This is a genomic window from Saccharopolyspora endophytica (assembly GCF_018070075.1).
Taxonomy (GTDB): domain Bacteria; phylum Actinomycetota; class Actinomycetes; order Mycobacteriales; family Pseudonocardiaceae; genus Saccharopolyspora; species Saccharopolyspora endophytica.
This window is the reverse complement of sequence record NZ_JAGPXE010000012.1, coordinates 1-56,504: the sequence shown is the minus strand read 5'-3', so window position 1 is coordinate 56,504 and position 56,504 is coordinate 1. Positions and strand designations below refer to the sequence as shown.

The 56,504-nt window shown below is 70.2% G+C and carries 57 protein-coding genes and 1 riboswitch (1 of these 58 running past the window's edge); of the genes, 38 read left to right on the top strand and 19 right to left on the bottom strand.

The annotated features are described in order from the left end of the window. A protein-coding gene (locus tag KBO27_RS24820) for a DUF1876 domain-containing protein (protein ID WP_132686719.1) crosses the window boundary here: on the bottom strand, positions 1–187 show its 5' portion. 83 nt of this gene lie to the left of the window's left edge; 187 of the gene's 270 nt are visible here — the first part of the coding sequence; the start codon lies at positions 185–187; its stop codon lies off the left edge, out of view. Positions 188–370: 183 nt separating this feature from the next. Beyond that, positions 371–495: riboswitch (cobalamin riboswitch) on the top strand. 79 nt (positions 496–574) lie between these two features. Between KBO27_RS24820 and KBO27_RS24815 the strand changes: the two genes are divergently transcribed. From KBO27_RS24815 to cobA, 4 genes are read left to right on the top strand one after another with little or no spacing between them, the layout of a single operon-like run. Continuing rightward, a complete protein-coding gene (locus KBO27_RS24815; RefSeq protein WP_210972294.1) occupies positions 575–1,627 on the top strand; it encodes a HoxN/HupN/NixA family nickel/cobalt transporter in 1,053 nt (350 codons plus the stop codon). Positions 1,628–1,642: 15 nt separating this feature from the next. Then, on the top strand, positions 1,643–2,254 hold the full coding sequence (locus tag KBO27_RS24810; protein WP_210972293.1) for a precorrin-8X methylmutase: 612 nt from the start codon (positions 1,643–1,645) through the stop codon (positions 2,252–2,254). Beyond that, entirely contained in the window at positions 2,251–3,156 is a 906-nt protein-coding gene (locus tag KBO27_RS24805; RefSeq protein WP_132677994.1) for a sirohydrochlorin chelatase, read from the top strand. The genes KBO27_RS24810 and KBO27_RS24805 overlap by 4 nt, the downstream gene beginning before the upstream one ends. Beyond that, a complete protein-coding gene (gene cobA / locus KBO27_RS24800) occupies positions 3,137–4,348 on the top strand; it encodes a uroporphyrinogen-III C-methyltransferase (protein ID WP_210972292.1) in 1,212 nt (403 codons plus the stop codon). Before KBO27_RS24805 ends, cobA begins: the two co-directional genes overlap by 20 nt. Positions 4,349–4,648: 300 nt before the next feature. Here cobA and KBO27_RS24795 read toward each other — a convergent pair whose 3' ends face one another. Beyond that, positions 4,649–6,151, bottom strand: coding sequence for a DEAD/DEAH box helicase (locus tag KBO27_RS24795; protein ID WP_372448877.1), 1,503 nt, complete (start codon positions 6,149–6,151; stop codon positions 4,649–4,651). A gap of 221 nt (positions 6,152–6,372) precedes the next feature. Then, positions 6,373–7,116 (bottom strand): peroxide stress protein YaaA, encoded by a 744-nt coding sequence (yaaA, locus tag KBO27_RS24790; protein WP_210972291.1) that lies wholly within the window; start codon positions 7,114–7,116, stop codon positions 6,373–6,375. An 803-nt stretch (positions 7,117–7,919) separates the two neighbouring features. Between yaaA and KBO27_RS24785 the strand changes: the two genes are divergently transcribed. Beyond that, entirely contained in the window at positions 7,920–9,665 is a 1,746-nt protein-coding gene (locus tag KBO27_RS24785; protein ID WP_210972290.1) for a proline--tRNA ligase, read from the top strand. Positions 9,666–9,746: 81 nt separating this feature from the next. Next, positions 9,747–10,580 carry a phosphatidylinositol-specific phospholipase C/glycerophosphodiester phosphodiesterase family protein gene (locus KBO27_RS24780; RefSeq protein WP_210972289.1) on the top strand — a complete coding sequence of 278 codons (834 nt, stop codon included), beginning with the start codon at positions 9,747–9,749 and terminating at the stop codon, positions 10,578–10,580. Between the two features lie 77 nt (positions 10,581–10,657). Here KBO27_RS24780 and KBO27_RS24775 read toward each other — a convergent pair whose 3' ends face one another. Further along, positions 10,658–11,068, bottom strand: a complete 411-nt coding sequence (locus KBO27_RS24775) for a YjbQ family protein (RefSeq protein ID WP_132674733.1) — start codon at positions 11,066–11,068, stop codon at positions 10,658–10,660. Positions 11,069–11,125: 57 nt separating this feature from the next. Here KBO27_RS24775 and KBO27_RS24770 point away from each other — a divergent pair, with 57 nt between their 5' ends. Then, a complete protein-coding gene (locus KBO27_RS24770) occupies positions 11,126–12,151 on the top strand; it encodes an aminotransferase class V-fold PLP-dependent enzyme (protein WP_210972288.1) in 1,026 nt (341 codons plus the stop codon). A 61-nt stretch (positions 12,152–12,212) separates the two neighbouring features. Further along, positions 12,213–13,055: a hypothetical protein gene (locus KBO27_RS24765; RefSeq protein ID WP_307870595.1), complete on the top strand. Its 843-nt coding sequence runs from the start codon at positions 12,213–12,215 to the stop codon at positions 13,053–13,055. A gap of 29 nt (positions 13,056–13,084) precedes the next feature. Here KBO27_RS24765 and KBO27_RS24760 read toward each other — a convergent pair whose 3' ends face one another. Next, positions 13,085–13,534: a ferritin-like domain-containing protein gene (locus KBO27_RS24760; protein WP_210972287.1), complete on the bottom strand. Its 450-nt coding sequence runs from the start codon at positions 13,532–13,534 to the stop codon at positions 13,085–13,087. Next, entirely contained in the window at positions 13,531–14,019 is a 489-nt protein-coding gene (locus KBO27_RS24755) for a hypothetical protein (protein ID WP_210972286.1), read from the bottom strand. The genes KBO27_RS24760 and KBO27_RS24755 overlap by 4 nt, the downstream gene beginning before the upstream one ends. Positions 14,020–14,285: 266 nt before the next feature. On the opposite strand from KBO27_RS24755, the gene rimP reads away from it, so the two are divergent. From rimP to KBO27_RS24720, 7 genes are all read left to right on the top strand, one after another. After that, positions 14,286–14,843, top strand: coding sequence for a ribosome maturation factor RimP (gene rimP, locus KBO27_RS24750; RefSeq protein ID WP_132620751.1), 558 nt, complete (start codon positions 14,286–14,288; stop codon positions 14,841–14,843). Next, positions 14,840–15,910 (top strand): transcription termination factor NusA, encoded by a 1,071-nt coding sequence (nusA, locus tag KBO27_RS24745; RefSeq protein ID WP_132674741.1) that lies wholly within the window; start codon positions 14,840–14,842, stop codon positions 15,908–15,910. The genes rimP and nusA overlap by 4 nt, the downstream gene beginning before the upstream one ends. A gap of 86 nt (positions 15,911–15,996) precedes the next feature. Beyond that, positions 15,997–16,338: a YlxR family protein gene (locus KBO27_RS24740; RefSeq protein WP_307870594.1), complete on the top strand. Its 342-nt coding sequence runs from the start codon at positions 15,997–15,999 to the stop codon at positions 16,336–16,338. Between the two features lie 92 nt (positions 16,339–16,430). Further along, positions 16,431–19,436 carry a translation initiation factor IF-2 gene (gene infB, locus KBO27_RS34415; protein ID WP_210972285.1) on the top strand — a complete coding sequence of 1,002 codons (3,006 nt, stop codon included), beginning with the start codon at positions 16,431–16,433 and terminating at the stop codon, positions 19,434–19,436. Between the two features lie 64 nt (positions 19,437–19,500). Continuing rightward, complete coding sequence (locus KBO27_RS24730; RefSeq protein WP_210972284.1) at positions 19,501–19,794, top strand: DUF503 domain-containing protein; 294 nt, start codon at positions 19,501–19,503, stop codon at positions 19,792–19,794. A gap of 245 nt (positions 19,795–20,039) precedes the next feature. Continuing rightward, positions 20,040–20,546 (top strand): 30S ribosome-binding factor RbfA, encoded by a 507-nt coding sequence (gene rbfA, locus KBO27_RS24725; RefSeq protein ID WP_132674747.1) that lies wholly within the window; start codon positions 20,040–20,042, stop codon positions 20,544–20,546. A 129-nt stretch (positions 20,547–20,675) separates the two neighbouring features. Next, complete coding sequence (locus tag KBO27_RS24720) at positions 20,676–21,668, top strand: DHH family phosphoesterase (protein ID WP_246537981.1); 993 nt, start codon at positions 20,676–20,678, stop codon at positions 21,666–21,668. 99 nt (positions 21,669–21,767) lie between these two features. Here KBO27_RS24720 and KBO27_RS24715 read toward each other — a convergent pair whose 3' ends face one another. Continuing rightward, positions 21,768–22,307, bottom strand: coding sequence for a CGNR zinc finger domain-containing protein (locus tag KBO27_RS24715; protein WP_210972282.1), 540 nt, complete (start codon positions 22,305–22,307; stop codon positions 21,768–21,770). A gap of 67 nt (positions 22,308–22,374) precedes the next feature. Here KBO27_RS24715 and KBO27_RS24710 point away from each other — a divergent pair, with 67 nt between their 5' ends. The 10 genes from KBO27_RS24710 to KBO27_RS24665 all read left to right on the top strand — a co-directional run bounded on the left by KBO27_RS24710 (position 22,375) and on the right by KBO27_RS24665 (position 32,772). Beyond that, positions 22,375–23,700 carry an MATE family efflux transporter gene (locus KBO27_RS24710; protein WP_210972281.1) on the top strand — a complete coding sequence of 442 codons (1,326 nt, stop codon included), beginning with the start codon at positions 22,375–22,377 and terminating at the stop codon, positions 23,698–23,700. Between the two features lie 45 nt (positions 23,701–23,745). Next, positions 23,746–24,654, top strand: a complete 909-nt coding sequence (gene truB / locus KBO27_RS24705) for a tRNA pseudouridine(55) synthase TruB (RefSeq protein WP_210972280.1) — start codon at positions 23,746–23,748, stop codon at positions 24,652–24,654. A 189-nt stretch (positions 24,655–24,843) separates the two neighbouring features. Further along, the gene (locus KBO27_RS24700; protein WP_132674755.1) at positions 24,844–25,830 is read left to right on the top strand and encodes a bifunctional riboflavin kinase/FAD synthetase; all 987 of its coding nucleotides are present in this window, start codon (positions 24,844–24,846) and stop codon (positions 25,828–25,830) included. Between the two features lie 122 nt (positions 25,831–25,952). Next, positions 25,953–26,435: a helix-turn-helix domain-containing protein gene (locus KBO27_RS24695; RefSeq protein ID WP_210972279.1), complete on the top strand. Its 483-nt coding sequence runs from the start codon at positions 25,953–25,955 to the stop codon at positions 26,433–26,435. A gap of 16 nt (positions 26,436–26,451) precedes the next feature. Beyond that, positions 26,452–27,012 (top strand): RNA 2',3'-cyclic phosphodiesterase, encoded by a 561-nt coding sequence (gene thpR / locus KBO27_RS24690; RefSeq protein ID WP_210972278.1) that lies wholly within the window; start codon positions 26,452–26,454, stop codon positions 27,010–27,012. Positions 27,013–27,143: 131 nt separating this feature from the next. Continuing rightward, positions 27,144–27,431 carry a 30S ribosomal protein S15 gene (rpsO, locus tag KBO27_RS24685; RefSeq protein WP_246537959.1) on the top strand — a complete coding sequence of 96 codons (288 nt, stop codon included), beginning with the start codon at positions 27,144–27,146 and terminating at the stop codon, positions 27,429–27,431. 254 nt (positions 27,432–27,685) lie between these two features. Next, on the top strand, positions 27,686–29,929 hold the full coding sequence (locus KBO27_RS24680; protein ID WP_210972277.1) for a polyribonucleotide nucleotidyltransferase: 2,244 nt from the start codon (positions 27,686–27,688) through the stop codon (positions 29,927–29,929). Between the two features lie 101 nt (positions 29,930–30,030). Then, entirely contained in the window at positions 30,031–31,371 is a 1,341-nt protein-coding gene (locus tag KBO27_RS24675; protein ID WP_210972276.1) for a M16 family metallopeptidase, read from the top strand. Positions 31,372–31,562: 191 nt separating this feature from the next. Next, a complete protein-coding gene (dapB, locus tag KBO27_RS24670; protein WP_307870593.1) occupies positions 31,563–32,306 on the top strand; it encodes a 4-hydroxy-tetrahydrodipicolinate reductase in 744 nt (247 codons plus the stop codon). 16 nt (positions 32,307–32,322) lie between these two features. Further along, positions 32,323–32,772: a hypothetical protein gene (locus tag KBO27_RS24665; RefSeq protein ID WP_210972447.1), complete on the top strand. Its 450-nt coding sequence runs from the start codon at positions 32,323–32,325 to the stop codon at positions 32,770–32,772. A gap of 16 nt (positions 32,773–32,788) precedes the next feature. On the opposite strand, the gene KBO27_RS24660 is transcribed toward KBO27_RS24665, so the two are convergent. Then, a complete protein-coding gene (locus tag KBO27_RS24660; protein WP_210972274.1) occupies positions 32,789–33,970 on the bottom strand; it encodes an FAD-dependent monooxygenase in 1,182 nt (393 codons plus the stop codon). An 88-nt stretch (positions 33,971–34,058) separates the two neighbouring features. Here KBO27_RS24660 and KBO27_RS24655 point away from each other — a divergent pair, with 88 nt between their 5' ends. The 6 genes from KBO27_RS24655 to KBO27_RS24630 all read left to right on the top strand — a co-directional run bounded on the left by KBO27_RS24655 (position 34,059) and on the right by KBO27_RS24630 (position 40,394). Continuing rightward, complete coding sequence (locus tag KBO27_RS24655; RefSeq protein ID WP_210972273.1) at positions 34,059–34,631, top strand: TetR/AcrR family transcriptional regulator; 573 nt, start codon at positions 34,059–34,061, stop codon at positions 34,629–34,631. Between the two features lie 361 nt (positions 34,632–34,992). Next, on the top strand, positions 34,993–36,813 hold the full coding sequence (locus KBO27_RS24650) for a hypothetical protein (RefSeq protein WP_246537958.1): 1,821 nt from the start codon (positions 34,993–34,995) through the stop codon (positions 36,811–36,813). Between the two features lie 148 nt (positions 36,814–36,961). Then, entirely contained in the window at positions 36,962–38,575 is a 1,614-nt protein-coding gene (locus tag KBO27_RS24645) for a hypothetical protein (RefSeq protein WP_307870592.1), read from the top strand. Between the two features lie 8 nt (positions 38,576–38,583). After that, entirely contained in the window at positions 38,584–39,822 is a 1,239-nt protein-coding gene (locus tag KBO27_RS24640; protein ID WP_210972271.1) for a YeeE/YedE family protein, read from the top strand. A gap of 44 nt (positions 39,823–39,866) precedes the next feature. Continuing rightward, a complete protein-coding gene (locus KBO27_RS24635; RefSeq protein WP_210972270.1) occupies positions 39,867–40,058 on the top strand; it encodes a hypothetical protein in 192 nt (63 codons plus the stop codon). A gap of 69 nt (positions 40,059–40,127) precedes the next feature. Further along, complete coding sequence (locus tag KBO27_RS24630; RefSeq protein WP_210972269.1) at positions 40,128–40,394, top strand: hypothetical protein; 267 nt, start codon at positions 40,128–40,130, stop codon at positions 40,392–40,394. 372 nt (positions 40,395–40,766) lie between these two features. Here the strand turns inward: KBO27_RS24630 and KBO27_RS24625 are convergent, their stop codons facing one another. Further along, positions 40,767–41,261 carry a VTT domain-containing protein gene (locus tag KBO27_RS24625; protein ID WP_307870591.1) on the bottom strand — a complete coding sequence of 165 codons (495 nt, stop codon included), beginning with the start codon at positions 41,259–41,261 and terminating at the stop codon, positions 40,767–40,769. 24 nt (positions 41,262–41,285) lie between these two features. Next, complete coding sequence (locus KBO27_RS24620) at positions 41,286–41,849, bottom strand: GNAT family N-acetyltransferase (protein WP_210972268.1); 564 nt, start codon at positions 41,847–41,849, stop codon at positions 41,286–41,288. Between the two features lie 78 nt (positions 41,850–41,927). On the opposite strand from KBO27_RS24620, the gene KBO27_RS24615 reads away from it, so the two are divergent. Continuing rightward, entirely contained in the window at positions 41,928–43,151 is a 1,224-nt protein-coding gene (locus tag KBO27_RS24615; RefSeq protein ID WP_210972267.1) for a winged helix-turn-helix domain-containing protein, read from the top strand. 268 nt (positions 43,152–43,419) lie between these two features. On the opposite strand, the gene KBO27_RS24610 is transcribed toward KBO27_RS24615, so the two are convergent. Together KBO27_RS24610 and KBO27_RS24605 are read right to left on the bottom strand one after the other, a co-directional pair. Then, positions 43,420–44,388, bottom strand: coding sequence for a DUF4097 family beta strand repeat-containing protein (locus KBO27_RS24610; protein WP_210972266.1), 969 nt, complete (start codon positions 44,386–44,388; stop codon positions 43,420–43,422). Between the two features lie 30 nt (positions 44,389–44,418). Beyond that, positions 44,419–45,024 (bottom strand): toxin-antitoxin system HicB family antitoxin, encoded by a 606-nt coding sequence (locus tag KBO27_RS24605; RefSeq protein ID WP_210972265.1) that lies wholly within the window; start codon positions 45,022–45,024, stop codon positions 44,419–44,421. A gap of 142 nt (positions 45,025–45,166) precedes the next feature. Between KBO27_RS24605 and thyX the strand changes: the two genes are divergently transcribed. The 5 genes from thyX (at position 45,167) to KBO27_RS24580 (ending at position 50,037) form a co-directional block, all read left to right on the top strand. Then, on the top strand, positions 45,167–45,919 hold the full coding sequence (gene thyX / locus KBO27_RS24600; protein ID WP_132674783.1) for an FAD-dependent thymidylate synthase: 753 nt from the start codon (positions 45,167–45,169) through the stop codon (positions 45,917–45,919). Positions 45,920–46,039: 120 nt separating this feature from the next. Then, entirely contained in the window at positions 46,040–46,666 is a 627-nt protein-coding gene (locus tag KBO27_RS24595) for a TIGR03085 family metal-binding protein (RefSeq protein ID WP_210972264.1), read from the top strand. A gap of 136 nt (positions 46,667–46,802) precedes the next feature. After that, positions 46,803–47,735: a 4-hydroxy-tetrahydrodipicolinate synthase gene (gene dapA, locus KBO27_RS24590; RefSeq protein WP_210972263.1), complete on the top strand. Its 933-nt coding sequence runs from the start codon at positions 46,803–46,805 to the stop codon at positions 47,733–47,735. Positions 47,736–47,778: 43 nt separating this feature from the next. Continuing rightward, positions 47,779–49,467 (top strand): ribonuclease J, encoded by a 1,689-nt coding sequence (locus tag KBO27_RS24585; protein WP_210972444.1) that lies wholly within the window; start codon positions 47,779–47,781, stop codon positions 49,465–49,467. Between the two features lie 381 nt (positions 49,468–49,848). Further along, on the top strand, positions 49,849–50,037 hold the full coding sequence (locus tag KBO27_RS24580) for a hypothetical protein (RefSeq protein ID WP_246537957.1): 189 nt from the start codon (positions 49,849–49,851) through the stop codon (positions 50,035–50,037). A 61-nt stretch (positions 50,038–50,098) separates the two neighbouring features. Here the strand turns inward: KBO27_RS24580 and KBO27_RS24575 are convergent, their stop codons facing one another. The 6 genes from KBO27_RS24575 to KBO27_RS24550 all read right to left on the bottom strand — a co-directional run bounded on the left by KBO27_RS24575 (position 50,099) and on the right by KBO27_RS24550 (position 54,419). Beyond that, positions 50,099–50,923 carry an ESX secretion-associated protein EspG gene (locus tag KBO27_RS24575; protein WP_210972261.1) on the bottom strand — a complete coding sequence of 275 codons (825 nt, stop codon included), beginning with the start codon at positions 50,921–50,923 and terminating at the stop codon, positions 50,099–50,101. Between the two features lie 3 nt (positions 50,924–50,926). Then, on the bottom strand, positions 50,927–52,126 hold the full coding sequence (locus KBO27_RS24570; RefSeq protein WP_210972260.1) for a hypothetical protein: 1,200 nt from the start codon (positions 52,124–52,126) through the stop codon (positions 50,927–50,929). 30 nt (positions 52,127–52,156) lie between these two features. After that, entirely contained in the window at positions 52,157–52,735 is a 579-nt protein-coding gene (locus tag KBO27_RS24565) for a DUF3558 family protein (RefSeq protein WP_210972259.1), read from the bottom strand. Between the two features lie 7 nt (positions 52,736–52,742). Next, positions 52,743–53,069: a hypothetical protein gene (locus KBO27_RS24560; protein WP_210972258.1), complete on the bottom strand. Its 327-nt coding sequence runs from the start codon at positions 53,067–53,069 to the stop codon at positions 52,743–52,745. A gap of 273 nt (positions 53,070–53,342) precedes the next feature. Beyond that, positions 53,343–53,543 carry a DUF397 domain-containing protein gene (locus KBO27_RS24555; RefSeq protein ID WP_210972257.1) on the bottom strand — a complete coding sequence of 67 codons (201 nt, stop codon included), beginning with the start codon at positions 53,541–53,543 and terminating at the stop codon, positions 53,343–53,345. A 15-nt stretch (positions 53,544–53,558) separates the two neighbouring features. Then, positions 53,559–54,419: a helix-turn-helix domain-containing protein gene (locus KBO27_RS24550; protein WP_210972256.1), complete on the bottom strand. Its 861-nt coding sequence runs from the start codon at positions 54,417–54,419 to the stop codon at positions 53,559–53,561. A 146-nt stretch (positions 54,420–54,565) separates the two neighbouring features. Here KBO27_RS24550 and KBO27_RS24545 point away from each other — a divergent pair, with 146 nt between their 5' ends. Then, the gene (locus KBO27_RS24545; protein WP_246537956.1) at positions 54,566–54,796 is read left to right on the top strand and encodes a hypothetical protein; all 231 of its coding nucleotides are present in this window, start codon (positions 54,566–54,568) and stop codon (positions 54,794–54,796) included. Positions 54,797–54,900: 104 nt separating this feature from the next. On the opposite strand, the gene KBO27_RS24540 is transcribed toward KBO27_RS24545, so the two are convergent. Beyond that, complete coding sequence (locus KBO27_RS24540; protein WP_210972442.1) at positions 54,901–56,436, bottom strand: acyl-CoA synthetase; 1,536 nt, start codon at positions 56,434–56,436, stop codon at positions 54,901–54,903. Between the last annotated feature and the right edge of the window lie 68 nt (positions 56,437–56,504).

The window sequence follows — 56,504 nt, the reverse complement described above, 5'->3', positions numbered from 1 at the left end:
AGAGGGCTCGGGCGATGGCGATCTCGTCGCCGATCTGCGGTACCTCGGGGTCGTCGGGGTGCCTGCGGGCCGTGCCGTGACCGTGCAGCGCCTGCCCGGCGGGAGTGGTGAACCCGACGTCCGCGGTCGTCTTCGCCCCTGCCTCCACGACCTGCAGGTTCAGCGTGATCGAGTGCGTCTCGTTCATGATGGCCTCCTTGACGCAGCATCGAGCCGGAGCACTGTGCTCACCCGACCGGGTACCCCCGATTGCGCCGGTTGAACGCGGCAACGGCCGACGGGAGGAGCCCGTAGATCACGCAACGTGATCGATTTCACCAGGTTTGACCTCGGACCGTAGATCAGGCAAGGATGACCGTCGCCGACAGTGCAGGAACCCGGTGTGAATCCGGGACGGTCCCGCCACTGTGACCGGGGAGTGGTCCCCACCCATCGCCACGGCTGTCACCAGCTGGAAGGCGGGGGAACCACGTCGATCCGGGAGTCAGGACACTGCGCGCCGGCCCCGTGCCGCGAACCCGCGGCGCGCGGCCACCGAACCCCGGGCGGGAGAACCCAGGAGGTCGGAGATCCCATGAGTCGGGATGCCGAAGTGAGCCGGCACACCACCGGTTGGGGCGCGCGCGAGCGCCGGAAGTCAGCGGTCCTGCTGGCCGCCATCGGAGCACTGCACCTCGCGGGCTGGGGTGCCTACCTGCTGCACGAGCAGGCGTTCAGCGCCGCCGGAGGCCTCGCCGCCGCCGGCACCACCGCCTACCTGCTCGGCCTGCGGCACGGCTTCGACGCCGACCACGTCGCCGTCATCGACGACGCCACCCGGCTGCTGATGCAGCGAGGCAGGCGTCCGGTGTCCACCGGCATGTGGTTCGCCCTCGGCCACGCCAGCGTCGTGATGCTGCTGGCCTGCGCGGTCGCGTTCATCGCCGGACCCGCCGCCCAGCAGTGGGCCGAGCAGACCGGCGTGCGCATGGCCACCGCCGTCGACCTGATCGTGGTCGCCGTGCTGACCACCCTCGCCGTGCTCAACGCGCTCGTGCTGCGCGACGCGTGGCGGCTGCTGCGCCGCGCCCGCAGCGGCGCCATCGACGAAGCCGAGGTCGAGGTCGTCCTCGGACGCCGCGGCCTGCTCGCGCGGGTGCTGCGCGGCCGGATGCAGGGCGTGGCCCGGTCCTGGCACCTGTTCGGCATCGGCTTGCTGTTCGGCCTCGGCATGCAGACCGCCACCGAGATCACCGTCCTGGCCATGGTCACCCCGGGCGCGAACCTGTCGGCCATCGCCGTGCTGAGCCTGCCGCTGCTGTTCGCCGCCGGGATGTGCACAGTGGACAGCGTGGACGGAATCCTGATGTCCCGCGCCTACACCTGGTCCCTGGCCCGGCCGCTGCGGCGGCTGTGGGTCAACGTCACCACCACCGCGCTGACCGTGGGGCTCGCCGCGCTGGTCGCCTTCGTCGTGCTCTGCGGAGTCCTGGCCGAATCGGGCCTGGACTTCCTCGGCGGGGTCGCCGCGATCGCGGACCAGTTCGAGCTGCTCGGATACCTGACCCTGGGCCTGTTCCTGCTGGTCTGGGGCGGTGCGGCGGCGTGGTGGCGGTTCACCGCCCGCAAAAGCGCGGAAATCGCATAGGAAACAGGAACGACCATGAGGCGCACAGTCCATCCGATCGAGACCGAGTCCTACCGGATCATGCGGTCACGAGCCGACTTCGACCGGTTCGAACCGCTGACCCGGGAGGTCGTCGAACGCGTCGTGCACACCACCGCCGACCCCAGCTGGACCGGTGAGGTCGTCGCCGACGAAGCCGCACTGCGGCAAGGCCGCGACGCCCTGCTGGCGGGTGCACCGCTGATCACCGACGTGCGCATGGTCGCCTCCGGCATCACCGCCCGCGAGGTCCGCATCGGCCTTGACTTCCCGGGCGTCACCGAACTGGCCGCCTCCGAGGGGCTCACCCGCTCCGCGGCCGGGATGCGGCTCGCGGCGGCCGAACACCCGCGCGGCGCGGTGTGGGCCGTCGGCAACGCCCCCACCGCGCTCCTCGAACTTCTCCGGCTCGCCGAGAACGGCGAACTGGAACCGGCGCTGATCGTCGGAGTCCCGGTCGGCTTCGTCGGCGCCGTGGACAGCAAGGCCGCACTGCGGCGCAGCGGCCTACCGGCCGTGAGCACCCTGACCGAACGTGGTGGTGCGGCGATCGCCGCCGCCGCCATCAACGCCCTGCTCTACTGGGCAGAACCTGGAGGTAACCGGTGACCGAACCGCTGCTGGTCGTGGGCCACGGCACGGTGGACGAACGAGGCGTCGCGCAGTTCCACGCCTTCCTCGAACGGCTCAAGGCCCGGATGTCGGCAGCCGGTGTCGACAGCTCGGGCGGGTTCATCGAGCTGTCCGCCCCCGCGGTCACCGAAGCCTGGACCGAACTGACCGACAAGGGCCACCGCCGGATGGCCGCGGTGCCGCTGGTGCTGGTCGCCGCCGGGCACGGCAAGGGCGACATCCCCGCCGCGCTGGAACGCGAAGTCCGCCGCCACCCGGGCACGTCCTTCGTCTTCGGACGCCCGCTCGGCCCGCACCCGATCCTGCTGGAGCTGCTCGCCGAGCGCATCGCCGAGCAGGTCCCGCGCGACGAATGGGCCGACACGGCAGTCGTTCTCGTGGGCCGCGGTTCGACCGACCCCGACGCCAACGCCGAGGTGTGCAAGGTCTCACGCCTCTTGCAGGAGACCTGCGGTTTCGAGACGGTTGAGACCGCGTTCATCTCCCTGGCATCGCCGGACGTCCCTGGCGGGCTGGACCGGGCTCGCAAGCTCGGGGCCAAGCGCGTCGTGGTGGCCCCGTACTTCCTGTTCGACGGCGTGCTGCCGCAGCGCGTCGTGACGCAGGCGCGCGAGTGGGCCCAGACCGCACCGGAGCTCCCGCTCCACGTCGCCGGATATCTGGGAGACTGCGACGCCCTGGTCGACCTCGTCGTGGAGCGATACCACGAGGCCCTGCACGGCGACATCCGGATGAACTGCGACACCTGCGCGTACCGGGTGCTGCTGCCGGGTTTCGAGGACAAACTGGGTGCACCGCAGACGCCGCACCACCACCCTGACGACCCGACCGGGCACGGTCACGCACACGGACACGCACATGGCCACTCAAACGGATAACCACTACCTCGCCGGACTCGACCTCGCCGGTCGCCGCGTGGTCGTGGTCGGTGCCGGACCCGTCGCGCAGCGACGGCTTCCCCGGCTGATCAACGCCGGCGCCGCCGTCGAGGTGATCGCCCCGCAGGCGACGCCCGCGGTGGAAGCGCTGGCCGACTCCGGCGAGATCACCTGGAGCCGTCGCGAGTACCGCGACGGCGACCTCGACGGCGCCTGGTACGCCGTCGCCGCGACCTCGTCCGATGAGGTCAACGCCGCCGTCGGCGCCGAGGCCGAACGCGACCGGGTGTTCTGCGTCCGCTCCGACAACGCCACCGAGGGCAGCGCGGTCACCCCCGCCGTCGCCGAGCACGACGGGCTGCTGCTCGGCGTGCTGGCCGGCGGAAAACCGCGCCGCAGCGCCGGAGTTCGCGACGCGCTGCTGGAAGCGATGCAGTCCGGCGTGGTCGACGAGCACCCCGAACCGCACGCCCCCGGCGTCGCGCTGATCGGCGGCGGCCCCGGTGCCCCGGACCTGATCACGGTGCGCGGACGGCGCCTGCTCGCCAAGGCCGACGTGGTCATCACCGACCACCTGGCGCCGCGCGAGCTGCTGGAGGAGCTGGGCTCGCACGTCGAGGTCATCGACGCCTCGAAGATCCCCTACGGCCGCTCGGCGAGCCAGTCGGTGATCAACGAAACGCTGATCGAGAAGGTCCGCGCGGGCAAGTTCGTCGCCCGGCTCAAGGGCGGCGACCCGTACGTGTTCGGGCGCGGCTTCGAAGAGCTGCTGGCCTGCGCCGAAGCCGGTGTGCCCGTGACCGTGGTGCCCGGCATCACCAGTGCCTTCTCGGCGCCCGCGATGGCCGACGTGCCGGTCACCCACCGGGGCGTCGCGCACGAGGCGGTCGTGGTCTCCGGTCACGTCGCCCCGGACGACGAGCGGTCCCTGGTGGACTGGGAGGCCCTGGCCCGGCTGCGCGGCACGCTCGTGCTGCTCATGGCGGTCCAGCGCATCGAGGCGTTCGCCGAGGTCCTGATCAAGAACGGCCGACCGGCCGACACCCCGGTCGCGGTCGTCCAGGAAGCCACCACCGGAACCCAGCGCTCCCTGAAGACCACCCTGGCCCAGGTCGCCGAAGACGTCCGAACCCACGACATCAAACCCCCCGCGGTCGTGGTCATCGGCCCGGTATCCGGCCTCAAACCCTGACCGCAGACCCCGGAGTGCCCCTGGCGAGCAGAGCTCCCAGGGGCATTTCACGTAGCAACACCCACCAACGCCAAACGGATTTCAGTGGAAATCAGACCCCCGAACCCCACTGAAGCCGAGGACCGGATTTCCACTGAAGCCGGGGATCCAAGTTCCACTGAAACCCCGGTACCCAACTTCAACTGAAACGGGGGGCCTGGTTTCCACTGAAATCGTGCACCCGTGACGGGGGCGGGCAGATGCGCGAACGCGGACGACCACGAGGGTTTCGAGGTCGTCCGCGTTCGCGCGATGCGGGGTTCAGCGAGGGGAGTTGGAGCGGCGAGCGCGCTGCGGGGCGCCCGTGCGACCGCCCGACGCTCCGCGGCGGTTGCGGTTCGCGTTGCCGCCCGCGCCGCCTCCACCGTGGTTGCCTCGGCGGGACGGTTCGGTCCCGCGCGGGGCGCGCTGCGGGCGGTGCTCACCACGCGACTTCGCGGGCTTCTGCTGCTGGCGCTGCGGTGCGGCCAGCGGCGTGCCGGACGGTTCGCGGGCGCCGGTGACGCGCGCGAGCTCGGCGTCCCGCGGCCGGACCTCGGTCGTGATGGCCTTGACCCCGGCCTGGTTCGCCATGGCGCGGAACGCCTGCTTCTGGTCGTCGGTCACCAGCGTCACCACCGTGCCGCTGGAGCCCGCGCGCGCGGTGCGACCGGCGCGGTGCAGGTAGTCCTTCGGGTCGGCCGGCGGCTCGACGTGCACCACCAGGCTCACGTCGTCGATGTGGATGCCGCGCGCCGCGACGTTGGTGGCCACCAACGTGCTGGTCGAGGCGTTCTTGAACTCGTCGAGGATGCGGGTGCGGGCGTTCTGCGCCTTCCCGCCGTGCAGCGCACCGGCTTCCACGCCGACGGCGCGCAGCTTCTTGGCGAGCCGGTCCGCGTGGTGCTTGGTGCGCACGAACATGATGGTGCGGCCCTCGCGCGCGGCGATGCGGGCCAGCACGTCCTGCTTGTCGGTCGCCGACACCAGGAACTGGTGGTGCTCCATGCTGTCCACGCTGGCCGACGGCGGCGCCAGCGAGTGCACCACCGGGTCGGTCATGTACCGCTCGACGAGCTTGTCCACGTCACCGTCGAGGGTCGCGGAGAACAGCAGCCGCTGACCGTCGGAGGGAACCATGTCGAGCAGTTCCCGGACCTGCGGCAGGAATCCCATGTCGGCCATCTGGTCGGCCTCGTCCAGCGCGGTGCGCTCCACCTCGGACAGATCGCAGGTGCCCTGCCGCACGTGGTCGGCCAGCCGACCCGGAGTCGCGACCAGGACGTCCACGCCGCGTCGCAGCGTGTCGACCTGCCGGTTGAAGGAGGTGCCGCCGACGACCTCGCGGACGTACAGGCCCAGGGCCTTGGCCAGCGGCTTGAGCGAATCGGTGACCTGGGTGGCCAGCTCGCGGGTGGGCACCAGCACCAGGCCGCGCGGGCGCATCGGGCGGGCGCTCTCGGTCTGCAGCGCCAGCAGCGGGAGCCCGAACGCCAGCGTCTTGCCGGAACCCGTCTGGCCGCGGCCGAGCACGTCACGTCCCGTCAGCGCGTCCGGGATGGTGGCGGCCTGGATCGGGAACGCTTCCTGCATGCCGCTGTCGTGCAGGGCGCGGACCAGGCGGTTGGGCAGTCCGAGATCGGCGAACGGCGCCGGGTCGACGGCCGTCACCCCGACCTCGTCGAACAGGCTGCGCTTGACCGGCTGCGCCTTGGCCTGCGGACGGCGACGTCGCGGACGTCCCGGCTGGCTGCGGCGTGCGGGCGTGGCAGAAGAAGAAGGCACGAAAAGTACTCCCCGGAGGTAGGCACGTCACGGGGAGAGCTTCGCGGGTCTTTCCGCGGGCGATCACGAGGACGAGCCCGGCGCGATACCGCGCCGATGGGTGGGCGAACGCGGCGGACGCCGCTCGCATTGCGGCCGAGTGCCAGCCGCAGACAGCCCGCAGTCTATCGGACCGAACCCGGCGTCCGGGGGACAGGCGTCGGGCTGTGCTGTTCGTCTCCTCAGGCCGTGACGACGACGCAGAGCTTGCGGTCGGCCTCGCGCTCCACCCGCAGCCCTGCCTCGGAGGCGACGTCCAGGACGTCCTCGACCGACCGCGGCTCCTCCGCCGCGCAGGCCAGCGCCCGAGCCAACCTGCCCTTGTGGGACTTGTTGTGGTGGCTGACGACCTTGCGCTTGCCCGAAGCGTCCTCGGACAGCACCCGCACCTCGACGGCACCGCTGACCTTCGCCAGCGCCGCGTAGGCGCCCGAGCGCAGGTCCACCACGAGATCGTCGGTCGCGGCCAGCACGGGTTCGAGCGCCGGGCGCCACACGCTGCGCAGCGTCCCCAGCCCGGGCAGCGAACCTCCGCCGGAGAGCCGGTAGGCGGGGATCGAGTCGGTTCCGCGCACCAGCCCGAACAGCGCCGAGGCCACCGCCAGCCGCTCATCGGCCTGCTTGCGCTGCGCCGGTTCCAGGGAGCCGATGTCCAGGGCGTCGTAGAGCACGCCGGTGTAGCGCTCCAGCGCGGGAGCGGTGGGGGAGGACCACAGCGCGGCGTTGCGCTCCACCTCGTCGACCTGCCGCTCGGAGATCCCCAGAACTTCGAGGCTTCGCGGCACGTCACCGGCCAAAGTGGACAGCGCGTCGACGAGTTCGCGACGGGTCTCGTTCAGCTCCGGGTGCGACATCCCGGCCAGCTCCAGCGGAGCGCCGTCCCCACCAGCAGCCTTGGTCTCCGAAGGAGGAAGCAGAACCAACACGCCCACCAGGGTAAGCGGTCACGCGGCCACCCCCGACCGGACTCCCAGAGCGACCGCGACCTCGGCGATGACCTCGTCCAGATGATTGCGGAGCCGGTCGTCCGGTGATGATCGAGTCTTCGGGGACGGTCAACGCGGCCGCGGCGCATTTCAGGACGTGGGTCAGCGGAGTGGTGGGCGTGGTGTAGACGCCGTGGAACACGCGGAGGAAGCGGGCGTAGATCTGCTCATCCGTCAAACCCGCGGCCCGGGCGTCGCAGCGGCGGAAGACGGTGATCGGGAGCTCGTCGATGACGGGCGGACGTCGTTGGGTTCGCATACCAGGAGAGAGGAACGAACCCGCTCCACAGATACACCCGACACCCCTTTCCGACCTGAAACTCCCTGAAGGTGTGAACCGAACACCCGGCTTCCGACGGAGGTGACCGGATTACTCCGGTAATCAGGTCCCTGATTACGGGAGTTTTCCGGGTCCTCCCGTCCTCGACCCCGGAATACCGCCGTAATCGGAACCCGGAATACCGCCGTAATCAGGGACCTGAATACGGCCGTAATCGGGTCACCTCCCGGTCAGGTGCGCGGTGAGGAGGGGAGTGGGGTGTGAGGACGGTTGGTGGGGTCTGGTCGGGTGGGGTGTGGGGGTGCAGGTGGGGGCCTGGAGGGGGTTGATATTCGTTTGACCTGGTTGTTTGGGGTGCGCGAGCATGGGGGCTCCGCTTCACCTGCAACCGCGCACCACTGCGGGTCGGTGTGGTCGCTACCCTGCCTGTATTCCCATCGGGCCGAACTAGGAGCCAGTAGCCGTGATCACGAGGATGTCGACGTTGTTCCTGCGTACGCTGCGCGAGGATCCGGCCGACGCCGAGGTGCCGAGCCACAAGCTGCTCGTGCGGGCCGGCTACGTGCGGCGCATCGCGCCGGGCATCTACTCGTGGCTGCCGCTGGGCCTGCGCGTGCTGCGCCGGGTCGAAGAGGTCGTGCGCCAGGAGATGGACGCCATCGGCGCGCAGGAGATCCACTTCCCCGCGCTGCTGCCCAAGGAGCCCTACGAGGCGTCCAACCGCTGGACCGAGTACGGGCCGAACCTGTTCCGGCTCAAGGACCGCAAGAACGCCGACTACCTGCTCGGGCCCACCCACGAGGAGCTGTTCACCCTCACCGTCAAGGGCGAGTACAGCTCCTACAAGGACTACCCGGTCATGCTGTACCAGATCCAGACCAAGTACCGGGACGAGGAGCGCCCCCGCGCGGGCATCCTGCGCGGCCGCGAGTTCGTCATGAAGGACTCCTACTCCTTCGACATCGACGACGAGGGCCTGTCGACGTCCTACCAGCGGCACCGCGACGCCTACATCAAGCTCTTCGACCGGGTGGGGCTGCGCTACGTGATCGTGGCGGCCACCTCCGGTGCGATGGGCGGTTCGGCGTCGGAGGAGTTCCTCGCCGAGAGCCCCACCGGTGAGGACACCTTCGTCCGCAGCACCGAATCCGGTTTCGCCGCCAACGTCGAGGCCGTGGTCACGCCCGCGCCGCCTGCGGAGTCCATTGAGGACAAGCCCGCCGCCGAGGTGCACCACACCCCGAGCACGCCGACCATCGAGTCGCTGGTCGACTTCCTCAACACCCACACCGACCGCAAGTTCACCGCCGCGGACACCCTGAAGAACGTGCTGGTCAAGACGCGCCAGCCGGGTTCGGACGAGTGGCAGCTGCTGGCGATCGGCGTGCCCGGCGACCGCGAGGTCGACATGAAGCGCCTCGAAGCCTCCCTGGAGCCGGCCGAGGTCGCGCTGCTCGAGGAGCCCGACTTCACCGCCAACCCGTTCCTGGTCAAGGGCTACATCGGCCCGAAGGCGCTGCAGGAGAACGGCGTTCGCTACGTCGTCGACCCGCGCGTGGTCACCGGTACCGCGTGGGTCACCGGTGCGGACAAGACCGACCACCACGTGCTGGACCTGGTGTGCGGCCGGGACTTCACGCCGGACGGCACGATCGAGGCCGCCGAGGTCCGCGAGGGCGACCCGTCGCCCGACGGCAGGGGAACGCTGGTCGCCGCGCGCGGCATCGAGATCGGGCACATCTTCCAGCTCGGCCGCAAGTACGCCGACGCGTTCTCGCTGGACGCGCTCGGTCAGGACGGCAAGCCCAAGCGGATCACCATGGGTTCCTACGGCGTCGGGGTGTCCCGCCTGGTCGCGGCCATCGCCGAGCAGAGCCACGACGAGATGGGCCTGGCGTGGCCGCGCGAGGTGGCCCCGGCCGACGTGCACGTGGTCATCGCGGGCAAGGACGAGACGGTCCGGGCCCGCGCCGAGGAGATGGCGGCCGAGCTCGACGCGGCCGGCGTGCAGGTGATCCTCGACGACCGCACGGTCTCGCCGGGCGTGAAGTTCGCTGACGCCGAGCTGGTCGGCATCCCGTCGATCCTGGTGGTCGGCAAGGGCCTGGCCAACGGTGTCGTGGAGGTCCGCGACCGGCTCTCCGGCGAGCGCACCGAGGTCGCCGCCGACGACGCGGTGGCGCACCTGATCGACGTCGTGCGTGGCTGAATCTCGTCAGCGCACGCCCTGACCAGGGCGATCGCACTAGCCTCCGGTGGTGATCAATTGATCACCACCGGAGGCTTTGTCATGCGGTCCCTCTCACGTTTCCTCCTGCCCGCGCTGGCGGCGCTGACCCTGGTCGCGCCCGTCGCGGCCCACGCCGCACCGGCCGCCGACGTCGCACCGTTGGCCCAGGCCCACGCGCACAACGACTACCTGCACGAACGTCCGCTGCTGGACGCGCTGGACCACGGCTTCACCAGCGTCGAGGCCGACATCTACCCGCTGGGCGACTCGCTGCTGATCGGCCACGACCCCTTCCAGCTCAACCCCGACCGGACCATCGAGTCGCTGTACCTGGACCCGCTGGTGGAGCGGCTCAACGTCGGGGGCGGCAGCATCTACCCGGGCCACGACACCGACTTCCAGCTGCTGGTCGACTTCAAGACCTTCGGCGAGGACGGCTACAAGCGGCTCGACGAGATCATGCGCGACCCCAAGTACGCGGGCCTGTTCACCCACTACGAGAACGGCACCGTCACCGAAGGACCGGTGACGGTGGTGATCTCCGGTGAGAAGCCGACCGAGTTCATCGAGGGTCAGACCGACCGCTACGCGTTCCTCGACGGCGGCACCGGCGGCTCGATCGGCGCCGATCCCACGCTGGTTCCGCTGGTCTCCGACGACTGGACGCAGGTGTTCACCTGGAACGGCTCCGGCGACATGCCGGCCGAGGAGCGCGACGAGCTGGAGCGGATCGTCAACGACGCGCACGCCGCCGGTCAGCGCGTCCGCTTCTGGGCCACGCCGGACAGCGCGGGCGCCGAGCGCGACGCGGTGTGGAACGTGCTGAAGGAGGTCGGCGTCGACCACATCAACACCGACGACCTCGCTGGACTCCAGGAGTTCCTGACCAGCTGAGAGGCTCTGCCGGAGTCGAATTTCGCGCGAAATTCGGGACCAAGGTTTCGGGGTCGAATTTCGCGCGAAATTCGACCTCACCCGGCCAGGAAGCTCAGCCGCACCTTCCGGACCGGGTTGTCGACGTTGGTGTCCACCAGGCACACCGACTGCCAGGTGCCCAGCGCCATCTGCCCGCCCAGCACCGGGATCGTCGCGTAGGGCGGCACGAACGCGGGCATCACGTGGTCGCGGCCGTGACCGGGCGAGCCGTGGCGGTGCCGCCAGCGGTCGTCGCCGGGAAGCAGGTCCCGCAGGGCGGTGAGCAGGTCGTCGTCGCTGCCCGCACCGGTCTCGATGATCGCCAGTCCCGCGGTCGCGTGCGGCACCCACACGTTGAGCAAGCCGTCGCCGGCCCCGGCCGAGCTGAGGAACCGCCGGCACTCGTCGCGCAGATCGCGGACCACTTCGCTGCTACCGGTGCGGATCTCGATCTCTTCGCTGTGCATGCCCCAACCGTAGGCAGAGATCACCGCCGAGGCCTGATCGGTGCGAGGATGGTGGTCATGCGGAAGGCTTTCGACGCGAGTTTCGACGTCCCCGACGGCTACCTCAACACCGCGAGCATCGGCATCCCGCCGACCGACGCCGTCCGCGAGGTCTCCGAGGCGGTGGAGCGCTGGGGCCGCGGCTCGGACCGGCCGGGCGACTTCGACGAGCACGTGGCCACCGCCCGCGGCGCCTTCGGCCGCCTCATCGGCGTCCCCGCCGACCGGGTCGCCATCGGCGCCAGCGCTTCTCAGGTGATCGGCCTGGTCGCGGCCAGCCTGCCCGACGACGCGCGCGTGCTGGTGGCCACCGACGACTTCACCAGCGTGCTGTTCCCGTTCGCCGCGCAGGCCGACCGAGGCGTCACCGTCACCGAGGTCGACCTGGACGAAATCGGCGAGCGCGCATCGGAATTCGATCTCGTCGCGGTCAGCGCGGTGCAGTCCAAGGACGGCCGCATCGTCGACTTCGAAGGGCTCCAGCTGGCCAAGCAGGAGCACGGCACCCGCGTGCTGCTCGACGTCACGCAGGCCGCGGGCTGGATGCCGCTGCGGCTCGACTGGGCGGACTGGGTGGCAGGCGCCGGGTACAAGTGGCTGATGGCCCCGCGCGGTTCGGCCTGGCTGGCGATCCACCCCGACGCGCCGCGACCCGTTCCGCACAGCGCCAACTGGTACGCCGCTGAGGACCCGTGGGAGGCCACCTACGGCCTGCCCCTGCGGCTGTCCGGTGACGCGCGCGGGCTGGACATCTCGCCCGTGTGGCTCGCGCAGGTCGGCGCGGCGGCGTCGATGGAGTGGCTGGCCGGTCTGGATCTGGCACGAGTCGCCGAGCACTGCAGCGGCCTGGCCGACGGGTTCCGGGCGGAGCTCGGGATGCCGGCGGCCGGGTCGGCGATCGTGTCGGTGGCCGGGGAGGACGCCGTGGCCAAGCTCACGGCCGCCGGTGTGGCCTGCGCCAGCCGCGGGGGCCAGGCCAGGGTGTCGTTCCACCTCTACAACACCGCCGAGGACGTCGAAAGAGCGGTCCGCACACTGCTCTGATCAGCGCAACCGGGTATCGGGTTGTCCGTCCCGTAATCCACAACCGCTACCGTAGGCACTCGTGTCAGACCGACAGGGTGTGCCTGAAGACGTGACGGGAGCGCACGGCAACACGCAGCGTGATACCGCGCCGTTGAGGCGGGACAACGCCTACATCAGGCAGGACCGCCAGGTGGCCGCACCGACCCCGGAGCACGCCACCAGGCCGGTGATCACGCATTCGCCGACGCCGCAGCAAGCGCCTCACCAGGCGCCGCAGCAGCCGTACCCGGGCACCAGCAGACAGCCCGCGCCGCCGCCCCCGCCGCCGAGGCAGCAGCAGTCGCAGGGCGTCACGCCGATGGGCTGGGCGCTGCGGGGACTCGTGCTGCTGCTGATCGCGGTCGTGTCCGGCCTGATCTGGAGCGCCATCAAGCCCGATGACGAGGCCGCCGCACCGCCACCGCTGAAGCTGCGCTACGACTTCACCCTGGTCCGCAAGGAAGAGGCGTTCCAGGGCTGCAAGAGCGTCTCGACCGACTCCATCCAGAACTTCTTCAGCAAGCAGGAGTGCGACCACCTCACCCGCGCGCTGTACACGACGACCCTGCCCGACGGCCGCCGCGTCCTCACCTCGGTGATCACCGTGCTGATGCCGACGCCGCAGGTCGCCACCCAGCTCAACGAGCTGACCACCAAGGACGGCACCGGCAACATCCGGGACCTGGTGGACGACGAGCGCGACGGCACCAGCGACATGCCCGACCTCGACGACGCGGCCTACGCCTCGGGACGGCAGGACCGGCTGGTCGTGATCGGCGACTCGGCGTTCTACGGCAAGTCCTCGAAGAAGGACCCGGCGCTCAGCGACGTCACCAACGAGGCCCTCAAGCTCGGATGGCCCCAGGACCAGGCGCCGAAGTGACCGGGGACCTCAGCCGGCACCGCGGCTGACTACGCCCGCTGGCCGGGGAAGTTCTCCGCGGCGGGCTGGCGTCCCAGCGTCAGCCGCCAGCGGGTCGCCCTGGTGGCGGAGGTCGTCAAGCCGTCCAGCGCGGTGCTGCGCATCCCGGCGTCCTCGGTGCTGTCGAGCACGGAGCGCCAGCCGACCTGGCAGTCGCTCTCGGTGGTGATCAGCAGCTCGATCGCCTTCGACTGGTCGGCCACGTCGCCGCCGACGTCGTAGGCGGGCTGGGCGGGGGTGGGTGTCAGGCCCGCCTGCCGCATCGCCTGCTCGGCGGTGTCGCGCAGCCGGGTGTGCGCGTCGACGGCCTCCTCGATCGCGCTGCGCACGCGCGCCTCGCCGACGAAGGCGTTGGCCAGCCCGTAGACCCACAGGGCCGCGTGCTCGGCGCCCAGCGCGTCGCCGAGGGCCTTGGCGGCCTGCTCCGAGATCTCGCTCAACCCAGCACCTCCTGCAGGCACGCACAACTCGCGGACACCGACGCCACCATCCCCGCGCGGTAGCCGGACAACCCGGGAACGAGCTTCGCCGCCTGCTCCTGGCCCTCGCGCACGGCCGCGCGCAGCGCGTCGGCGGCGGCGTCGGCGGAGACCGGCGCCTTCTTCGGGGCCGGATCGGGCACCGACGGCGGGTCCTCGGGGTCGCGCGGCGCGATCCGGTCGATCTCCCGCTGCAACGCGCTGGCGTGCGCCGTTCGCGCCGCGGCGAGCTCGCGCGCCGTCTCGGCCATCCCGGAGTGCCTGCGGGCGATCGCGTTCGCCAGCGCGGCATCGGCCTTCGCGGCGGTCGCCAGCGGCAGCAGCTGATCGGGCTCGTCGGAGTCGGTGCCGCACGCGGCCAGCACGGCCACGGCGGGCGCGGCGGCGAACAACCGCAGAACACGTCGGCGCTCGATCACCGGCAGGGATGCGCGGGGGAGTTCCACGACGACCTATCCTGCCAGGCACCGCGATCAACGCGCGCACCCTGGGGGCCACCGCAGGAGCGGTGGGACCGGTGATCCATTCAGGGCTGTGCGGGATCCGCCGATCGTTGGGGTCCCGCGTCGCGCTCGGGTGCGGGCGGACGCGATACCCTGGGCGACCGCGGCCGGAGCAGACCGGACGCGGGCGGTTCGTGCCCGCGATTCGGGCCCGGATCGCGATGCATGAGGTCTTCTGAGACCACGAACCGAAACCTAGGAGTGCCAACGTGTCCAGCCCGCCGCGTGGTGAGATCACCGCGCAGCTGGAGCCCGTCGTCGCCGAGGCCGTCGCCGAAAAGGGCTTCGACCTCGAAGAGCTCGACGTGCAGCAGGCCGGTCGTCGCCGGCTGGTCAAGGTCGTCATCGACTCCGATGACGGTGTCGGCCTCGACGACATCACCGAGGTGAGCCGCTCGGTCGCCAAGGTCCTGGACGCGCACGAGCACGTGCTGGCCGGCTCCTACACGCTGGAGGTCACCTCGCCCGGCGTGGACCGGCCGCTGACCAAGCAGCGACACTGGAAGCGCGCCCGCAACCGGCTGGTGAAGATCCGGCTGACCAGCGGCGAGCAGCTGGTGGCGCGGGTCGGCAGCGCGGATGATGAGAGCGTGCAGGTGCTGGTGGGCGCTGAGATCCGCCAGGTGGCCTACCGTGATGTGGAGCGCGCGGTGGTCGAGGTGGAGTTCCAGCAGCCACCGGCGGAAGACCTGGTCAAGCTGGAGCGGGCTGCGAGCGGCGTTTCCCAGCAGGGGGACGACCGGGAAGACACGGAGGAGTCGAGGTGAACGTCGACATCGCGGCGCTGCGGGCGATCGAACGCGACAAGGACATCCCGTTCGAGACGGTCCTTGAAGCGATCGAATCGGCACTGCTCACCGCATACCGTCACACCGAGGGGCACCAGCCGCACGCGCGGGTGGAGGTCGACCGCAAGACCGGCATCGTGCGGGTCATCGCGCACTCCCTCAACGCCGACGGCAGCGTTTCCGAGGAGTGGGACGACACCCCGGAGGGGTTCGGGCGGATCGCGGCGACGACCGCGCGGCAGGTCATCCTGCAGCGGCTGCGCGACGCGGAGCACGAGCGGACCTTCGGCGAGTTCGCCGCCAAGGAAGGCGAGATCATCGGCGGCGTGATCCAGCGCGACGCGCGGGCCAACTCGCGCGGCATGGTGATCGTGCAGATCGGTGACAGCGAAGGCGTCATCCCCGGTGCCGAGCAGGTCCCGGGGGAGAACTACGAGCACGGCACCCGGATCAAGTGCTACGTCTACGGCGTGGCGCGCAGCGCCCGGGGTCCGCAGATCTCGCTGTCGCGCACCCACCCGAACCTGGTCCGCCGGCTGTTCGCGCTGGAGGTCCCGGAGATCGCCGACGGCACCGTGGAGATCCCGGCGGTGGCCCGCGAGGCCGGGCACCGGTCGAAGATCGCGGTGCGGTCCACGGTCAGCGGCGTCAACGCCAAGGGCGCCTGCATCGGTCCGATGGGCGCGCGGGTGCGCAACGTGATGAGCGAGCTGGGCGGCGAGAAGATCGACATCATCGATCACTCGGACGACCCGGCGACCTTCGTCGGCAACGCGCTGTCGCCGGCCAAGGTGGTCTCGGTCGAGGTGGTCGACGAGCGCACCAAGACCGCGCGGGTGATCGTGCCGGACTTCCAGCTGTCGCTGGCGATCGGCAAGGAAGGCCAGAACGCGCGGCTGGCGGCCCGGCTGACCGGCTGGCGGATCGACATCCGCAGCGATGCCGACCCGTCGTCGCCGACCACCACGAGCGGCCAGGCACCCGTCCAGCCGACCGGTCCGGACCCGGCGGTTGAGGGACTGCCCACCGTGGGTTCGGCTGAGTGACGCCCTCGGGTTAGAATCGTTAACGAGGCTCGACGCGAGGGGAGCGATCAATCCACACGAGTGCACCCGGGAATGGCCAGTGCCATGTGCCGGTTCGTACGTGCGTGGGTTGTCGTACTCGGACGTCGGCCGTTGAGCTGCTACGTGTGGTGGCTGAGGTCGGTGGTTCGGGGCCCGTCGCGGTTCCCGATCCACGGCATCGGCGACCGGGTCGGGGAGCCTGGCTGCACCCTGATCCGGCTTGCCTTCGTCTAGCCGAACGGCGCCGGGCTTTTCCGCGGGCACTTCGAGTGCCGGGATCTCTCGACACCTCAGCCGTGCAACACCACTTGAGTGCCGGGCAACCGCCCGCGGTGGCTCAGGACATGACCGACGCGGGATCCGTCCCGCGCCAGGCAACCGAAGGAAAGCAGGTCGACCCGTCATGAATCAGCCGTGAAGCTGAAGCCATGAACGCGCATCGGCGATAGGACGAGGTCGAGCGGGACTGCCGCCCGGCCTCACCCAGATGAGGAGAGCAGTGGCAGGCAAGGCCCGCGTACATGAGCTCGCTAAAGAGCTCGGTGTCACCAGCAAGGAAGTACTGAACAAGCTCGCCGAGCAGGGCGAGTACGTCAAGTCTGCGTCCTCCACCGTGGAAGCCCCGGTGGCTCGCAGGCTCCGTGACGCATATGTCAAGTCGTCGAAGAAGAGCGGCGACAACGGCAAGCCCTCTCAGAGCGACAAGGCTGTCAGTACCGGAGGGGCGGCTGGATCGTCAGCCCCCAAGCCTGGACCCAAGCCCGGCCCGCGCGCCGAGGCACCCAAGCCCGGCCCCAAGCCGGGTCCGAAACCGACCCCCAAGCCCGAACCGAAGGCCGAAGAGCCGGCCCCGGCCGCCCAGGCGGAGCCGAAGGCCGAGGCCCCCAAGGTCGAAGAGCCCAAGTTCGAGCAGCCCAAGGCCGAGCCCCAGGGCGACAAGCCCAAGGGCGACGCCAAGCCCGGCCCGAAGCCGGGTCCCAAGCCCGCGCCCAAGGCCCCGAGCGGCGACGGCGATGCCGCGCGCCCGAAGGCGCCCAAGCCGGGTCCGAAGCCCCCGCGCGTCGGCAACAACCCGTTCGGCGTCGGTCAGGGTGCTCCTCAGCAGCGCCCGGGTCGTCCCGGCCCGGGTCCGCGCCAGGACCGCGGTGGCCAGCAGGGTCCCGGTCGCGGTCGTGACGACCAGCGCCGTGGCGGTGGCGGCCAGGGTGCCGGAACCGCTCCTGCCGGTGGCGGCAACAACGCCCCGCGCGGCGAAGGTGGCGGCGGTGGCGGCGGCGGTTCGCGCCCGAACCCGGGCATGATGCCTCCGCGTCCGAACCCCGGCATGATGCCTCCGCGTCCGGCCCGCGGTGGGCCCGGCGGTGGCCCCGGCGGCGGTCGTGGCCGTGGCGGTCCCGGCGGCGGTGGCGGCGGCGGTGGCCGCGGTCCCGGCGGCGGTGGCGGCGGTCGTCCCGGTGGCGGTGGCGGTGGCTTCCGTCCCGGCGGCGGTGGCGGCGCTCCGGGTGGAGCTCCGGCCGGCGGTGGCTTCCGCGGTCGTCCCGGCGGCGGTGGCCGTCCGGGCGGTCCCGGTGGTCGCGGCGGCACGGCTGGTGCCTTCGGTCGTCCCGGCGGTCCCGCGAAGCGCGGTCGCAAGTCGAAGCGGCAGAAGCGCCAGGAGTACATGGAGAACATGCAGGCGCCGTCTGTCGGCGGCGTCCGCCTCCCGCGCGGTAACGGCGAGACCCTTCGCCTGCGCCGCGGTGCTTCGCTGACCGACTTCGCCGAGAAGATCAACGCCAACCCGGCCTCGCTGGTGCAGGCGATGTTCCACCTCGGTGAGATGGTCACCGCGACCCAGTCCGTCTCCGACGAGATCCTCGAGCTCCTCGGCCAGGAGATGAACTACAAGGTCGAGATGGTCTCCCCGGAGGACGAGGACCGGGAGCTGCTGCAGTCGTTCGACATCAGCTACGGCGACCCGGGCTCCTCCGAGGAGGAGCTGGCGGCCCGTCCGCCGGTCGTGACCGTCATGGGTCACGTCGACCACGGTAAGACGCGGCTGCTGGACACCATCCGGAAGGCGAACGTGCAGGCCGGCGAGGCCGGCGGCATCACGCAGCACATCGGTGCCTACCAGGTCGTCACCGAGCTGGAGGGCAACGAGCGGCCCGTCACCTTCATCGACACCCCTGGTCACGAGGCGTTCACCGCCATGCGTGCCCGCGGTGCGAAGTCGACGGACATCGCCGTGCTGGTGATCGCCGCGGACGACGGCGTCATGCCGCAGACGGTCGAGGCGATCAACCACGCCCAGGCCGCCGGTGTGCCGATCGTGGTCGCGGTCAACAAGATCGACGTCGAGGGTGCGAACCCGGACAAGATCCGCCAGCAGCTCACCGAGTACAACCTGGTGGCCGAGGAGTACGGCGGCGAGACGATGTTCGTCGAGATCTCCGCCAAGCAGGGCACCAACATCGACGGTCTGCTGGAAGCGATCCTGCTGACCGCCGACGCCTCGCTCGACCTCCGGGCCAACCCGAACATGTCGGCTCAGGGTGTCGCGATCGAGGCGCACCTGGACCGCGGTCGCGGTCCGGTGGCCACCGTGCTGGTGCAGCGAGGCACGCTGCGCGTCGGTGACTCGGTCGTCGCCGGTGACGCGTACGGCCGCGTTCGCCGCATGATCAACGAGAACGACGAGGACGTCACCGTGGCGCTGCCGTCGCGGCCGGTCCAGGTCATCGGCTTCACGTCGGTGCCCGGTGCCGGTGACTCCTTCCTGGTGGTCGACGAGGACCGGGTCGCCCGGCAGATCGCCGACCGCCGCGGGGCCCGCATCCGCGAGGCGCAGAACGCCGCCAAGCGCAAGCGGGTCAGCCTCGAGGACCTGGACAAGGTGCTCAAGGAGACCAACCAGCTGAACCTGATCATCAAGGGTGACAACTCGGGTACCGTCGAGGCGCTCGAAGAGTCCCTGATGAAGATCGAGGTCGGCGAAGAGGTCGAGCTGCGGGTCATCCACCGCGGCGTCGGTGGCATCAACGAGTCCGACATCAACCTCGCCACCGCGGAGAACACCATCGTCCTGGGCTTCAACGTCCGGGCCGAGGGCAAGGCGGCCGAGGTCGCCAACCGCGAGGGCGTCGAGATCCGGTACTACTCGGTGATCTACCGCGCCATCGAGGACATCGAGCAGGCCCTCAAGGGCATGCTCAAGCCCGAGTACGAGGAAGTCGAGCTCGGTCGCGCCGAGATCCGCGAGGTCTTCAAGTCCTCGAAGGTCGGCACGATCGCCGGTTGCATGGTCACCGACGGCATCGTCAAGCGGAACGCGAAGGCGCGTCTGCTGCGGGACAACGTGGTGGTCGCCGAGAACCTCAGCATCAACTCGCTGAAGCGGTTCAAGGAAGACGCCACCGAGGTCCGCGACGGTTTCGAGTGCGGTCTGACCCTGGGGTCGTACAACGACCTCAAGGTCGGCGACATCATCGAGCCGTACGAGATGCGCGAGAAGCCTCGCGACTGACACCGCACCTGCGCAGGGGGTCCGCAACGGACCCCCTGCGCGGGCTCGGGGGAAGATTCCGCCCATGTACGTCGGTGCGCTCGAACTGGACGTGCTCTTCGGTGACGTCCACTCGTTGAAGCAGAAGCGGGCCGTGGTCCGGCCGGTCCTGGCCGAACTCCGCCGCCGCTTCGAGGTCGCCGTCTCCGAGGCAGGCGACCAAGACCTCCACCGCCGCGCTCAGCTCGGAGTGGCGGCGGTCTCCGGCGACGCCGCGCACGTGCGCGAAGTCCTGGAGGCGTGCGAGCGGTTGGTGGCCTCTCGCCCCGAGCTGGAGCTCCTCTCCGCCCGCCATCGCATGCTGGGACCGGAGGATTAGGTTTGTCGGTGGTGCCCTGTGCCCAGCGGTGCGGGTGGGGGAACCTGAGCGGCTCCGTTGTCTCCGTGCGCCACTCCTGATGCATGCCCGATGGCCACGAAGCTGTTCAGAACTCCCCCGGCGGTGCGAGCTGCTCAGGTGCTCACCAGGAGGAGGAAGTGGCTCTGCCACTTCGCGAACGATGTTGGACCCACCCGCCGGAGCACCGCGGGTGTCGAAGCTTTCTTGCAAGAAGGAGGTGCGTCGTGGCTGATACGGCGCGCGCCCGCAGGCTGGCCAAGCGCATCGCGCAGATCGTCGCGTCCGGGCTGGAGCACGAGGTCAAGGACCCGCGGCTGGCGATGGTGACGATCACCGATGCGCGAGTCACCCCGGATCTGCGGGACGCCACGGTCTACTACACCGTCTTCGGCGACGACGCCGACTACGCCTCGACGGCGGCCGCGCTCAACAGCGCCACCGGCGTCCTGCGCTCCCGCGTCGGCGACCAGACCGGGGTGCGGTTCACGCCGACCCTGACGTTCGTCGCGGACACCGTCCCGGACCAGGCACGCCGGATGGAGGAGCTGCTCGCCAAGGCCAAGGAGGCCGACGACGAGGTCGCTCGACTGGCCTCCGGTGCGGTCCCGGCAGGCGACGCGGATCCCTACCGCACGAGCGCTGACACCGAGGATGATGACGACGACACCGACGGTGTCGATGACGAGGACTTTTCCGACGCCGATGTGCGTCGTGGCCCACAAGGTGGTTGAGTCGCGGCGCCGAATCGGGTGCGTTGGTCATCGGTGGCTCTGACAGGGCCGCCGACGACGTGGAGGTGACGTGTGCGCGGGCAACCCGAGACCGCCGGCCAGCAGGGCGGCCCGGAGACGGGCGAGTCCCTGCGAGAGGCCGTCACGGCCGCTGCGGGCAAGCTCGCGGCAGCACCGGACGTGACCCTGTTCGGGCACGTCAACCCCGATGCCGACGCCCTGGGCAGCGCGCTCGCGCTGGGCAGGGCGCTGAAGAAGCGCGGTAGCGAGGTCCGGGTGTCCTTCGGGCATCCGGACAAGCCCGCGCACTCGCTGCGCGACCTCGACGTCGACGGGCTCATCGTGCCTCCGTCGGAGGTGCCCTCCGCGCCGCCGCTGCTGGTCGTGTGCGACTCGGGCAGCCTCGGTCGGCTGGGCAGGCTCGCCGACCGCGTCAAGGGCACCATCGCCGCGGGTGGTGAGGTGATCGTCCTCGACCACCACATCGCCAACACCCGCTACGGCACCCTGAACGTCCTCGACGAGTCCGCCGAGGCCACGGTGCTGCTGGTGCTGCGGCTGCTCGACGAGCTCGGCGCGGAGCTGGACCTGCCGACCGCCCGCTGCCTGTACGCCGGGCTGGTCACCGACACCCGCTCGTTCCGGCACGCCAGTGCCGAGGTGCACCGGGTCGCGGCCCGGCTGCTCGACGCGGGCGTCGATCCCGAGGCGACCACCAAGCCGCTGCTCGACACCCACCCGTTCGGATTCCTGGGCATGCTCGCCGGTGTGCTGTCGAAGGCCGAGCTGGAGCCGTCCGCGGCCCAGGGCCTGGGCTTCGTGCACACCACCGTCCGCAAGGACCAGTCCGAGGGGCTGGGCAGCGAGGACGTCGACAGCGTCATCGACCTCATCCGCACCACCGGTGAGGCCGAGGTCGCCGCGGTCCTCAAGGAGATCGGCCCCGATCACTGGTCGGTGTCGCTGCGCGCGAACAGCCGCGTCGACGTCAGCCACGCCGCCAACGCCTGCGGAGGTGGCGGCCACCGGCTGGCCTCAGGCTTCACCGCTCGCGGCGAGGAGCACGAGATCCTCGCCGAGATCCGCAAAGCCCTCGAAGACGCCCCGCTCCTCGGATCCTGACCCCCAGCGGCTCCCGACCCGGCGGCCATTCGAATTTCGCGCGAAATTCGACCTCCGCGTTTCGGCCTCGAATTTCGCGCGAAATTGGAATGGAGGGGGTCAGGCGCGCTTGCGGGCTCGGAAGGCGGCCACGTGCATGCGGTTGGCGCAGCGGGGTGAGCAGAAGCGCTTCGCCTGGTTGGTCGAGGTGTCCAGGTAGTACGTCGAGCACCCCTCCGCCTCGCAGCGTCCCCAGCGGGCGGTGCCGTGCGCGACGACGCCCTGGGCCAGGCCCCACGCCGCCGCTGCGGCGACCTCGTCGACCGCGGGGGCGTCGGGACCGGCGACGTGGACGTGCCAGTTGGGCGCTCCGTCGTGACCTCCGTGACCGGAGAGCCGGGGGCGCGGGGGATGGGCGGCCAGCAGCGCGTTGATCTCGGCGCGGACCGTCTCGTCCTGGGCCGGCCCGTCCGACGCCATCATGGCGGCCAGCGCCCGGCGCAGGCCTTCGGAGACCTCCCGCAGCAGGGGCAGGTCGGAGTCCCGGAGGCGGTCGGCCCACCAGGGCTCGTCGTGCAGCGCGGCGCGGACGGCCTCGACGTCGGTCAGGTCGGCGTTGGCGAGCCGGAGCGCGACCTCGATGTAATCGGCGCTGTCCATTGACGCTCCTTACCGCTACCCTGTGTCAGGGTCGAACCCATCAATCGCAGCTTACAAGGGAGATGACGTGTCCGAGGCCGGGGAACGCGTGTCACCGCGCAAGGTGCTGGGACTCGCCGTCCCCGCGCTGGGCGTGCTGGCGGCCGAGCCGCTGTACGTGCTGGTCGACACGGCCGTGGTCGGTCACCTCGGTGCCGTCCCGCTCGCCGGGCTCGCGCTCGGCGGCACCCTGTTCACGCTGATCTCCAGCCAGCTGACCTTCCTGACCTACGGCACCACCGCGCGCACCGCCCGGCTGCACGGCGCCGGTCGGCGCACCGAAGCCGTCGCCGAGGGAGTGCAGGCCACCTGGCTCGGGATCGCCGTCGGCGTGGTGCTGCTGCTGATCGCCCAGCTCGTCGCCACGCCCGTCGCGGAGCTGCTGGCCGGACCCGGACCGGTCGCCGAGGCAGCCGGGACCTGGCTGCGCATCGCGCTCTGCGGAGCCCCGCTGGTGCTGATCACCATGGCGGGCAACGGCTGGATGCGCGGGGTCCAGGACACCGTGCGCCCGTTGCGCTACACGCTCATCGGCAACGGCGTGTCCGCCGTGCTGTGCCCGATCCTGGTCTACCCGATGGGCCTCGGGCTGGAGGGTTCGGCGATCGCGAACCTGATCGGCCAGAGCATCGCCGCCGCCCTGTTCATCCGCGCCCTGCTCGTGGAGAAGGCGCCGCTGCGCCCTGACGGGGCCCTGATGCGCGCTCAGCTCGGACTCGGCCGCGACCTGGTGCTGCGCACCATGGCCTTCCAGGTCTGCTTCCTGTCGGCGACCTCGGTGGCCGCCCGCACCGGAGCCGAGACGGCGGCGGCGCACCAGGTCGTGTGGCAGCTGTGGATGTTCCAGTCGCTGGTGCTGGACTCGCTGGCCATCGCCGCCCAGTCGCTGGTCGGTGCCGCCCTCGGCAGCGGTTCGGTGTCGCGCGCGAAGGCCGTCGCCAAGCAGGTGACCTGGTACAGCCTGGTGTTCGGGTGCGGACTGGCCGTGTTCTTCACCGCCGTGTCCGGCGTCCTGCCGTCGGTGTTCACCACCGATGCGGCCGTGCTCGCCGAGATGCCGCACGCCTGGTGGTTCTTCGTGGCGGTGCAGCCGGTGGCGGGTGTGGTCTTCGCGCTGGACGGGGTGTTCCTCGGCGCGGGTGACGCCGCCTACCTGCGCACGGCGACGATCCTCAGCGCCGTCATCGGCTACCTGCCGCTGATCTGGCTGGCGCTGGCCTTCGGCTGGGGCCTGGTGGGGATCTGGACCGGGCTGAGCCTGTTCATGGTGCTGCGGATGATCACGCTGCTGCTGCGGGCCCGCTCCGGCAAGTGGGCCGTGGTCGGCACGACCCCCGCGGCAGCGGCGGCCTGACCCTGGCGGAATCGCGCGGCGCCGGGTCGGGAATGATGGCTCGCCGTGTCCGCGCAATCCCGCAAACAGAGTCCCGCCGTTCCTCCCGGCCTGCTGGTGGTCGACAAACCGGCGGGGATGACCTCGCACGACGTCGTCTCCCGAGTTCGCCGCATCATGGGCACCCGCAAGGTCGGGCACGCGGGGACGCTGGACCCGATGGCCACCGGTGTGCTGGTGCTCGGCCTGGAGCGCGCGACCAAGCTGCTGGGCCACCTCGCGCTGGACACCAAGGCGTACCTGGCCACGATCACCCTCGGCGCGTCGACGACGACCGACGACGCCGAAGGTGAGGTCGTCTCCTCGGCCGACGCGTCCGGTGTGGACGAGACCGCGATCCGCGATGGGGTGGCGGCGCTGACCGGGGAGCTGGAGCAGGTGCCCAGCGCGGTCAGCGCGGTCAAGATCAACGGCCGTCGGGCCTACGACATCGCGCGCAGCGGGGAGACCGTCGAGCTCGCCGCGCGCCCGGTCACCGTCTCCCGCTTCGACGTGCTCGCGCTGCGGCGCACCGACGAGACCACCGAGCTGGACGTGCTGGTGGAGTGCTCCTCGGGCACCTACGTGCGCGCGCTGGCCCGCGACCTCGGGGAAGGCCTCGGCGTTGGGGGACACCTCACGGCGCTGCGCCGCACCCGGGTCGGGCCGTTCGGGCTGGCCACGGCCCGCACCCTCGACCAGCTGGAGGAGACCCCCGAGCTGTCGATGGGGCTGGACCAGGCCGTCGAGACCGCCTTCCCCCGCCGCAACGTCGACGCCTCCACCGCTCGCGCGCTGTCGCACGGGCAGGTCGTGACGGCGGCAGGCGTCGAGGGGACCTACGGGATGTTCAACCCCGACGGCCGGGCGGTGGCACTCGTCCGCGACCGGGGCCGCACGGCCAAGGCGGTCCTGGTCATCATCCCCGGGAACTGACGGCGCGTTCACCCGAGCGGATGGCGATTCGAATTTCGCGCGAAATTCGAGCGCGAAAGTTCCGACTCGAATTTCGCGCGAAATTCGAATCGGGGCGGGACGCGGGGGTGCTCGGCGGGTGGGGCCGGGGCGCGGGTTCGAAACCACCGCTGGGCGCGTGATCGTTCGGGGGAAGTAGGCTTCCGGGTCGTGCAGCGTTGGCGTGGTTTGGAGCAGCTTCCCGGTGGTTGGGGCCGTTGCGTGGTCACCATCGGTGTCTTCGACGGTGTGCATCGCGGTCACCAGAAACTCATCGCGCACGCGGTGCAGAAGGCTCGGCGGCGGGGCGTTCCCTGCGTGCTGATGACCTTCGACCCGCACCCGGCGGAGGTCGTGCGCCCGGGGAGTCACCCGGCGCAGCTGACCACGTTGCAGCGGCGGGCCGAGCTCGTCGAGCAGCTGGGCGTGGACGTGTTCTGCGTGCTGCCGTTCACCCGCGAGCTGTCCCGGGTGCCCGCGGAGGGGTTCGCGCACGAGGTCCTCGTCGAGAAGCTGCACGCCGCCGAGGTCGTGGTGGGGGAGAACTTCACCTTCGGCCACAAGGCGGCCGGCAACATCGACCTGCTCACCAAGCTCGGCGAGCGCTTCGGCTTCGAGGTCGCCTCCGACGCGCTGGTGTCCGGGCCGGTGGAGCGCTCCGACGACGCCGACGGCACGTCGGTGACGTTCTCCTCCACCTACATCCGGGCGTGCATCGACGCCGGTGACGTGGTGGCCGCGGCGTCGGCGCTGGGACGCCACCACCGCATCGAGGGCATCGTGGTGCGCGGTGCGGGTCGCGGCGGCAAGGAGCTGGGCTTCCCGACGGCCAACCTGTCCACACCGGACTACACGGCGATCCCCGCCGACGGCGTCTACGCGGCGTGGTTCACCCACCGCAGGCGTGGCGCGTCCCAGCCGGGACCGGCGATGCCGGCCGCGGTGTCGGTGGGCAGCAACCCGACGTTCTCCGGGACCGAGCGCACCGTCGAGGCCTTCGTGCTCGATGTGGACGCCGACTTCTACGGCGAGCACGTCGATCTCGACTTCGTGCAGCGGCTGCGGGCCATGGAGCGCTACGACTCGGTGGACGCGCTGATCGACCAGATGAACGCCGACGTCGCCGAGACCCGCCGAATCCTCGGGGTGCGGGAGTGAGCTCCGCCGCCGGGAGGAACAGGTTTTCGGATTCTCGACCCCGCGCGGCCGGTGAGCTGGCAGGATTCGAGTCCGGATCATCCCGGGTTCGTCGGGGTGGCGGTCACGCAGGGGGAGCGAAGGTGTCGGAGAGCAGCAGCGTCCAGCGAAATCTGGCTCTGCAGCGGCAGTGGTACGGCGAGCCGCTGGGAGACCGGGTGCGCCGACTGGTCGTGGCCTTCCGCATCTCGCAGGCCCAACTGGCCGACGTGCTCGGCATCAGCGCGCCGATGCTCAGCCAGGTGATGAGCGGACGCCGCGCCAAGATCGGCAACCCGCAGGTGCTGGCCCGGCTGGTGATGCTGGAGCGCAAGGTCCTCATCCCGGGCGTGGCCGCGGGCGAGTCGGACGCGATCAAGCAGGCCCTGGAGGACGTGCGCCAGTCGCAGCCCTCGGTGGGGCGCGACAACCTGCCGGTCAAGCAGACCACCAACGGCGAGCAGATCGCCTGGCCGGTGCTGCTGGAGGTCGCCAAGCCCACCGAGCTGGAAGCCGCGGCCTCGTTATTGGAGGGCCGCTACCCGCGCCTCGCAGGACTCCTGCGCCGAGCCGCCGACAGCGAGTAGCAGCCATACTCGCGGGATGCGGCTGTTCACCGCGTTGTGGCCCTCCGAGGAAGCGGTCCGGCACCTGTCGGAGGCGATCGCGGCCCTCGACCCGGTGCGGGTGAGAGAGGCGACGGCGGGCGTGCGCAAGTTCCGCTTCACCGCCGCCGAGCGCTGGCACCTGACGTTGCGCTTCCACGGCGACGACGCCGATCCGCAGAGCGTCGCCGACCGCCTCGACCGCCGCATGGCGCACATCACCGCGGCGCCGCCCGCCCTGCGCCTGACCGGCTCGGGAACGTTCCGGGGAGTGCTGTGGACGGGCGTCGAACCGGCCACCGAGACCGACCGGCTCGCGCTGCGGGAGCTGGTGCGCGCGGCCGGTGGCGACCCGCACGGGTTCCGGGCGCACCTGACCCTCGCGCGGTGGGCGTCCGGCCGTCCCGACCGGCGGTCGATGCCGGGGCTGCTCACCGGCTACACCGGTCCCTGGTGGACCGCCGGAGAACTCGCGGTGATGCGCAGTGACCAGGGCGAAGGCGGTCCGGTGTACCGGGCGGTGCACCGCGTGCCGGTGACGCGCGCTGCGTCGGGGTAACCCAGGCGAGCAGGGCTTCCCTGTTATCCTGGCCTGTGGAACGGCTGCAGTCCGTGGTGGCCGATTTCCGGGGTAACCAGTCCTCACGGCGGTGGCGCCGCACGGCAGCTCGCCGCCCACAGACACGGGACATGCAGAAGGAGTATTTCGTGGCGCTGTCCACTGACGAGAAGAAGCAGATCCTGGCCGAGTACGGCCTGAAGGACAACGACACCGGTTCGCCGGAGGCCCAGGTGGCCCTGCTGACCAAGCGGATCACCGGCCTGACCGAGCACCTCAAGCAGCACAAGCACGACCACCACTCGCGTCGTGGTCTGCTGCTGATGGTGGGTCGTCGCCGTCGTCTGCTCAACTACCTGACCAAGGTGGACATCGAACGCTACCGTTCGCTGATCCAGCGACTCGGTCTGCGTCGTTGACATGACACCGGGGGGAGTGGCCACGGCCGCTCCCCCCGGTGCGTAAAACCGGGCGGTGCCTCGCAGGCGCCGCCAGCAATTCAATAGAGCGCTCACGGTGGCAAGCACTGGGTGCAGGCGTCCGCCGGTCCTCGGTAGTGGCTGCCGGGCAAGTCGTCACGAGACGGTCCCGGGAGCTTCGATCGATGGCCGGCCTTGTCGGATCACCGATCCGGATGCTCCTGCCGTGGGCGTTGTGACGATAGGGAGTCACCTTGACTGAAGCGATCGAAGAGGGCGTGTACGAGTCGACCGCCGTGCTGGACAACGGCGCGTTCGGAACCCGTACCGTCCGTTTCGAGACCGGCCGGCTCGCGAAGCAGGCCGCCGGTAGCGTCGTCGCCTACCTCGACGACGAAACCATGCTGCTGTCGGCCACCACGGCCTCCAAGCAGCCGAAGGAGCACTTCGACTTCTTCCCGCTGACCGTCGACGTCGAAGAGCGGATGTACGCCGCGGGTCGCATCCCCGGTTCGTTCTTCCGCCGCGAGGGCCGGCCGTCCACGGACGCGATCCTGACCTGCCGCCTGATCGACCGCCCGCTGCGCCCGTCGTTCGTCGACGGCCTCCGCAACGAGGTCCAGGTCGTGGTCACGGTCATGAGCCTGAAGCCGGGCGACCTCTACGACGTGCTGGCGATCAACGCCGCGTCCGCGTCCACCCAGGGTTCGGGTCTGCCGTTCTCCGGCCCGATCGGTGCCACCCGCATGGCGCTGATCGACGGCCAGTGGGTCGCGTTCCCGACGCACGAGCAGCTCGAGCGCGCCGTGTTCGACATGGTCGTCGCGGGCCGCATCGTCGGTGACGACGTCGCGATCATGATGGTCGAGGCCGAGGCCACCGACAAGACCATCGACCTGGTCGCCGGTGGCGCCCAGGCGCCGACCGAGGAGGTCGTGGCCGCGGGTCTGGAGGCGGCCAAGCCGTTCATCCGCACCCTGTGCGTGGCCCAGCAGCAGCTGGCCCAGGCGGTCGGCAAGGACACCCAGGACTTCCCGGTGTTCCCGGCCTACCAGGACGACGCGTTCACCGCCGTCGAGCAGGCCGTGTCCTCCGAGCTGGCCGAGGCGCTGAAGATCGCCGGCAAGCAGGAGCGGGAGACCCGCCTCGACGAGATCAAGGCGTCGGTCCTGGAGAAGGTCGGCACCGGCGAGGGCGAGGCGTTCGAGGGCCGCGAGAAGGAGATCGGCGCGGCGTTCCGCTCGCTGACCAAGAAGCTGGTCCGCCAGCGCATCATCCGCGACCAGGTCCGCATCGACGGCCGCAGCCTGACCGACATCCGCAGCCTGTCCGCCGAGGTCGGCGTGATCCCGCGGACCCACGGTTCGGCGCTGTTCGAGCGCGGCGAGACCCAGATCCTGGGCGTCTCCACGCTGAACATGCTGCGGCTGGAGCAGACCATCGACTCGCTCTCCCCGGAGACGACGAAGCGGTACATGCACCACTACAACTTCCCGCCGTACTCGACCGGTGAGACCGGCCGGGTGGGCAGCCCGAAGCGTCGCGAGATCGGCCACGGAGCGCTGGCCGAGCGCGCGCTGATGCCGGTGCTGCCCTCGCGCGAGGAGTTCCCGTACGCCCTGCGCCAGGTCTCCGAGGCGCTGGGCTCCAACGGTTCGACCTCGATGGGCTCGGTCTGCGCCTCGACGCTGTCCCTGCTCAACGCGGGTGTGCCGCTGAAGGCGCCGGTCGCCGGCATCGCGATGGGTCTGGTCTCCGACGAGGTCGACGGCAAGACCCACTACGTGGCGCTGACCGACATCCTCGGTGCCGAGGACGCCTTCGGTGACATGGACTTCAAGGTCGCGGGCACGAAGGAGTTCGTGACCGCGCTGCAGCTGGACACCAAGCTGGACGGCATCCCGTCCGAGGTGCTGGCGCAGGCGCTGGGCCAGGCGCGCGACGCCCGGTTCACCATCCTGGAGGTCATGGCCGAGGCGATCGGCAAGCCCGACGAGATGAGCCCGCACGCCCCGCGCGTGACCTCGGTGACCGTCCCGGTCGACAAGATCGGCGAGGTCATCGGGCCGAAGGGCAAGATGATCAACTCGATCACCGAGGAGACCGGCGCCGAGATCAGCATCGAGGACGACGGCACCATCTACGTGGGTGCGGCCGACGGCCCGTCCGCGGAGGCGGCGATCGACAAGATCAACGCCATCGCGAACCCGCAGCTGCCGAAGGTCGGCGAGCGCTTCCTGGGCACCGTGGTCAAGACCGCGGCGTTCGGCGCGTTCGTCTCGCTGCTGCCGGGCAAGGACGGCCTGGTGCACATCTCCAAGCTGGGCAACGGCAAGCGCATCGGCAAGGTCGAGGACGTCGTGAACGTCGGCGACAAGCTGCGCGTGGAGATCGCCGACATCGACAACCGCGGCAAGATCAGCCTCGTGCTGGTCAACGACGACGAGGAGTCCTCCGGCGAGGGCGAGGCCGCTCCGGCCGAAGCCTCCGCCGAATGATCCTCTGATCTGAACGCGATGCGGCCCGTCCCGGTCACCCGGGGCGGGCCGTATTGTCGTGAGTGCGCGGGGGATCGCGCGGAGGCGACGAGAACAGGGTTATGAAGCAGCAGAAGCAGACAGCCGGGCACCTGCAACGTCCCGGGACCACCCGGGTTCTCGGCCACAACGGTTCCGCGGAAGTGCGGCGGACGGTCCTGCCGGGCGGGTTGCGCGTGGTCACCGAACCGGTTCCCGGCGTCCGTTCGGCATCGGTGGGCATCTGGGTCGGGGTCGGTTCGCGCGATGAGACCAGGGCGCAGGCCGGCGCCGCGCACTACCTGGAGCACCTGCTGTTCAAGGGGACCGCGAAGCGGACCGCCGTGGGCATCGCGCAGGAGATCGACGCCGTCGGCGGTGAGCTCAACGCGTTCACCTCCAAGGAGCACACCTGCTACTACGCGCACGTGCTCGACGAGGACCTGCCGCTGGCCATCGACATGCTCTGCGACGTGGTCTTCGACGCGGTCAACGACGCCTCCGACGTGGACGTGGAGCGCAGCGTGGTCCTGGAGGAGATCGCGATGCGCGACGACGATCCCGAGGACCTGCTGCACGAGCTGTTCTCCACGGCCGTGCTCGGCGACAGCCCGCTGGGGCGCTCGGTGCTGGGCACCGAGGAGTCGATCGGCGAGATGACCCGCAACCGGGTGCACGGCTTCTACCGGCGCAGCTACCAGATGCCGAAGATGGTCGTGGCGGTCGCGGGCAACGTCGAGCACGCGAAGGTGGTGCGGTTGCTGCGCAAGGCGCTGGGCGACCGGCTGACCGGCGACCAGCGGCCGGAGGCGCCGCGCGGCGGCCGGATCCGGTTGCCCAAGCAGGAGCGGCTGGTGCTGCAGCCCGACGACACCGAGCAGACGCACCTGCTGATGGGGTGCCGGGGCCTGGACCGCTACGACGAGCGGCGCTTCGCGCTGGGCGTGCTCAACGCGGCCCTCGGCGGCGGGATGAGCTCGCGGCTGTTCCAGGAGATCCGCGAGAGCCGGGGCCTGGCGTACTCGGTGTACTCGTCGAGCACGGCCTACTCCGACGCGGGCACGTTCTCGGTCTACGCGGGCTGCACGCCGGAGCGCCTGGGCGAGGTCGCCTCGGTGATCCGCTCGGTGCTCGCCGACGTCGCGGCCGGTGGCCTGTCGGCGGAGGAGGTCGATCGCGGCCGCGGTCAGCTGCGGGGTGGTCTGGTCCTGGGGCTGGAGGACAGCGCGGCCCGGATGAGCCGCATCGGCAAGACCGAGCTCAACTACGGCCGCCACTACACGGTCGAGGAGACCCTCGCCAAGATCGAGGCGGTCACGCCGGACGACGTCGCGACCCTCGCCCGGGAGCTGCTCAACCGGCCCTTCACCACCGCAGTCGTGGGCCCGTACAAGACGCCGGAGGACCTCCCGGAGGGCGTGTAGCGGGTTCCACCCGAGCTGATCGAGTCCCCTTCGTCCGGTCGGTTCGGACCGGAACCGCCCCGACACGCGTGCCCGGGCGTGCCGATCACGGGGATGGTGTCCGTCACCACGCGGGGTGGGTCGTCGGGTGGCCGCGCGCACGATGCCTAGACTTCGGGTGAGCAGCGTCGGTGCGGAGAGGTGTTTCCACGGTGATCAAGGTTGGTGTGCTGGGCGCCCGCGGGCGGATGGGTTCCGAAGCGGCGCGAGCCGTCGGCGAGGCCGCCGACACCGAGCTGGTCGCCGAGGTCGACCAGGGCGACCCCATCGAGCGGCTGGTCGAGTCCGGTGCGCAGGTCGCCGTTGACCTGACCCACCCCGACTCGGTGCTCGACAACATCAAGTTCTGCGTCGAGAACGGCATCAACGTCGTGGTCGGCACCAGCGGTCTCGGACCGGCCGAGCTCGACTCCATCCGCACCTGGCTGGCCGCCAAGCCGGAGGTCGGCGTGATCGTGGCGCCGAACTTCGCGATCGGCGCGGTGCTGTCGATGCGGTTCGCCGAGCTGGCCGCCAAGTACTTCGAGTCCGCCGAGATCGTCGAGCTGCACCACCCGAAGAAGGCCGACGCGCCCTCCGGCACCGCGGCGCGCACCGCGCAGGTGATCGCGAAGGCCCGCGAGGAAGCCGAACTCGGTGAGATGCCCGACGCCACCACCAAGGACCCCGACGGAGCCCGGGGCGCCGAGGTCGACGGCGTGCGGGTGCACGCGGTCCGGATGACCGGCCTGGTCGCGCACCAGGAGGTGCTCTTCGGAACCGAGGGCGAGACCCTCACCATCCGCCACGACTCCTACGACCGGCGTTCGTTCATGCCGGGCGTGCTGCTGGGCATCCGCGAAGTCCCCAGCCGTCCGGGCCTGACCGTGGGGCTCGACGTGCTGATGGGGATCTGAGGTGGCCAAGCAGCTGATGACCGCGCGCACCGCCGCGTTCGTCGTCGCGCTCGTGCTGCTGGCCTACCTGCTGCTGATGGGCGGCCGGGCGATCACGATGATCACCAGCGGTGAGCCCGTCTTCATCGCGCTCGGCCTGGCGATCCTGGTCTTCCCCGTGCTGGGCGCGGTGCTCGTCGCCGACCAGCTGCGCTTCGGCGCCGCCACCGAGCGGCTGGCCCGCAGGCTCGACGACGAGGGCGCGCTGCCCGACGTCTCGCACCTCCCGCGCCGGCCCTCGGGCAGGGTCGAGCGGGAGGCCGCCGACGCGTGGTTCGACGCCAAGCAGTCCGAACTCGAAGCGGCACCGCAGGACTGGCGTCGCTGGTTCGCCCTCGCGCAGGCCTACGACCTCGCCGGTGACCGCAACCGCGGCCGCAAGGCGATGCGCAAGGCGATCGACCTGGAGCAGGACGACAAGGCCTGAGCCGCGGGAAAAGCGCTCAGCCCAGCGATTCCGTCGCGGCCTCGGCGTCGTGCTCGTGGATCCACCGCAGCGTGTCTGGGATCGCGGCGAGCCGCCGGTCGCGGTCGTCGGCGTCCGGCCCATCGGGCAGGTGCAGCAGCGCCGAGGCCACCCACGAACTGCGCTGGACCGCGCGCGTGCGGGCGCGGCGGAGGCGTGCGTAGCGGGGCAGCGCCTGATCCGGCGCGAAGCGGTGCAGCAGCGAGGCGAGGGTGGCCGCGTCCTCGATGGACTGGTTGGCGCCTTGACCGTGGTGCGGCAGCATGGCGTGCGCGGCGTCGCCGAGCAGCACGATCCCGCTCCGGTGCCAGCGGGTGAGCGGCCGTTGCCCGAACAGGGCCCACCGCTTGTGCAGGCTCGTCGCCGCGATCATCTCGCGCACGCCCGGGTGCCAGTCGGCGAAGGGCGCGCGGAGCTGGTCGGGTGATACCTCCTCCACCCAGCTGGAGTCCGTCCACGTCGGTGGATCGTCCACGACGGCCAGGAAGTTGACGAAGGAGCCGTCGCCGATCGGGTAGTGCAGCACGTGAGCGCCGGGCCCCATCCAGAACTGGATGGCGCCGGGATCGGGCAGCGAGGGCATCGCGTCGACGGGGATCAGGCCGCGAAAACCGCTGGTGCCGGAGTACCGGGCCGGTTCGTCGTCCGCGACCCACCGGCGCACGGTGGAGTGCACGCCGTCCGCGCCGACGACGAGATCGGCGTGCGCCGCGATGCCGTTGGCGAATCGCAGCTCGTATCCCCGGTTCTCGGCCGAGACGTCGACGAGCCGGTGGTCGAGGTGGAGCTCGTCGTGCCCGCAGGCATCGGCCAGGGCGGCCTGGAGATCGGCGCGGTGCACGCCGTAGTACGGGGCGCCGAACCGCGCCGCGTAGTCGTCGCCGGCCGTGAAGGCGGCGACCCGCCGGCCCCCGCGCCAGTCCCGGTAGATGAGCTCGGTGGGCACGGCGCTGCGGGCGGCAAGCCGGTCGCGCAAGCCCAGGGCGTGCAGCACGCGCGTGCCGTTGGCCGACAGCGCCACCGCCGCCCCCACTTCCCGCAGCTCGGACGACCGTTCGTAGACGGCGGCCCGGATTCCCCGGCGCCGCAACGCGATCGCGAGCGTGAGCCCGCCGATCCCCGCGCCGATGATCGCGATCGATGGTGACCTCGTCGTCATGCCCATCCCCTGACGGTCGTGCCGGTCATGGTTGTACCGATCGGTACAGCGTTTGCACGCTAGTTGTACCGATCGGTACGGTCAAGGGGTGAGTTCACGAGGCGACAAGCGCGCCGAGCTGCTGCGGAAGGCCGTCGACCACCTCGCCGCGCACGGCATCGCCGACCTGTCCCTGGCGCCCATGGCCGAGAAGCTGGGCACCAGCAAGCGCATGCTGCTGTACTACTTCGGCAGCCGCGACGCGCTCATCGCCGAGGCGATCGCCGCGAGCCGCCCCGATGTCTCCGGTCTGTTCCGCGACGTCGGCGATGCCGGCGGCCTGGAGCGGGCGGCGTGGGAGCTGTGGGAGGCGATCACGCGCGGGCGCCAGCAGCGGCCGATCCGGATCCTGTTCCAAGTGCTGAGCCTGGCTCCGACCCAGCCGAATCGCTACGCCGCGCTCGCCGCGGACGCCGTCAGGGTGATGGTGGAACCGCTCGTGCCCGTCTACCGCGGGCTCGGTTTCGACGAGCTCGAGGCGCGTTCCCGCGCGAGCCTGCTCATCTCGGGTCTGCGCGGACTGTGCCTGGACCGCATCGTCACCGGCGATGAGGAGCGGATCGAGGCCGCCGCCGGTGTGCTCATCCGGGCCGCCACGACGACGGAGAATCGGAAACCTTAATTCCGCTTGGCCTTTCGCGCATACCGCCGTTCGGGCTACTGCTTCGATTTACCAGGCGATTCTCAGGGACTGATTCGTCAAGATCCCACGACGTGGTTGAACGTTGACACCACGTGGGCGCTTCTTGATTATTGCTGGCATGTCCAGGTTCGCCTGTCTGGTGGCTCGCCTGCATGTCGATCTCCGACAGCAGGCCAGCGCGCTCTGTCACGCCTAAGGGACCTCTTTCTCTCGCCGCTGCAAGGCGTTTTCTCTCTCCCCGAGTAGTTCACGACGACGCACGTTCGGAAAACCGCGCATTCCGAACGCGCGAATTCGTCGTGCCCGATTTCGGAATTCTCCACGAAAATCCGGAGCACACATGAAGAAGAGTCTTCGAAGACTGCCCATCGGGCTGGCCGCCATAGCCCTGGCGGTCGGTTCGGTCACGTTGCCGGTGCAGGACGCCTACGCCGATGTCGACGTGTCCTCGCAGTCCGTGAAGGGTGCGGACGGCAAGGACTACACCGTCACCAACCACGTCGTGAAGAGCGCGCTGGAGAAGTCCACATCGGACGGCAAGCCCAAGGAGTGGCTGGTCGTCTGGGCGGGCGACGAGAACATCGCCGACACCGCGGTGGCCGACGTCCGCAACCTGCCGGGCTCGCTGGCCGGCGGCACCGGCAAGGTCGCCAACGCCCTGCCGGGCCCGGACTTCCTGGCGATCATCGACGCGACCAAGGGCTCACCCGGCTACGGCCAGGTGGTCAACACGGTCACCGTCGGCCCGCTGGTCGAGAACGAGCCGCACCACATGCAGTACGTGTGGCACAAGGGCGACACCATCTTCGCCGGTGCGCTCTTCGGTGCGGCGACCTACGCGTTCGACGTGACCTCGCTGCCCAACGTCAAGCTCAAGGGCCTCAGCCTGCCCACCCAGACGCCCGGCGGCTCCGTTCCCGACGCGTACTGGACGCTCAAGGACGGCACCGCCTACGGCACCTACATGGGTGGCCCGGTGGCTCCGGGGCCCTACCGCTACTCGGACGGCTCGGTGCACCTGGGCAACGGCTTCGCCGGCAGCCCCGGCGAGGTCGTCCGGTTCGACGAGAACGCCAAGGTGCTCTCCGAATCCCCGGCTGCCACACCGGGCGGGGACAACGAGAAGCTGTGCGACAACCTGCCGCGGATCGGCACGCCGACCTGCGCCAACCCGCACGGCATCCAAGCCCGCGAGGACCTGAACACCCTGGTCACGGCCGACTACACCGAGCCCCGCAACATCATCCTCGACCCGGTGAAGGCCCCGTCGCCGTACCTGCGGCGGCCGACCGTGCGGACCTGGGACATCTCCGACCGCAACCACCCGAAGCTCAAGGCGGTCAGCTACCTCCCGAACGGCCCGCGGGCCAACCCGGAGGACCCGCTGCACCAGGAGCCGCGGGCGGTCATGGAGACCACGGTGACGAACCTGCCCGGTCACAAGGGCGCTTTCGCCCAGACCATGCAGGGCGGCGCGGTGTTCTACACGCCCGACATCACCGCACCGGAACCCCACTGGCGCCAGGTGTTCGACGACGGCGCCGCCGTCGTGAACTTCGACAAGGCCAACGACCGCAACGGCGGCAGCTCCAACGGCGGCTGGATCCAGACCAGCCCGGACGACCGGTTCCTGTACCGGGCGATCCAGGGGCGCGCTGCGGGCACCTTCGGCGAGGACGACCCGGGTACCACGGGCGGGGTGTACACATTGGACATCCAGGAGCTGGTCAACTCCGGCGACGATTTCCAGTGCAACATCGACACCCTCGCCGAGTCCGAGCACGGCGGCGCCGAGGCCGACTGCCCGACGGTGGCCGGCACGACGCCGATCAACCCGGGCAAGGCCGCGGGCGGTCCGCACTGGGGCGGGTACGACAACTTCGTGCTCGGCCCGGACGGCAAGTACACCGAGACCCAGACGCCCGGGCGTCTCGCGGTGTCGAACTACTTCGTCGCGCGGTCGGGCAACGACGGTGACCACAAGGTCAACATGGTCGACCTCGGCCCGGACGGGAAGGTGTCGCTCGACGACACCTTCCGGGACGAGGTGACCGGTGAGCCCGGCGTCAACTTCAACCGGCGGTCCTGGCCGCACGGCGAGTTCGGCAACGCCAAACCTCACTCCGAGCTGTTCGTGGTCTCCGACAGCGACCTGAAGTAGTTCGCGCGGAGTAGCCACCGGACACCTGGGCTCAGCGGTGAGAGGGGTGGCCGCCCCGCGGCGGCCACCCACCTCCCGAAGCGGTGTTCCCCAGCTCCTGAACCTCTTTCGACGAGAGCGGACGTGACACATGCACACCCACACCGGAGTGTCCAGTGTGGACCACCTCGCGCTGGTGCTGCGCGTGCTGCTGCTGACCGGCACGGCGCTGGTCGCCGGCATCGGTCTGCTGCGCGCCGGAGCGGTGATGCGCCCGTGGTCCGCCTGGATCGCAGGCATCGGCACCGCCGCGCTGGCCGGGTTGTCCGCCGTGGTCCTGCACATCAACACCGGTTTCGCCGTCGCGCACGGGGTGCTCGCCCTGGCGGTGCCCCTCGCGCTGCGCTGGCGCGGTCCCTCGACCTTCCTCGGCTTCGGCCTGGCGCTGCTGCTCATCGCTGAAGCCGCGCTCGGCCACACCTCGCTGGCCTTCTTCCTCGACACGATCTTCGTCGCGGTCGCCGTCGTCTGGTTCGGCCTGGCGCTGGCCAAGACCTGGCGCCCCGACAGCGGACTGCGTCCGCGACCCATCGCGCTCACCGGAGCCGTCGCGCTGGTCGGCGCGGGCATCGGGCAGCTGGTGCTGTCCGGCGTCTTCGACCGCAGGCTGTGGAGCACCGGCTACGGGATCACCGTGCTGGTGCTGGTCATCGGCGCCGTCTCCGTGCTGGCGGTCACCCTCGCGCTGCGCGACGAGCGGCGCGTCTACCGCGTGGGCGCGATCGGCGTGCTCACCGTCGTCCTGGCCTGGGCCACGCTGCCGGGCATCCCGCTCCCGCACGACCTGCCCGTCCCCGGCATCGCCCGGCTCGCCCAAGCCGCCGGAACGCCGGTGCTGGTCAGCCCGCACCGCGCGGGTCGAAACCTGGTGCACTTCCCGGAAACCGCCGGAGGGGGCATCACCGTCGAGCAGGGCGACCGGATCGCCCGAGCGGTCCCGATCCCCGGCGCCTCCGGCACGTGGGCCGAGGTCGACCTGCCGCCCGGCAGCAGCGACCTGATCATCTCCCGGGCGGGCGAGACCGGGACCGTCGAGGTCGACACCGGTGATCTGCCCGAGGTTGCAGGCTCGGCCGACCCGGAGTGCGCCGGCGCCGCCCTGGGCGGCATCACCGCCGGTGCTCCGGCCCCGGTGACCTGCCCGAACACCGAACTGCTCGCCGAGGACGCCGACGCGCTGCGCAAGCAGGTCGCCTACCTGGCCGACCTGGAGGTGCCCTCGCTGTCCGTCGTGGGCGACGACACACCGCGCGGCAAGGCGGCGGCCGACGTCGTCCTCGCCGAAGCCGCCCACCGCGGCGTTCCCATCAGCGACAACCCCGACGGTGCGCTGCTGCAGGTGTCGGGCTGGCAGAAGGCGTCCCACACCTTGGGACGTGTGAACTTCCTCTACGGAATGCACCTCGCACCTTGGCTGTTGCACGCTCCGGTGGTGAACTCGACCGCGGGTGCGGCGTTGCCGCTGCGCTTCGACCCGCGCGACCGCAACGCCCTCACCTACGGCATGACCCAGGCGAGTGCCTTCGGCGACCCGCCGTCGCTGTCCGGATACCGGGAGTGGGCGCGCGCCCGCGGCGAGAACATCGCCGGCGAAGTCACCGTCTACGCATCCGCCCAGGTCGACGTCATGCAAATGGGCGGACACGAGCATGGCGGAAACCTCGGCCAGTGGATCCCGCAGGGAACCATCGTGGCCATCTCAGGTCCGCTCACGGAGAAGTAGGAGTGCAGATGTCTGTTGTGGACGTTGAAAGACCGGCCCCACCACCGGTGCGCACGGCACCGCCCGCGCAACGAGGAGTCGTGGCGATCGGCATCGCGATCGCCGTCGTGCTCGGGCTCGCCGTGGCCAACGCCGCCGGGTGGAAGATGACCGTGCTCTACGGCGTCGGCCTGGCCCTGGGGCTGGTGCTGTTCCACTCCCGGTTCGGGTTCACCTCGGCGTGGCGCCAGCTGATCACCGTGGGACAGGGCCGCGCCATCCGCGCCCACATGCTCATGCTGGGCGTGGCGGCCGTGCTGTTCGCGGGGATCCTCGGCAGCGGGTACTCGCTGTCCGGCACGCCCGAACCGCAGCTGCAGACCGCCGGGCTCGGCGTCGTGTTCGGCGCGTTCCTGTTCGGCGTCGGCATGCAGGTCGGCGGCTCCTGCGCCTCCGGCACGCTCTTCGCGGTCGGCAGCGGCCAGACCGCGATCATCTTCACCCTCGGCGGGTTCATCGTCGGCTCGGTGTTCACCGCGTTCATCTCGCCGTTCATCAAGAGCGTGCAGAGCATCGGTCCGAAGGTCTCGTTGGCCGAAACCCCGCTGGGCTACGCCGGTGGAGTGCTGATCACCCTGGTCATCATCGGTGTCGTCGTGGGGGTGTCGCTGCTGGTCGAGCGGCGCCGCACGCCTCCGCCGATCGACCAGCCGCCGATCGCCAAGGGCGTGCTGCGCGCCCTGCGCGGTTCCTGGCCGCTGTGGGTCGGCGCGGTGCTGCTGGCCGTGCTCAACGCGGCGACGCTGTTCGTCTCCGGCAGCTCGTGGGGCATCACCTCCGCGTTCGGCCTGTGGGGCGCGAAGATCCTCGGCTGGGTCGGTATCGACGTCTCCGGCGCCCCGTTCTGGCAGGACCCGGAGAACGCCGCGAAGCTCACCGCGTCGGTGCTCACCGACCGGATCTCGGTGATGGACTTCGGGATCATGGCCGGCGCGCTGATCGCCGCCGCCCTCGCCGGCGCCTTCACCCTGCACCGCAAGATCCCGTGGCGCATGGCCGTCGGGGCCGTGCTCGGCGGAATCCTGATGGGCATCGGCGCGCGCTTCGCGGGCGGGTGCAACATCGGCGCCTACTTCTCCGGCGTCGCCTCGTTCAGCCTGCACGGCTGGCTGTGGGGCGTGATGGCCATCGTCGGCACCTACGCCGGTGTCGCGCTGCGTCCGCTGTTCGGACTGGGCAACCCCAAGCCCTCGGACGCCGTCTGCTGATCTTCCACCGGCTGCGGCCGGTGGTGGGGAAAAGGAGGAACACCATGTCCAAGTCCGTCCGCCGTGCCGCCGCTTCGGTGGCCATCGCCGTGAGCGCCGTGCTGCTCACCGGCGGCGTCGCCAACGCCGAGTCGGTGTGGGTCCTGCCGGGTGTCGACCTCGGAGCCGTGCTGACCCCGACCGTGCAGCTGCCCACCCAGCTGCTGGCTCCCGTCGTCGCGCTCCTGGCCGGCTGACCAGCTAGTTCGGGCCCGCCGCGTGGCCCGCGCACCGCGCGGCAGGTCGACCGAGAGAAGGGAACCCGCATGAACCACACCGCATCCCGCGCCATCACCGCCTCGCTCCTGGTCGGAGCGGCCCTGTGCACCGCAGCACCGGCGGCTCTGGCGGCACCGGAAGCCCCGGTTGCCGTCACCGCCCAGGACGGCCCGGCCGTCGTCGACGAACCCGACACCGGCGACCTCAACAACAAGTGGACGTTCGCCCCGGTCGGAGTCCCGGTCTTCGGCCTGATCGACTCGGTCCTGGGCGTCCCGGCCCGCCTCGGCCTCCCGGCCCTGCCGAACTTCTGACGAAGCTCTCCCCGGGTGAACGACGCCCCCTCGCACCCCACTGCGAGGGGCCGTCCCCACATCTCGACGAGCAACGCAACCCCACCACCCAGCAACCTCCCCGCATCCAGACCCGTTTCAGTGGAAGTCCAGACCCGGATTTCCACTGAGATCGGTCCCCTGACTTCAGTGGAAATCGGCGACCTCCGCCGGGGTCCAGGGTCTGTGGTCCGGGGCCGGTGGGAGTGGGGTCTCGGGTTTCCACTGAAGTTGGGTCCCTGATTTCAGTGGAAATCGGAGGTGGCGTCTCCGCCGGGGTCCGGGTCCGGGGGTCGGTCGGAGTCGGATCGGGTTTCCACTGAAGTTGGGGGCATGGTTTCGGGGGTCGTGTGGTTAGAGCCAGGCGGCCATCGCTGCTGGGGCTGCGGCGAGGGCTCCGAAGCGGGCGAAGCGGCCGATGAAACCGGTGATCAGGAACGTCGACACCGGGACCTTGGCCCAACCGGCGATGATGGCCACCGCCGCGAACGGGGGAAGGCTGGCGGCGGCGCTGATCAGCAGGACTGTGCCCGCCCAGACCGGGCGGGTCCGGCAGTTCTCGCGGAACTGGTCCAGCCACGTCTTCCAGCGGCCCTTGGTCTCCGGCTTCTCCTTCTTCTCCCTGCGCATGAACGCGGGAAGGCGGATGTTGCCCCTGGCCGCGTAGTAGTGGAGGAGCTTGCCGCCGATCTGACCCGTGGCGATGACCAGCGCGAGGACCCACCAGGGGATGTCGGGTTCCTTGAGCACCAGGCCCACCGCGAACAGCTCGACGCTGATCAGCGGGAGCAGCGCGGAGGCCACCGACACACCGAACGTGGTGGACAGCAACCCGATGATGGTCAGCACTTTCGGCTCCCGGGAGGGCAGGCGTCAGTGGTGCTCGAACTCGAATTCCAGCGGACCGGTCAGGCGCATCTCGCGAAGCGGGCGCCCACCCGCGTCCAACGTGCGCACCGTACCGTCCGGTGACCACCCCGCAGCGCGGTAGAACGACAGCGACGCCGAGTCCGACTCCGGAACCCACGCGATGCCACGCGTCGCACCGTGCGCGGCGAACCGGCGACCCATCGTGCCGAGCAACCGTCCGGCGTGACCCCGACGACCCCACCGCGGCTCCACCAGCAGCGAGCTGACCAGCACCGTCGTCGACGTGTCATCGGGCAGGGAGCCGTCGGCGGCGGCGACTTCGGACTCCGGGGCGGGGCCTGCGACGCAGAAACCCACTGTCCAGTGACCCTCGATCGCGAGCAGCACGGTGGCCGCGCCGGAGGTGACGGCTTCACGCCACTCCTGCTCGACCTCGGCGCTGTCCAGTCCGGCCAGCACGGCGGGGGAGAGGATCTCGGCGTAGCCGGTCTGCCACGTCTCGACCTGAATGCGTGCGATCTCGGCGGCGTCGGACGCCACTGCTTCGCGCACATCGGCTTCAGCCATGCGCGACAACCTAACGTGTCGGTTCCGAGCACCCGGCAGCAGTCCGCGTTGTCGGGGAGTGCTGGCACGATCGCCCGGGTGCAGACCATCAGCAACGACACGGCACGACGAATGGCTCTGGCGGCGCAAGGCTTCGCCGACCCGCGACCGCGTGGCGCGGTGACCCGGCGGCACCTCCAGCGGGCCCTGTCCCGGACCAAGCTGTTGCAGCTGGACTCGGTCAACGTCGCGGTGCGCGCCCACTACATGCCGCTGTTCAGCAGGCTCGGCGCCTACCCGGCGGAGCTGGTCGACACCGCTGCGTGGTCGCACACCGCCCGGCAGCCCCGCATGCTCGTTGAGTACTGGGCGCACGAAGCGTCGCTGATCCCGGTCGAGGACTGGCCGCTGCTGCGCTGGCGGATGCGCGAGTACGGCGGCGCCTGGCGCAAGCGCTCCCGCGAGCTGCTGGAGCAGAACCCCGAGCTGGTCAACGACGTGCTGAACGCCGTCAAGGAACTCGGCCCGATCGGTGCGGGCCGACTGGAACGCGAGCTCGGCGGCGGTGAGCGGCAAGGCCGCGGCCCGTGGTGGAACCGCACCGACACCAAGCGTGTCTGCGAGCTGCTGTTCGCGATGGGGGAGCTGACCACCGGCACCCGCCGAGGTTTCGAGCGGCTCTACGACCTGCCGGAACGCGTGCTGCCCGCCGAAGTCCTCGCGCACGAGCCCGAGGACGCCGAAGCCGTTCGCGCACTGGTGGAGCGCTCCGCCGAGGCCCTGGGCATCGGCACCGAGACCGATCTGCGCGACTACTACCGGCTGGCCCCGGACCAGTCGAAGCAGGCGGTCGCGGAGCTCGTCGAAGACGGCGTGCTCGAACCGGTGGTGGTGCACGGATGGCGTCAGCCCGCCTACCGCCACGCCGAAGCCCGCGCTCCCCGCAAGGTCGCCGGCCGGGCGCTGCTGTGCCCGTTCGACCCGCTGATCTGGGAGCGCTCGCGCGCCGAGCGGATCTTCGGCTTCCGCTACCGCATCGAAATCTACGTGCCGGAGCCCAAGCGGCAGTACGGCTACTACGTCTTCCCCTTCCTCCTCGACGGCGAGCTCGTCGCCCGCGTCGACCTCAAGGCCGACCGGACCGCGGGCGTGCTCCGGGTGCCCGGAGCGTTCCTGGAACCCGGTCGCGACGCCGCGCCCGTCGCGCCCGAGCTGGCCGCCACCCTGCGCGAGATGGCGACCTGGCTAGGACTCGACGAGGTAGTAGTAGGAGAACGAGGCGACCTAATCCGCCCACTCAACGCCGAACTTGGCCTTTCCTGAGAGGTCGCTTGCTCTGCTTGGCGGTGCGGGTGGGGGAACCTGAGCGGCTCCGTGGATTCCGCGCGCCACTCCTGATGTATGTCCACTACACGGCGTCGCGGCGTGCTCGCCACGAAGCCGCTGAAGAACCCGCGGCGGTGCGAGCTGACTCCCACACCTGGAACAGCGGCTTCGCCGCACATGAACAGCTCGTAGGCGCTGTTCCGGGTGTGGTCTCAGCTTCGGCTACCGGTACCGCCACGAGGGCCCGTTCCTCAACCGCTCTTCATCAGCTGGCGGTGGTGAGGACTGCGTCGCCGCTGCCGGTTCTGCCGAAGATGCGCAGGGTTGGTTCGGTTTCTGGTCGCTGGTCGGCGACGTCCAGGTCGCTGCGCGCGGCACCGGTGGACGAGGTCAGGTCGACCTCGGCGCTCGCGCCCCGGTGGATCGACACCTGCAGCTCGCCGGACCCGGTGATCAGCTCGATCTGCCCGTCGACCGCGTCGGCGAGGGTGATGTCACCGCTGCCGGTGCGCACCAGCACGTCGTCGGAGACCTCGCCGAGCCAGATGGCACCGGACCCGTTGGCGACCGAGGACGGCGCCTCGATGGCGCCGACCTCGACGTCACCGCGCCCGGAACGCGCGTGCACGCCGCCGCGCATGGCGCCCAGCCGGAGGTGCCCGGAGCCGCTGCGCACGGTGGCCCGGTCGGTGGCCTCCTCGATCGAGACGGTGCCCGTCCCGGCCTGCACGTTGACCTTCCCGGCGGAACCGGACACGGCGACCTCGGCGGACCCGCTCTGCACGCCGACCTCGGAGCCCAGCGGCGCCGTGACCCGCACCGCGAGCGGAACTCCGCGCAGCGGTGCGTTCGACGGGGCCCGCACGACCAGCCGGCCGCCGGACATGTCGATGCGCGTCCGGCGCACGGCCTCGATGATCGGTTCGCGCGGCAGGTTGCCCAGGTCGAGCCCGCCGCGGGCGCCGGGCGTGCCGAACTGCTCGGTGACCCAGCTCAGCAGCCCGGACAGCCCGTTCTGCCAGTCCTGCGCACCCGAGCTCGGGTCGTGCCGGACCTCGACGTGGGTCATCGCCGTGTCGGTCAGCTCGACCACGACCGAGCCGCGGTTGTTGCCGATGTCGATGCGGATCGGAGCGGCGGAGTCGAAGTCCTGGCTGCGCAGCAGATCCGTCAGTTCTTCCTCGGCCTCGGACCACTCCTGGTCGAGGTCGGGTTCGTCGTTGTTGTCGGTCATCTCAACTCGCCCTTCCGCCATGTGACCGGATCAGCCCTGCACCCAGCCGCGAACGCGGGAGCCGCCGCCTTCGCCACCGGGCCAGCCGCCGAAGCCGGGCCCGTCCCACGGCCCGCCGCGACCACGCCCGTGGCCGTGTCCGCCGTGCCCGTGTCCGCCGTGCCCGCGACGCGGCCTGTCCCACGGGCCGCCGCGTCCGCCTCCGCGCAGCGCTCCCTGCACGGCCTGCGCGACGAAGGTGTTCAGCGACACGCCCTGGGCGGACGCGGCCTGCTCGGCCTGGGACTTGATCTCCTCCACCAGCCGCAGGGTGATGCGGCTGATGTCGCCGTTGTCACCGCTGGGCGGCGGAGGCGGCGGTGGTTCGGTCTCGTCCTCGGTGTGCGACGGGCTGCCGCCGCCGCTGACCACGACGCGGACGTCGCGGCCGTCCAGTCGGAGGTCCACGACCTGGCCGTCGAGGTTCGTCGTCACCTCGGCTGCCAGGTCGGACAGTGCGTTCATGATCGCCAGCCGTGCGGCCGGCTCGATCGCGCCGGACAGCACCGCCGCCGTCTGCCGCGTCTGGTCGTCGCCGGCGGCAGCGGCGGAGGTGAGGTCTTCGCGAAGCTGGTCGATGTACGGGTTCAAGTCCATGACACCACTATGGCGGCATCGGTGACGCCATGCAAACACCCGATGGTGTCAACTGGCGTCAGGCGATCTTGTCGGGCCGGCCGGTTAGGCTTTCGGGCAACACATGGGGAGTCGTGAGAAGCAGGAAAGGGGCACGCCCGTCGTGACCGAGATCGTGCGGCCGAAAGTGCAGCTGATCGGCAAGACCGAGTTCTTCCCGCCGGAAGACGTGGACTGGTCGACCGACGCCGACGGTGGGCAGGCGCTGGCCGAGTTCGCCGGTCGTGCGTGCTACCAGTCGTGGCGCAAGCCGAACCCGGCGACCGCCACCAACGCCGGATACCTCAAGCACATCCTGGAGGTGGGTCACCTGTCCGTGCTGGAGCACGGGACGGTGTCGTTCTACCTGACCGGGATGTCCCGCTCGTTGACCCACGAGCTGATCCGCCACCGGCACTTCTCCTACTCGCAGCTCTCGCAGCGCTACGTCCCCGAGCGGGACGCCGCGATGGTCGAGCCCGACGTCATTGCTGAGGACCCGGAGCTGCACGAGAAGTTCGTGCAGGCCGCCGAGGCGAGCGTGCAGGCCTACAGCGACCTGCTGGCGGCGCTGGAGGAGAAGTTCGCCGACGAGCCGAAGATGACGCTGCGCCGCAAGCAGGCCCGGCAGGCAGCCCGCTCGGTGCTGCCCAACGCCACGGAGACCCGCATCGTGGTCAGCGGCAACTACCGCGCCTGGCGGCACTTCATCGCGATGCGCGCCTCCGAGCACGCCGACGTGGAGATCCGCGGCCTGGCCGTGGAGTGCCTGAAGCAGCTGCAGAAGGCCGTCCCGAACGTCTTCAGCGACTTCGAGATCACCACGTTGAAGGACGGCACGGAGGTCGCCTCCAGCCCCTTCGTCACCGAGGGCTGACGGCCGGAATCGGCTCAGGTCTGTTGCGGAACGGCACCCGTGGGACACCGCGGGTGCCGTTTTCGTCTCGATCGCGGACACGTCCGACGCTCGGGAAGATCGGCGTTTAGAGTGGGCGCCATGGGTGTCGCCAGCGAAGAACGCCAGCTGTTGTGCGAGCTGTTCGAGCAAGTCGGCCCGGACGCGCCGACGCTGTGCGAGGGGTGGACGACCAGGGACCTCGCGGTGCACCTGGTCGTGCGCGAACGCCGTCCGGACGCGCTGGCGGGCCGGTTGATCAAGGCGCTGGCCGAGCGCGGTGAGCGCGCCGAGCAGGAGCTGCGCGAGCTGGCCTGGTCGGAGCTGGTCGACCAGGTGCGTCAGGGGCCGCCCAAGTGGAACCCGATGAGCATCGGCGGGGTCGACGAGACGGTCAACGCCGCCGAGTTCTTCGTGCACCACGAGGACGTGCGCCGCGCGCAGCCGAACTGGCAGCCGCGCCCGTCCGACGAGACCCGCGACGAGGCCCTGTGGAAGTCGCTGGGCCGGGTCGCGCGGATGTTCTACGGCCGCAGCCCGGTGGGCGTGGTGCTGCGCCGCACCGACGGCACCGAGATCCCGGCCAAGCGCGGCCCGCGCACGGTGCGCATCGTCGGCGAGCCCAGCGAGCTGCTCCTGCAGGCGTTCGGCCGGCGTGAAACCAAGGTCACCTACGAGGGCAACGAGGCCGACATCATGGCCATGCAGGACCTGCGCCGCTCATTCTGAAAAACTGCTCGTCAGAGCACCGCTGGACCGAAAGAAACACGGCCTTTCGCGCCCGTCGGAAACGCCTTTCCGGCGGGCTCGGTTCAGCTCGGTCCGGCTGTCTTCAGCGGGTCCCTGACCAGGTAGCGTCAGGACCATGACCGACTGCCCCACCGCCATTCCGGGCCGCCCGTTCGGCCGCGTCCTGACCGCCATGGTCACGCCGTTCGACGAAGACGGAAAGGTCGACCTCAAAGTGGCGCAGGAGCTCGCCGCTTACCTGGTCGACAACGTCGGCAACGACGGGTTGGTCGTCAACGGCACCACCGGTGAGAGCCCCACCACCACCGACCGGGAGAAGGAACAGCTCCTGCGCTCGGTGGTCGAGGCCGTGGGCGACCGGGCGACCGTCGTCGCCGGTGCCGGCACGAACAACACCGAGCACTCCGTGGAGCTGGCGCGCTCCGCCGAGAAGGCCGGTGCGCACGGCCTGCTGGTCGTGACCCCCTACTACTCCCGGCCGCCGCAGGAAGGCCTCTACCAGCACTTCTGGACCGTCGCCGACGCCACCGACCTGCCGGTGATGCTCTACGACATCCCGCCCCGCAGCGTGGTGCCGATCCAGGTCGACACCCTCAAGCGGCTGGCCGAGCACCCGCAGATCGTCGCGGTCAAGGACTCCAAGCACGACCTGTGGGCGGGCAGCGAGGCGATGAACGACGCGGGCCTGGCCTACTACTCCGGCGAGGACCCGCTGAACCTGCCGTGGCTGTCGGTGGGCGCGGTCGGCTTCGTCAGCGTGATCGGCCACGTGGTCGGCGACCGGCTCCGCAAGATGCTCGACGCCTACGAATCCGGTGATGTCGCAAGCGCTCTGGAAGTCCACAAGGGACTCCTCCCGGTCTACCGGTCGATGAACTTCGTCGGTGGCGTCATCTTCGCCAAGACCGCTCTGCGGCTGTGCGGCTACGAGACGGGGCAGCCGAGGCTGCCGCTCCCGGCCGCCACCGAGGAGCAGGTGCGGTTGATCACCAGTGACCTGTGGGATGCTGGTTTGGTATTGGTCAACCCGGACGCAGCACAGAGGTGACACAGCGTTGAGCGCACAGGCGACAGCCACCGAGTACCACCCGGTGACGCCGACTTCGTCGGCACCACCACGCCCGTTGGCCGAAGGTGGTCTCAGGGTCGTCGCGCTCGGTGGCATCGGCGAGGTCGGCCGGAACATGACGGTCTTCGAATACGAGGGCCGATTGCTGATCGTCGACTGCGGCGTGCTGTTCCCGGAGGACGATCAGCCCGGCGTGGACCTGATCCTGCCGGACTTCGGCGCGATCGAGGACCGGCTGGACGACATCGACGCCCTGGTCCTCACGCACGGCCACGAGGACCACATCGGCGCGGTGCCGTTCCTGCTGAGGCTGCGGCCGGACCTGCCGGTGGTCGGCTCGAAGTTCACGCTGGCGCTGCTGGCGGCCAAGTGCCGCGAGCACCGGCTGAACCCGCAGCTGATCGAGGTCGCCGAGGGCCAGCGCAGCGCGCACGGCTCCTTCGACCTGGAGTTCTTCGCGGTCAACCACTCGATCCCGGACGCGCTGGCGGTGGCCATCCGCACGCCCGCCGGAGTCGTGCTGCACACCGGTGACATCAAGCTGGACCAGTTGCCGCTGGACAACCGGCTGACCGACCTGGCGGGCTTCTCCCGGCTGGGCGACGAGGGCGTGGACCTGTTCCTGGTCGACTCCACCAACGCCGAGGTGCCGGGCTTCGTCACGCCGGAGCGCGAGATCGGCCCGGTCCTGGACCGGGTGATCGGCAAGGCGACGCAGCGGGTCATCGTGGCCTGCTTCGCCAGCCACGTGCACCGCGTGCAGCAGGTGCTGGAGGTCGCGCAGACGCACGGCCGCAAGGTCTGCTTCGTGGGCCGGTCGATGGTCCGCAACATGGGCATCGCCGCTGATCTGGGCATGCTGGACGTGCCGGAGGGCCTGCTCGTCGACCTGGACCAGGCGCTGGAGATGCCGGAGTCCGAGGTCGCGTTCGTCTCGACGGGGTCGCAGGGCGAGCCGCTGTCGGCGCTGTCGCGGATGGCGCGCGGCGAGCACCGGCAGATCGGCATCCGAGCCGGTGACACGGTCGTGCTGGCGAGCTCGCTGATCCCGGGCAACGAGACGGCCGTGTTCGGCGTGGTCAACGGCCTGGTCCGGCTGGGTGCCCAGGTGGTGCACCAGGGCCACGCGAAGGTCCACGTCTCCGGTCACGCTTCCGCCGGCGAGCTGCTGTACCTGTACAACGCGGTGCGCCCGAGCAACGTGATGCCGGTGCACGGCGAGTGGCGCCACCTGCGCGCGAACGCCGAGCTGGCCCGGTTGACGGGTGTTCCCGCTGATCGCGTGGTCATCGCCGAGGACGGCGTGGTGGTCGACATGGTGGACGGCATCGCGAGCATCGCGGGCCGCGTCGAGGTCGGTCACGTCTACGTCGACGGCCTGTCGGTGGGCGACGTCGGCGAGTCGACGCTGTCGGACCGGTTGGTGCTGGGCGAGGGCGGTTTCATCGCGATCACCGTCGCGGTGGACGCGACGAACGGGCGCGCGGTCTCGTCGCCGACGATCTCCGGCCGCGGTTTCTCGGACGACCCGAAGGCGCTGGACGAAGTCGTGCCGCTGGTGGAGATGGAGCTGGCGCGCACCGAGGCCGAGGGCATCACCGACACGCACCGCATCGCTCAGTCGGTGCGGCGGGTCGTGGGCCGCTGGGTGGCCGAGAAGTACCGCCGCCGCCCGATGATCGTGCCGAACGTGCTTCCGCTCAGTTCCTGATCTCGTAGCTTGAACGGGGTGGCTCGGAAATCCTTCCGGGCCACCCCGTTCGCACGTCCGCATCACCCCGGGTAACCGCCCGGGGCTGGATGAGCATCATGATCGGTGCTCGTTTCCGATAACCCATTACCCGGTCGTGCGGAAGTCCTCAGAGGAATGCCCGATTTCTTCGTGCACCCTGGGTGTTTTCGAACACCTCACGAGTGGAGTCCGTGGCACGTTGGCGTGACCCACCGAGCTGGGTGGCAAGTCCGCTGCCAGGGTGAATCCCGCCGGTTCGAGCTAGCTTCGTTCCGCTGGAAAACCACTCGCCAAGATTGGGGTCTGAAGGTGCGTACTTCCGCTCGACTTTTCGGCGCTGCCGCCGCTGCAACTGCACTCATGGCCATCGGGGGCCCGGCATTCGCTGACAGCTCGGACAACGACGGGGTCAACCTGCTCAACGACAACAACGTGAGCGCCGTGCCAGTTCAGCTGTGCGGCAACAACGCCGCGGTCCTCGGGGTGACGGCTCCGATCGCGTCCCCGCAGGACAGCGCCTGCGTCAACGCGCCGATCACCGAAGGCTGAGCCGACTCGGCACGTCGAAGAGGGGCTGATCTCCTGGGAGAGGTCAGCCCCTCTTCACGTCTCAGACGCGGGCGGCGGGGCGGGTGAGGAGCCGGATCATCTCGTTGATCGTCCCGACGAGCTTCCGCGAGTCGGCCGGTGCCAGCGTGTACCACTCGCGGCCGTCGCGACCCGGCTTGCGCTGGGCCAGGTAGCAACCGGCTTCGGTGGCGAAGAACTGCAGGTTGAACGGCAGCGAACGGGTCCGCCGGACCTTCTGGTCGTAGGCGCGCACGGTGATCAGCCCTTCCAGGCTGCGCTTCGCGGTGAAGGCGTTCATCAGCGTTTTCGCCTGCGCACCGCGGACTCCGGCGTAGCCCAGCGCCGAGGACAGGGTCCGCGCGGAGCCGCCCATCCGCGTGGTCACCTGCTCCAGGTGCGCGTAGGGGATCGACACCGACGCGTCCTCGGCGGCGGTGACCTTGCCGAGCAGGTTGATGGCGTTGCCCGCCGGACCACCGTGCTCGTGCCGCTTGATGCGGATGTCCCGCAGGTCGTCGGGGGTTTCGCCGTCGGCCTGGTACGCCTGGACGGTGCTGCGGCCGTACTCGACGAGCACGGCGTTGAAGTCCTCGCCCTCGCGCGCGTGGACCGCGACCCCGATCGCCAGCGGCGGCCGGGCCAGCAGGTGGACGGCCTCCTCGACGAACGGGTGCAGCTCGTCGCCGTCGAACAGGCTCTGCTGGATGAGCTGGCGCCGACCGAGTTCGGCCGCCTCGCGGCGGTCCTCCTCGGTGGCGTCCAGCGGCAACCAACCGACCCGCAGCAGCGGGTGCAGCTGCAGGTCGAACCGGGTGCAGAGGTAGTTCGCGGCGGCGGGAGGCAGGCTCAGTTCACGCCTGGCCACGAATCACCGGCCTTGGTCGGCGTCACCGAAGACGGGTGGTGCGGTGCGCTGCATGTCGTTGGTGAACACGTCGTCCTGCTCGACGAGCCAGCCGGGACGCTGGTGCTCCTGCTCGTCGGACTCGCCCTGCTTGCCGCGCCCGGCACCGGCACCCGCCCCGGGTGCACCGGCCTGGCCACCACGACCAGCGGCACCACCGGCGGCGTTCGCGCCACCGGCACCACCGAGACCGCCCATCCCGGCCCGGCCACCGGCACCGCGACCCGCGGGCGCACCTGCGCCTTCGGCACCGCGACGACCACCGGGGCCGCCGTTGGGGGAGGGGACCCAGCGCCCGTTGTAGGGGTTCTGCCGCTCCCACGCGCCGGTCTGCGGGTTCTGCCGGAACAGCGTCCCGTCGGGACCGCGCACGACACCCGGCGGAAGCCCGGGAGCCGCCGGGGTCGGAGTCGCCCAGGACGGGTTCGACGCGGCCGGCGCGGACGGGGCGTGCACCGCGGGCGGGGAGCTCGGAGCCGACGCCCAAGCAGACGACGTGCCCGACGGTGCGGAGTAGGCGCCACCCGAGTACGAAGAACCGCTGTCACCAGCGGAATACGTGCCCGAGGTCGGGTAGGACGACACCGGCGGAGCCGCGGGCGGCGGCTGGTCGGCGGGCTGGAACTCCGGCAGCCGCGCGATCACGCCCTCGGTCTGCTGGCTGTAGCGCTCCATGACCTGGTTGGCCTGCTGGTTGGTGTCCACGTAGGCCTGCTGCCGGTCCTCGTAGTCCGACATCCACCCGGTCACCGGGTTCGAGTCGAGACCCCAGTCCTCGACCCACCCCTTCTGCGGCGGGTCGAGCAGAGCGCCCTGCCCGCTCGGCAACGGGTCGTCCTTGACCGGCAGAGCCTGAAAAGCCTCACGCTGGTAGGTGTTCTGCTCCTCCAGAGCGGCCTTGACCCCGCGCGAGGTGGTCGCAGCGTTTTCAGCTAGCGGCTTGATCTCAGAGATCGAAGCATTCGCGGCGTCGGCGGCCGCACCCGTGTGTGCGGCTTCGGCGGAGCGCAGAGCGGCCTCGACGTCGAGAGCCATCTGATCGAAGGCCTTCGCGACGTCCTCCCACGCCTTCACACCCTTGTCCGAGGGCGCGGGGAGGCTGACCGCCTCAGGAGAACCGCCCATCTGCTTGCGGTACTCCTTGGCGCTACTCGCGTAGCACATGTCCAGCATTGTTGTTGTCCCCAGTACTCGTTACTTGGCTGCGGGCCAGGTCGGAACGGAGCTCTCCAGCGCCTTCTGAGAGAGGGCACAGGGATCGGTGATGTTGGTCTGCGTGGCGAACGAGTGGACCACTTGCCCATCCGCTGCGCCCAGGAAGATCGAGCACGCGCCGTCCTTCGCCGGGTCGCCCTCGTTAGCGCGAACAGCCGGGTGATCGGCCAGCGTCAATTCCTGGAAGTCCGGGTACTGCGACTTGCTGTCGTAGTAGGTCTTGATCGACCGATCGGTGAGGACGCTGAGCCTGACCGAGTCCTTGCCATCCGGCGAACGCCACACGCATGCCTCAGCCGAGTCACCGATTTTCGGGCCGTCATCCATCTGGCCCGCCGGGGCGACACCCAGCGACGTCGCTACCTCAGGGGGGAGCAAGCTGCACAGATCAGCTGAGGACACGTCCTTCGGATTGCTGATCTGGGGTCCTGCGGGCTGGGGTTGCTGAGGTGCGGGGCTCTCAGCCCCGGTTCCGGAGCACGCCGCCAAAAGAGCGGTCAGCACGGTACCGGCAGCTACGGCGCCGCCACGCTTGAGCAAGCTCATCTTCGCTTTCACGTCCCGATCATGCCTCTTGGTGGAGCCGGTTCACGTTGGCCGCAGCAGCATCGTCATTTCGCTGGTACTCGTCGAGAACCGCCTGGTAGGCGCTGATCTTCTCATCCAACTTCGTGCGGAGTTGCTGCGCGATCATCGACAGGGAACCGCTCTCGGCGGTCGCACGGTCCTGAATGGCCTTGCGCGCTTGGCCGGTGTAGGTGTCGTCTGCGGTCAGCTCGCCGGGCTTAACTTCTCGCGCCTGGGCGAGCAAGCTGTCCACATCGTTCTTGATCCTCGTGAGCTGCGAGATCGCACCTTGCAGACCCTCTGGATCGACTACGAACCCGGCCACGGCGGTGTTCCCCCTACTTCGAATGACACGTCCGGCTTGGGTCCATCTTCGGCGATCACCTGCGGTGATCACAGCGTTTTGGACCGGCGCACATTATGAACGCGATCACCCTACTGAGTGAGCCGATTCGGGGTCCGCATCACCTGGATGTCGCAATCCACTAGCGGAGCTTCGCCTCTGATCTGGGCGTTCGCGTCAGGAGTGGGGTTGCCCGCGGGTGAGGACGTGCGGAGGGCGCCTCGGTCGTCGAGGCGCCCTGCGCAGTGGTGGTCTTCAGCTCTTGGGGGTCCTGAGGTGGGTTAAGAAGGTGGACCAGGTGGCGTTGTCGAAGACCAGGGTTCCGCCGTCTCGATCCTTGGTATCCCGGACGCCGATGGCGGTGCTGGTGATCGCGACTTCGACGCAGGCGTCCTGCGTCGCGCTGTAGCTGCTCTTGAACCACGTCGCGTCCGAGAGGACACGTCCTTCGATCATGGTGCGACCTCGCGTCTACTCCGAGTACTCGTTGCGCACCGATCGTATGGCTTTCAGCGAATTCTTCGGAGACAGTGAAGCTGCTTGAATCCGGTCCCACAGCCTCGCGTAGGTCGATACGGCGTCCTTGGCATCCAGATACCGGGCGTCGTCAAGGCACTCGACGTAGACGAATTCCAGCGGAGCAGCGATCCCGTTCGAGGGGATGCGGAGCATGGTGAAGTCGAACGTGATGGCGCCACCTGGCGCTTCCACGTCGAAGGGCAGCACCTGGACGTTCACGTTCTGCTGCAGGGCCATCTCGGCGAGGTGGTCGAGCTGGTCGCGCATGACCTCGGGGGTTCCGACCCTGCGGCGCAGGCACGATTCCGACAGCACGAACGAGGCGGTCGGCGGCTCGTCCCGCGTCAGGATCGCCTGCCGTTCCTGCCGCGCGGCCACGTTGGCGTCGATGTCCTCGCTCTCGCGCCTGGCCGAGGAGGTGTCCATCGCCCTGATGTACCCCTCGGTCTGCAGAATCCCGGGCACGATCTCGCCCTTGACCTGGCGGATCTCCTCGGCGTCGGTTTCGAGGTCGACGTACATGCGGAACCACTCGGGGAAGACCGCGCGGTAATCGCCCCAGCGGCCTCGGCTGCTGCGGGTCTTGGCGAGCTCGAACATCCACTGCATCTCGTCGGGGTCGACCTCGTAGAACTCCAGCAGGAGTTTGAGGTCTCCCTTGGAGATGCCGCCCTGGCCCAGCTCCAACCGGCTGATCTTGCCGATTCCGGCGTCCAGTGCGTCGGCGGCTTCGGCCTGCTCCCGGCCGGCTTTGATGCGCACGTGGCGCATTTCGTTGCCGAGCTGAAGTCGCCGCACGGTGGGTGTCGCCATCGATCGCCTCCGAATCCGATCTTGTTCACTCGCCAGTGTTCCGGATTCGAGTTCGCGGGAACATCACTCGATTCGGCAATTCCATAATCCGCGATCGCAGATTTAAGTTGATCAGCACAGTCGATCTGACAGAGCGGAGTGCGCCGATGAACTTCGAGCCAGCGCGGCATTACTGGCTGCCGACCCCGAATCCGGATTCCGGCGCCTTCGCGCGTCACGCGTTCCGGGGACGTCGTTGGGAACGCCAGTCCGCCGACACGACCGTCTGCGGTGTCGAAGTCGCGATGGCCACTCCCACCGACCTCGACTGGGTCACGGCCCCCACCTGCGCGGACTGCAACCGAACTCTCATATCGGAGCTCAACGGCCACACCTGAAGCCCGTTTCGACGCCCACTTCCCCCGACAGGCGTCGAAACCGCGAAGGTCGGCCGACACGCCCCCTCCCTGCGTGTCGGCCGACCGCCCCGATTCTGATTCGGTCAGTTCTCCAGGATCTGCTTCCGGATCTCGGGTTTGAGGATCTTGCCGATCTTCGACCGCGGGAGGTCGGGCCAGATCTCCAGCTGCTTGGGCGCTTTCACGCTCCCCAGCCGCTCCTTGACGAACGCCGCGAGCTCGTGGGGCTCGGCCTTCCCGCCGGGCCGAAGCTGCACTACCGCCGTGACCCGCTCGCCCCACTTCTCGTCCGGCAGACCGAGCACGGCGCAGTCCTGCACGGCGCCGTGCTCGCGCAGGGCCTGCTCCACCTCGGCGGAGTAGACGTTGAACCCGCCGGTGATGATCATGTCCTTGGCGCGGTCGACGATGAACAGGAAGTTCTCGGCGTCGAGGTAGCCGATGTCGCCGGTGTGGTGCCAGCCGTGCGCGCTGACCTCCTCGGTGGCGGACGGGTTCTCGTGGTAGCCGGCCATGACCAGCGGGCCGCGCACCACGATCTCGCCGCGCTCGCCCCTGGGCAGCAGCGCACCGGACTCGTCCATGACCGCCACCTGCGTCAGCGGGCTCGGCCTTCCCGCGGACGAAAGCCGTTCCACCGCCACCGAACCGTCCGCGCGGAAGTGATCCGCCGGGGCCATCGTGGCGATCATGTTTGGGGCCTCGGTCTGCCCGAAGAGCTGGCCGAGCACCGGGCCGATCCGCTCCAGCGCCTCCTGCAACCGGGTCGGCGACATCGGTGCGGCGCCGTACCAGAGGCAGCGCAGCGAACTCAGGTCCGTCGCATCGAGGTCGGGGTGGTCGAGCAGCCCGTAGATCACCGTCGGCGGCAGGAACGCGTGCGTGATGCGGTGCTGTTCGATCAGCCGCAGGAACTCGCCCAGATCCGGCTCCGGCATGATGACGATCTCGCCGCCCAGCGACAGGATCGGCCAGGTCAGCACGCCTGCCGAGTGGGTGAGCGGCGCCAGCGCCAGGTACCTCGGGCGGTCGCCGAACGGGTAGCTCATCAGCGTCAGCGCGGTCGCCGTGGCCATGTTGGTCCCGGTCAGCCGCACGCCCTTCGGTTCGCCCGTCGTGCCACCGGTTCCGGCGAGCATGCACAGCTCGTCACCTGCGACCGCCGGGGTCTGGCGGCCGGGTTCGCCGAGCTCGATCCAGTCGGAGAAGGTCAGCGCGCCGTCGACCTCCCCGTCCAGGCAGACCAGGGTGAGCAGTTCCGGCAGCTCGTGGCGGATGCGCTGCACCAGCGGAGCGAACCGCTCCTGGAACAGCAGGCAGCGGCAGCCGAACATCGACAGCAGCTGCCGGTTCTCCGCCGCCTCGTTGCGCGGGTTCACCGGGCACCACACCGCGCCCGCGCGGGAGATCCCGAAAACGCTGGTCAGGGCGAGCGGATCGTTGCCCGACAACACCGCGACGCGGTCTCCGGGCCGGATCCCCGAGGCCATCAGAGCCCTGGCCATCCGCCAGGACGCTTCCTGCACCTCGGCGTAGGTCAGCGATTCCCCGTTCGTGGTCAGGCAGGGCCGGTCGTCTCCGAGCGACGCCCCTTTGTCCAGGTATTCGGCCAGCTGCACGGCTACCTCGCTGGGTCGGGCGTGCCGGTCGGCGGGCGGCGGCGTCCGGCACCGCGGGTCACTGGTGG

Coding starts and splice junctions, on each gene's coding strand:
- KBO27_RS24730 (WP_210972284.1), top strand. CDS start 19,501: ATGTACGTCGGTGCGCTCGAACTGGACGTGCTCTTCGGTGACGTCCAC.
- KBO27_RS24660 (WP_210972274.1), bottom strand. CDS start 33,970: ATGACGACGAGGTCACCATCGATCGCGATCATCGGCGCGGGGATCGGC.
- KBO27_RS24555 (WP_210972257.1), bottom strand. CDS start 53,543: ATGATCGAAGGACGTGTCCTCTCGGACGCGACGTGGTTCAAGAGCAGC.
- KBO27_RS24620 (WP_210972268.1), bottom strand. CDS start 41,849: ATGGCTGAAGCCGATGTGCGCGAAGCAGTGGCGTCCGACGCCGCCGAG.
- KBO27_RS24815 (WP_210972294.1), top strand. CDS start 575: ATGAGTCGGGATGCCGAAGTGAGCCGGCACACCACCGGTTGGGGCGCG.
- KBO27_RS24665 (WP_210972447.1), top strand. CDS start 32,323: ATGACCGCGCGCACCGCCGCGTTCGTCGTCGCGCTCGTGCTGCTGGCC.
- KBO27_RS24640 (WP_210972271.1), top strand. CDS start 38,584: ATGTCTGTTGTGGACGTTGAAAGACCGGCCCCACCACCGGTGCGCACG.
- dapA (WP_210972263.1), top strand. CDS start 46,803: ATGACCGACTGCCCCACCGCCATTCCGGGCCGCCCGTTCGGCCGCGTC.
- KBO27_RS24675 (WP_210972276.1), top strand. CDS start 30,031: ATGAAGCAGCAGAAGCAGACAGCCGGGCACCTGCAACGTCCCGGGACC.
- KBO27_RS24570 (WP_210972260.1), bottom strand. CDS start 52,126: ATGTGCTACGCGAGTAGCGCCAAGGAGTACCGCAAGCAGATGGGCGGT.
- KBO27_RS24715 (WP_210972282.1), bottom strand. CDS start 22,307: ATGGACAGCGCCGATTACATCGAGGTCGCGCTCCGGCTCGCCAACGCC.
- KBO27_RS24605 (WP_210972265.1), bottom strand. CDS start 45,024: ATGGACTTGAACCCGTACATCGACCAGCTTCGCGAAGACCTCACCTCC.
- rpsO (WP_246537959.1), top strand. CDS start 27,144: ATGCAGAAGGAGTATTTCGTGGCGCTGTCCACTGACGAGAAGAAGCAG.
- KBO27_RS24595 (WP_210972264.1), top strand. CDS start 46,040: ATGGGTGTCGCCAGCGAAGAACGCCAGCTGTTGTGCGAGCTGTTCGAG.
- KBO27_RS24635 (WP_210972270.1), top strand. CDS start 39,867: ATGTCCAAGTCCGTCCGCCGTGCCGCCGCTTCGGTGGCCATCGCCGTG.
- thpR (WP_210972278.1), top strand. CDS start 26,452: ATGCGGCTGTTCACCGCGTTGTGGCCCTCCGAGGAAGCGGTCCGGCAC.
- KBO27_RS24580 (WP_246537957.1), top strand. CDS start 49,849: ATGGCCATCGGGGGCCCGGCATTCGCTGACAGCTCGGACAACGACGGG.
- KBO27_RS24770 (WP_210972288.1), top strand. CDS start 11,126: ATGCGGAAGGCTTTCGACGCGAGTTTCGACGTCCCCGACGGCTACCTC.
- KBO27_RS24550 (WP_210972256.1), bottom strand. CDS start 54,419: ATGGCGACACCCACCGTGCGGCGACTTCAGCTCGGCAACGAAATGCGC.
- KBO27_RS24810 (WP_210972293.1), top strand. CDS start 1,643: ATGAGGCGCACAGTCCATCCGATCGAGACCGAGTCCTACCGGATCATG.
- KBO27_RS24775 (WP_132674733.1), bottom strand. CDS start 11,068: ATGCACAGCGAAGAGATCGAGATCCGCACCGGTAGCAGCGAAGTGGTC.
- KBO27_RS24545 (WP_246537956.1), top strand. CDS start 54,566: ATGAACTTCGAGCCAGCGCGGCATTACTGGCTGCCGACCCCGAATCCG.
- KBO27_RS24650 (WP_246537958.1), top strand. CDS start 34,993: ATGAAGAAGAGTCTTCGAAGACTGCCCATCGGGCTGGCCGCCATAGCC.
- KBO27_RS24610 (WP_210972266.1), bottom strand. CDS start 44,388: ATGACCGACAACAACGACGAACCCGACCTCGACCAGGAGTGGTCCGAG.
- KBO27_RS24780 (WP_210972289.1), top strand. CDS start 9,747: ATGCGGTCCCTCTCACGTTTCCTCCTGCCCGCGCTGGCGGCGCTGACC.
- KBO27_RS24630 (WP_210972269.1), top strand. CDS start 40,128: ATGAACCACACCGCATCCCGCGCCATCACCGCCTCGCTCCTGGTCGGA.
- cobA (WP_210972292.1), top strand. CDS start 3,137: ATGGCCACTCAAACGGATAACCACTACCTCGCCGGACTCGACCTCGCC.